Below are 57671 nucleotides of genomic sequence, written 5' to 3' on the forward strand. Positions count from 1 at the left end.
CTCAGCCATTGCAATACCTGTATCATCGTTCATACGCATAACGGTAACGTCTAACTCCCCTTTAGAAAGCGTCTCTAACTCTGCTGAACCGCCGCCCCAACCATTGATCATGACATCATCACGACCTAACTCTTTAAGAGCGTCAACAGCACCTAATGCTACATCGGTAGAACACGCGTAAATGAAGTCAACGTCCGGATACTTCTCCAAACTGGCTTTTGCAGCTTCATACCCAGATTGCTTTGTTGCTTTGGTGTAGTAAGCAGATTGTAGTTCAAATTGATTATCGCGGTTCACTTGGTTGATAAAAGTGTTGCCTCTGATGTCACTAATGTAGCCCTCTGAGAAGTAGAGAACACTATAGTGGCTATGTTTAGGGAAACGCTTGCCAAACTCAACGGCCAATTCACGACTTCCTTCTGCGTGGTCGAAACCAACATAAAGAAACGGCTGATGATGTTCCCAATCCCTAACAGGTGTGGTGATATTTTGTAAAATTAACTTGGTTTTCTTTGAATCTAAGACATGCTCAACAAACTTACGATGTCTTGTGGTATCTAGAGTAAAGATCAAGTAATCGGAGTTGCTTTTCAGCGCCTCCATTAAAGACAAACTTTGCTGCTTTATATCTGCATTAGGACGAGTAAACACTTGATTTAGTTGATAGTCGATATCAAGCTTATCTAGGCGTTTTTCAAACGCATCGATGTTTCGAATCCAATAATCAGAGATCTGCTGCCCTGGATAAACAACAGAAATTTTCAGTGGACGCTTTTTGTCTTTTGCTACGGGTACAGGGGTTTCTCTTACCACTTCAGCCAACGCACTAGTTAACTGCTTCTGTTGTGGAAACTGGTCTAAAAACTCTTGATATGCCCAATACCCATTAAGAACTTGGGTGGCCTGCACATTCGGCGCAAAAGCGGCCATTGAAATCAGGGAGAATACTAACGCTTTTTTCATCTACTGCTCTTTTAGCTTTTTTATGAGCCTAATTCAGCTCTATTCATTACCTAGCCGAGTCATCCTATACTCTTGTAATCTACCTTCCTCTTAGTGCCTGTTTCAATAGTAAATTAGTTCTTGGTCTGAGTGGATGCAAATGAAAGTACATTGAGTCGCTTCCTTTGTCTCGATAACGTAGAGACATTTCGCGCTTTTCATATTCAGGCCCTTTAAACAGAACACCAGCCCATTATGCGTCAGTTTATTCCTACATGGTACTCCAAAAACAAAAAGAAACCGCCAATGTGACATAGGCGGTTTCCGTGTATCTTTGCGTAGCAAGGGCTTATCAGAGTGCCACTATCTCTAACATCATTTGTTGATGTTCGTCGACGACAATATTTGCTTTTGACATAACGAGCAGCTCTTTTTTCGCTTTAGTTAGTTGCTTAATATAGTACTCTGCTCGCATGGCAAGCGTCTTTGACTCAAAATCCGATGACCATTCCAATATCAAAGGGCCTTTTCCCTTCAAAGCTTTAGCTCCTTTTCCGGTTTGGTGCTGATTGAATCTTCGTTCAACATCATTGGTAACACCACAATACAACGCGTTGCGGTTATTTCGTATCAGGTAGACACTCCAACGCTGCGTTGTATTTTCCATCATGAAAGCAGTGACTCAACCTTAGCTTTTAATTCATCCAGCTCTTCTTTCAGCTGAGCGACTTCGAGCTCTAGCTGACTTACTCGATCGGAGCTCGATCTTGCAGCAGACACAGGCGCTGCAAGTTCGGACGCATCAACATCACCACAGAACAAATGCATATAACGCGACTCCCGCTTACCAGCCTCACGTGGTAATTTGACCACTAATGGTCCTTTCTCTTCGCTTGCTAAATGCTCAAGGACCGTTTCCACTTCTTTTACATCATGAAATGTCGCGAGACGATTAGTACGAGTACGAATTTCCCCAGGTGTTTGAGCACCGCGCAAAAGCATACAGCATACAATGCCTTTCTCCTGCTCTGTCAGCTTTAAATCACCAAATTCCGTATTACAGAAACGGTGTTGATACTTGCTGACGCGGCTGTTGAACGCACTTTCGTCACTGACGAGCCTGCGCTCAATAAGAGCATCAACGGCATCGAGAACGTCTGACTCAGAGAGTGACATCACGGGATCACGGTTGCTTTTTTGATTACACGCGTTGGTTAATGCGTTTAGGCTGAGGGGGTAAAGATCTGGGGTAGTGACTTCTTTTTCGATCAAGCAACCAATAACTCGTGCTTCAATTGCCGTTAGCTCAACTTTCATAATGCATTTCCTTATTATTTTTGCATTTGACTTTGTACCTAAATCGCTTCGAAATCATACTCCATAAATTCACACAGCAGTGCAAGAAGCGTTAGCGGTTCAGGTGTTGGTGTCAGGCTAAAGCATAGCGTAAGACCTGACACCCCTTACGAATAGGGTCAGGTATCAATGCTCCGAGAGAATCGGCACTCTCGTCAAATTGCCATCTTGGTCGACCATCATTATTTTTGAACGATTAAGCTCAACTTCGATGATTTCGAGTTGCTCACGGGCGTTGATATACGCCGTTTTTAACTTTTCAGCCACAGAGCGAGTGACTTGCTCATTATCTTGACTATTTACTTGCTCCGCAGTGTTACCAGAGTCCATATCAAGTTCATCATTTTGCATTCAATGGTGTTGATAATATAGTGAAGGCCACGTTATGACAATTAATCGATGGATTCTACGATGTTGGCCAAAACTCGAAGAAAGCAGCACGATTATATGGACACAGCGCAATTGGTTGAGAAATGTTCAACTCTGCATTGCTATTGATCTAAAGACTGTTATGCCACTGGATGTTGTGCTTTAATCGAGGAAGATATTCATAAAATTAGGAAAGAGAACTATGAGTAGCGTATTTGAAATCGTTAACCAAGCTCGTCGTAAAAACAAACTAAAACGTGAGCTTCTTGATAACGAGAAGAAAGTTCGTGATAACCGTAAACGTGTTGATCTTCTAGAAAACCTTCTAGACTACATCAAACCAGAAATGACTCACGATGAAATCGTCGCAATCATCAAAAATATGAAAGCAGACTATGAAGATCGTGTTGATGACCACATCATTAAAAGCGCTGAGATCTCTAAAGCACGTCGTGACATCAGCCGTCGCATTCGTGAGCTGACTGAAGAAGACAAGCAAACTAGCGGCAAAAAATAAACGCGTAAGCTAGATTTTCGAACCCCGAGCAAGAATATCTTCCTCGGGGTTTATTTTTGTCTCTAAACTAACCGCCGTGTACAATCAATCTAACTCTTATTCCTAACGCATTCAGCTTTCTATGTCTTCAACTACGACAAGTACACAACCAACGCTTGCAAAACAATTATTTACGATGACCTGGCCAATGCTTTTTGGCGTTCTGTCTTTAATGAGCTTTCAGCTTGTGGATAGCGCGTTTATCGGTCAGCTCGGCGTTTTACCGTTAGCCGCTCAAGGTTTCACTCTGCCTTTGCAAATGGTCATTATCGGCATTCAAGTCGGTCTAGGGATCGCAACGACAGCGGTCATTTCTAAAGCTCTTGGGGCGAATGAAAGTCGGTATGCCAAACAACTTGGCGGATTAGTATTGATGATCGGCTCAATTGGTGTCGCTATTTTTGGCGGGCTAATTTGGCTTTTGCGCTACCCCATTTTAGCTCTATTAAGCGCTCCAGAATCTGTTATGCCGATAATCGACAGTTACTGGCCTTGGTGGTTATTAAGCTCATGGACTGGTGCGGTTTTGTATTTTTATTACAGTATCTGCCGAGCTAATGGCAATACAATGTTACCTGGCACAATGATGATGATAACCAGCGGCGTGAACCTTGTGCTCGACCCGCTATTTATTTTCACGTTTGACTTGGGTATTAACGGAGCGGCAATAGCAACCATCGTCGCTTTTGGGTTTGGTATTTTAGTCGTCGCTCCTCGCGTGAAAAAGAATCACTGGGCAACGACACAATGGCAAGATCTTAACGTAGCCAAAAGTGTTGCATCTATCGGTAACATTATGGGCCCTGCGATGATTAGCCAACTGCTGCCACCGTTGTCTTCCATGCTAGCAACAAAATTATTGGCAAGCTTTGGAACCGCAGCAGTCGCCGCTTGGGCGCTTGGTTCACGCTATGAGTTCTTTGCTATCGTTTCGGTCTTGGCGCTGACAATGTCTATGCCTCCAATGGTTGGACGCTTACTTGGAGCAAAGAACTATGAAGATATCCAAAGGCTCGTCAGTATTGCCGTAAAATTCATTCTAGGTTTCCAACTTTTGATTGCTGCCATTACATTTGCCGTCGCAAATCCACTCGCATTATTGATGACAAGTGATGTGCAAGTGGAGCAAGTCTTGGAAATGCATTTACTGATAGTGCCGATCAGTTTGGGTTCATTAGGGGTTTGTATGCTAATGGTTTCTCTTTGTAATGCATTAGGCAAATCTTACACCGCGCTCACTATTTCAGCGCTGCGCTTGTTTGTCTTTTTCCTACCGTGCTTGTGGGTTGGCGCTCAAATGGATGGAATCCGAGGTTTACTCTTAGGCGCTTGTATCGGCAACCTGTTAGCTGGTGTTTCCGCATACCTAACCTATCGCCAAACCATACGCAAACTCGCAGGCGCTCAAGCCAACGCACAACAATGAATAATCAGAACTAAGCCCCTGAAGTGGGGCTTTATCGTTTTGAGGCCTTGTCTAAGTTGAAATGTTAGCTAGGCGAGTTTTAATTCACTAAAGAGCTCAAATAACTGGTTCGATTTATACGGCTTAGGTAAATAAGCATCCATGCCTGCCGCAAAACAGTTGTGGATGTCTTCTTCCAAAACACTCGCAGTGAGTGCGATAATCATCGTTTTTTCACGTCCTGCTTTCTTTTCCCAACGACGAATTTCTTTCGTCGCGGTCAGTCCATCCATCACGGGCATCATGCAGTCCATTAAAATTGCATCGAATTCTTCTCCCTTTGTGATGGCTTCTAACGCTTCTTGACCGTTGCTTGTTATCAAATAGTCATAACCTGCTTTATCCAGAAAAAAACTCGCTATTTTCTGGTTCATCAAATTATCCTCCGCAATTAAGATCCTCCGATGAGAGCGCGACGCTCGATATTCAGAGCTGACAACATTATTGGTGACATTGTCACTTGATATAGTCTTTTCAACCTTAGCTAAATCATCAATGACATGCTTAAATCGATTGCCAAGGAAAGGTAATGTGAGTACGGCATGTACTTTTTCTGCATTTTCGTAGGGAGTGGATAAATGATGCTGGCAAATAATCACACGGCGAAGATCGTAATTAAATGATAGATTATCCAAGATTTCATCGGTATTAGCGTCGTCACTGTGGCACAGAAATATGACATCAAAGTCATCATTTATCGCTTGCACTTCATTCACATTATCAACACCAAAGAGATTGATTTTCGCTAAGCGACACTCTTTTAATACTTGGTCGGCGTAGTCGTAATTTGAGCAGATCAAAAGCCCTTTATTAATCACCTCCGAACGCCAGCCAAACACCGGAATTGCTTCAACCTCAATCGAGAATTCAAAGCATGTGCCCACTCCTTTTGTAGATGTTGCTACGAGCTTGCCCCCCATCATCGACACAAGCTGACAACAAATTGCCAAACCCAACCCTGTACCGCCAAATTGCCTCGACACTCCTTCATCTTCCTGAGTAAAGGGTTCAAAAATCGTGGTTAACTTATCTTGATCAATGCCTATTCCGGTATCTTCTACTTTAAACGTCAGCACTCCACGTTCTTTCTCAAGTAATTCCTCATAACTAACATCAACGCATACATGCCCACTTTCGGTAAACTTAACCGCATTCGATACCAGATTCGTAACTACCTGTTTGACACGATGATCATCGACCATCACGCGAATGGGGATATTTTCAGCTAAATTAATACCTAACTTTAGCTGTTTAGATGTTGCTTTGGATTGGAATAAAATCACCGACTGATACACGACTTCTCGGATATCCGCTTCTACTAGTGACAGCTCCAATCGTCCAGACTCGATTTTAGAGAGATCCAATATATCGTTAAGTAAAGTAAGCAGTGTTTGAGATGAGGAGTCAATGTCATCAACAACTTCTTGTTGATGCGAAGACAACTCACTTTGAGAGAGTATTTCTGTCATGCCCATGATCCCGTTAAGGGGCGTGCGTATTTCATGTGACATGTTGGCAAGAAACACAGATTTTGCACGATTAGCCGATACTGCTGACTCTTTTGCATGCAGTATTTCTTCAGTTTGTCTCTGCATTTCTTCAACCACTCGATTCACTTGCTGAGCAAAAATGGTCAGTTCATCACTTCCATCAACTTTGACTTTTGTTTGCTTCTCTTCGGAGTTGATCAACGCGTTTAAAGTATGAATGATCGCATCGAGTTTGCTGTTAACTCGGAACCAAGTACTAAATCCGAGCCAACAAAGCAGGATAACCACTAAGGCGACGCCAAAACTGATCATCGCTATATTGGCCTTTTGTTCATGAACCTGCGTGAGAAGCGACTGCTCAGTTTGTTTGGTGAACCCATCAATGAGCACTTGTAAGCGCTGCACACGAAAATCGAGTTCTTTTAAATACGCGGCGTAGTCACTTTGTGACATGTCTCCTGACATTAATTGTCCGCGAGACGCTAAGTTTCTCTGATATCTCGGCGAAGTAAACAAGCCAAGCAATTTATCCACTTGCTCGTATGACCCACCTAAGTTTAAAAACGCATCCAAATTTTGCTGCTGTCGGTCAATCGCCTGATAAAACATACTTTGACTTAGCCGACTCTCAGGGTCTTGGACTAAACGGTTCGTCAGCCAAGCTTCTTTCTGTGTCCAAAAAGAGAGCTGAGCAAGGTAGGCAATAAAATTTTGCATGCGAATGCCATCGTCACTGCCATACCATTGATGATTTTGCAACAAAGAGCGCGACATATTTTGGAGCTGTTGAAATGCCCAATCACCCAGGTCGTCCATCTCACTCAATCTACCTGACAATACCCCCAGCATGGCTTCTTTCAGTTCATCAGCATACTCAGCAGTATTAGGGTTACTCACAAACTTTTGATGCAAAGAAGAAATAACTTCACCTTGTTCTTCAATATTAATGGCTGCAGAGACTTGAAGATCAGGCTGTCGGCGTACTTTCTCTATGGAGTAAATAAAGTGGGAGGCCTTGGATATCAATTGGAAACCTTGAATATTGCTAACCGTTTGATTGAGACGGCTCACGCGCAACGCATTATCAGAAAACTGCTGAACTGCAAACACCACTATTACCACAGCGGGTAATAGTGCGAGGAGTGCTAAGCGTGTTTTTATTGATAATCTCAACATCCATCAGCCTAATGGTTGATTTCATCCGTTTATTTAATATTAGACTAGTTTCTTGCATTGAAAGGCATATACGACATTGTTACTTTCAAACAACATTCACCTACTTAGATTATGGTTATTGTGAGTGTTTTATCATCGGCTAATGAAGTGGCAATTGTGATTCAAGTCATATTTTTTGATCTTAAAGTTGGATGCAAACAATAAAGTTTCACTCACAACTAAGAGTCGCATCACTTTTCAGGAAATCATCTATTGTATGTTTACCTATTGAGTTGCCTTATCGAGTCAAATCACACAAAAATGCAAAATATCCATTTTTGTCAACAAAACTAATTTGAAAGCAAACGTTATCATCGCAAAAAAAGTAAGTTACTTTCTAAATGTCAATACGTGAAAACCACTGCTTTAGTCACATTAATCCACCACTAACGTCCCCTTAAGTAGTGTTTTACACTGGATTTAATTTTCCTAGCAGAATAAGGACTCCGACCTTAGAATCCGCACACATAACTATTACAACCCGATTACATAACCCACCACACTCTTGCACGCTGCCGAAGAGGCAACAGCAGAGAGTATGGTTAGCCCCCAAAACGTGAAAGGTCTAATACAACAATGAGTCCAGAGAAATATCTCCAAGACTGGCAAACTAGCCAAACGATTGCTGAATCTATTTCCCCTCTAATTGGTAAGCTATATCGTCAAAAAGGAATCGAAGTGGTTCTGTTTGGTAAAACGCTTATTAATGCTACTACTATAGACATTCTCAAAACTCATCGCGTTGCAAGACGTTATACCGGTAACCCACTTTCGCTTGAGCACACGATGCCTATTATTCAAGCGCTTTGTGAAATGAGCATTTCTTCATGCCGTGTCGATGTTGGCCAATTGGCAACTATGTACTGGAATGAACATGACGATACAAGCTCTCTAAACGATTTCCTTATCACTGCACTTGATGGTGCTCGCGACGCAGATTCTTCATTGAAAGCGCGTGATGTGGTTCTTTACGGGTTCGGTCGCATTGGTCGACTACTTACTCGCCTTCTCATTGAGAAAAGTGGTCCAGGTTACCCACTAAGACTACGTGCGATTGTGGTTCGTGGCGGTAAAAAAGGCGATTTGGAGAAGCGTGCTAGCTTGCTGCGTCGTGACTCAGTTCACGGTCAGTTCAACGGTAGTATTGTTATCGATGAAGAGCGTAAAGCACTGATCGTTAACGGCAACTACATCCAAATCATCTACGCAAATAACCCAAGCGAAGTGGATTACTCAGCTTTCGGTATCAATAACGCGCTAGTTGTTGATAACACAGGTGTTTGGCGTGATTCTGAAGGCCTGAGCCAACACTTAGCGTGTCAAGGCGCAGAGAAAGTACTGCTAACAGCACCAGGTAAAGGTGACATCAAAAACGTTGTATTCGGTGTAAATGAGTCGGTAATTAAAGAAGATGACACCATCATCTCTGCGGCAAGCTGTACAACAAATGCAATCACGCCAGTCCTTAAGGCTCTGAACGATAAATATGGTGTTCTTTCTGGCCATATTGAAACCGTGCACTCATACACAAACGACCAAAATTTGATTGACAACTTCCACTCTGGTGACCGTCGCGGACGTAGTGCTTCGCTAAACATGGTTCTGACTTCAACAGGTGCGGCAAAAGCAGTTGCTAAAGCATTGCCAGAGCTTGCAGGCAAGCTAACAGGCAACGCGATTCGCGTACCGACACCAAACGTTTCTATGGCAGTCGCTAATCTAAACTTAGGTGAAGACGTAGACCGTGATTCACTGAACGATTACTTGCGTGAAATGGCGTTGAACTCTGAGCTTTCGGCACAGATTGACTACACCGATTCAACAGAAATTGTATCAACTGACTTAGTTGGTTCTCGTCATGCAGGCGTCGTAGATGGTCAAGCGACTATCGCACAAGACAAGCGTTGTGTACTTTACATCTGGTACGACAACGAATTCGGTTACAGCTGCCAAGTTGTGCACTGTATGGAACAAATGATGGGTGTTCGTTACCAAACATTCCCTCGATAGGTGAACATTGCTCCACAACGTTAACCACACAGCGTAGCGGACAATATCTCATATTTGTTCTAAATAATAAGCGCCATGCGCATTACTAATATTTTTCCCCGTTTATACGCCTGATCACCCTCAGGCGTTTTTTCGTTTCATTCATTTGACACTCTCCGGACAAACTGAACGTCAGCATTCATGTTTTGTTCATGTTCACAGCATTAATCTGAGCACATAAATTACAGAGAGGTCATGATTATGAATCGGATTATTGTAACTGCACTAGCACTGATTACCGGCTTTTTTACGTTAGTATTTAGCTTGATCATTGCGATTCCGTTGACCATCGCAGCATTAATTACCGGTAAACGTATTGAAAAGCGCGTCAAGAAAATGCAGAGAGAAATGCACGAAGAGTATGAGTTTAATACAGGTAAAGCAGATGCGATTGAAGGTGAATTTGAAGAGGTTCGCCGGTAAGTAAATAAGATTTAGATGAGTTTCTCTCCCCCGACCGCTCCTGAGAAACTTCTTGCTTTCACCCTGTCCTTAAAATGGCAGGGTGCTTTTTTGAAAAGCACAATATTGAATAAGCACCTAGCGGTTTATTGCTTTATCTTTTTGTTGTAGGAGGCTGTGTAACCAGCCTCCCATAAATCACCATCGACACCAGAGTATGGGTTGGATTCTTTCGGAGCGCCGCTTAGGCAAGCATCTTTGCCTTCCTTCTTAATTTCATCGATGTGATTTAAAACAAAGTCAAAGTGTTTAGGATCAGCCTTTTGTAGTAACCCGTACAAAAGGCCAAAGCCAAGCATCGTAAATACAAACAGTTCAAAAAACACCCAAATGCTCTTTGTTGAAAAGAATATCCAGGCAACGCTGCAAACACTGGTCAAAATTACTACTGGAGCTAAATCTACTATTCTTTGCATATTGCTCTCACCTTCTAAACGGTCATGAAGTCTCTACCCCTTTCATAGGGTAAGTAAGAGGAAAGTCCGTTTTTATCCAATAAAGCACTCTCGACTTAATATGCGACACTGTTAGTATTAACGTTAAGTGGCTATCGTTCTCATTATAACAATGCGTTGGAAAGTAGCTTTCACAGCAAATGAGAATATGAACCAAAGTAACACTATTGATAATATTAATTTTAGCAACATTTAGCGTCAGAATTACGTAAATTGTGTAAGGGTTACTGAGAGTAGACAAAAAAGCAGCCACACGGGCTGCTTTTAGTATTTCTGTCTTGCGAGCTTGTCTATACCGTTACGACCACTCTAAGAGCCAGCAGCATGAGTACTACTCCTGACAAACGATCAATCAACACTGCCTTAGAGCGAATTCTGTCAACGACTTTAGAGCTCGATAGCACTAGGGTAATAAAGGTGTACCAAAGCCCATCCACAACAAACGGCGTGGCAACAATGATCATCTGATTACTCAAATCATTACCGAGCGCGACAAACTGACTGAATAATGCGATAAAAAACAAAGCAATTTTGGGACTTAAAATCGAGATAAAAAAGCCTTCTCGCGCAGACTGGATTACCGTTGTTTCCTCACCTGACTCCAACTTCGCAGCCACACCACCTTTTGAACGCAAAGCATTAAACCCTAAATACGCAAGATATGCCGCACCCACAAGGCTAATCGTCTTGAACAGCATCGGGCTTTGCTGCAAAACAACAGCGAGCCCAATCAAGGTAATAAACGCATATATACCAATGCCAAACGCATGAGCCCAAGCCGTAGCTAATCCATTGATACGTCCACCAGCCAACGAGTGCTTAGCGACAATAGCTAAACTGGGACCTGGTGACATAGCCCCTAATAAACACACGGTAAAAAGTGATAACCAAACTGTTAGTGTCATAAGAATCTCCCCTCTTTGACGCTCACTCTATCAACGGAAGAGGTATAATTAGAAATCAAAGTTATTCATACTAATCATGACTTCAAGTCATGGCTAAACGGTGTACGTATTAGCGAATGGAATATTCAGAGATTTGCATTACTGAGCGAATCTCTTCTCGCACCCATTTATGCGCAGGATCCGTGTCGTATTTGGGGTGCCACATTAACCAATATTGATGAATAGGTGTTTCGAGTGGTAATGCTTTATGGGTTAAGTCCCAATGCTTAGCGAGGTTAACGGCAATATGTTCAGGAGCCACCATCAGGTGCTCACTTGCAACTAAGCGATTGATCGCAGCAGAGAAGAATGGAACCTTAAAGGTAACGTGGCGGGTGTGCCCTAGCTCTTTCAATGCTAAATCAGTGTAGGAATCTTTGTCTCCGCCGCCAGTCACTTTGATGTGTGAATATGAAATCAAGTCTTCAATACTGATCTGGTCCTGCTTTGCTAACGGATGAGAAGATTTCATCAAACAAACTGATGAATCCTCACCAATTTTAACGCTCGACACACTCTGTGGTTTTTCTGGATACATAGAAGACGCGATATGGATGCCCGTCTCATGAAGTTTATCAAGAAAGTTGGGTTGCCACAGTCGGTACGCCATATCTAACTGTGGCGCTTGTTCACCCAAGTGAGAGGCAATATCGGGCAATACGTATTGCGCCACGTAGTCACTAGAAGCAATAACAAGCTCACCTTGCCACTGCCGCGGCTCAAAAGGTTGGTCATCGAGTAAATGGTCAAACTCAGCCAGTAATGCATCAAGCTTTGATTTTAACGCTATTGCTCGTGGCGTTGGTATCAGTTGATTACCTTGACGAATAAGCAGTGGGTCACCACACAGATCGCGCAATTGTGCAAGCTGTCGACTGACGGCAGACTGCGTAATGTGCAAACGGTCTGCGGTCCGGCTGACATGACACTCCTCTAAAAGTACATGCAAGGATCTAAGTAGATTCAAATTAATGTTGTTTAACATATTCGCTCAGAAGGGTTTTCAACATGGCATCCATTCATGGTCACTTCACAAACAGGTTCCCAGTCGTGTTAAAGAATTCAGCTAAGACGGTATGAGTCATCAGGTTTCGAAGCTCTGGATATCGTTGAATTTGATCTCTGATTTCGTTCAAGCGAGCCATCGTAGGCACTTCGACAAAAACCATCATGTCCGTCTCACCGCTGATCGCATGACACCATTTTACGCCATCAATTTTGTATAACTCGTCCGCGTATGATTCGCAATAATACGTAGAGGTTGATTTATCGAACTTTAAGGCAAAATAGGCGCAAATCGAATCCCCACCCGAAGGTGCAATTTCAGCGTGATACCCTAGAATCACTTTGTCATGCTCTAGCTTACGAATACGGGCCGTTACCGCAGAACGAGAAAGGTTTACTTTATCCGCAATTTCAGTCACCGACAGCCGAGCGTTGTGCCTGAGCAGATCCACAATCTTATGATCAAACTTGTCCATACCGTTACCAAGCTTTCCTTATTTTTCTCATTCTATACCGATTCTAACTGCATAAGAAACCAACATTTTGTTGGAATTATTTAAAACAACCGTCATATTGACGGTTTAGTAAATCATTTTGTTATTAACATTTTGGATATGCTATTTGGCGGGCATGAGATGAGTGCTGTTATCCATTTCAACAGAAAATAGATAACACATTGAAATCAAATTCCCAACTTAAGTACTCAGCACATAAATAGCATCGCTTAAACACATAAAACGAAATAACCAGAAGCCACAAGCTTTTTCGTAATAAGCCTCATAACATTGGATGAATCAATTCGCATGGAAGAGCTCAAAAAAGACATTTCACTCACATCAGGTATCGCACAGTTATCCACCACATTAATGGGAACTGGGCTGTTTATGATCCCGGCTATCGCAGCAGGTATAGCTGGCCATTTTTCACTATGGGCTTGGATTTTATTGTTCATCGCGATTTGTCCTATTGCGCTGACTTTTGCTCAACTGGGTAAACGATACCCCAACGCGGGCGGAACAGCCTTTTTTGTACGCAAAGCCTTTAACGCCAAGCTGGAAAGTAGTGTCGCTTGGCTATTTGTTAGTGTCATTCCGGTAGGGGTTCCGGCCGCGATTGCACTCGCCGCAGGCTTTCTACAACAAATATTGCCAGAGCCTATTAGCAACAATCTGTTTGCACAAGTTCTCACGGTAGTACTTCTTGTGTTCGTCAACTTGATGGGCACAAAATCATCAGGTCATTTACAAACTCTTATTGCTTTGAGTGTCTTCGCACTTGTTGGCGCATTTTTATGGAAAGGCGACGTTAATAGCGCCGATCTTGTGATGCCCGCCATCACACAAGAGTCAATTTGGCCTATTACCGCAGCGTTAGGCGTGATGTTCTGGTGTTTTGTTGGCATAGAGGCTTTTGCCCATATGGGGGAAGAGTTCAAAAACCCTCAAAGAGATTTCCCTATTGCCATTGTGGTCGGTTGTTTTGTAGCAGGGGCTACCTATTGGGCATGCTCTGTCGTTATTTTAAAATTTGGCGCGTATGGTAACGCTCAATTTGATAACGCATCCATCCCCTGGCTTAGTGCCCAACTACTAGGCGATGGAGCCAAATGGATAATCAGCTTGATAGGTTTCTCCGCTTGTTTCGCGAGCGTTAACTTATACACACAGAGCCTAGCGCGAATGGTCTGGGCTCAAGCTCGGGAACATCGTCCTTCTAGTCCACTAGCCAAGATTTCGCGTCGTGGTGTCCCTTTCTCAGCCACCATATTAGTTGGCGGTATATTATTGATATCTTGTGTGATAGGAACCCTATCACAGCTCGATCTGGAGTTTTTCCTAAAACTCGCAAACAGTGTATTCGTTCTGGTTTACATGTTGGCGATGTTAGCCGCTTTTAAATTGCTTCGAGGATTTGGTAAAACACTTGCGGGACTGTCCCTACTGCTTTGTACCGGTGTTTTTATATGTTTAGGCTGGTCAATGTTTTATGCACTTGGCATTTTTACTCTACTTTTACTGCCTTGGAAACAGTGGCGACATAAGCGACAAACACGTGTAGTTGAATAGTCATCGCTTCCCATTTCGAAATATGTGAGCTAAACGTTGGATACCAGCGTCTATGTTCTCTAACGCGATATTGCCGTAACCAAGCACGGCACCATGCCAGTGACGTGCTTGAAAATCTGGGTGTTCATAATAGCTCAAAGGTCGCAAGATGATCCCTTCATGCTCTGCTAGTTTTATAAAACGCTGCTCATCCATACCGTCTTGCCATTTCAACGTAACATGAAGCCCCGCCGCTTGGCTAACGACGCAAACACGGTCGCCAAAATGCTGTTGAATGGATACATGCATCTGTTCATGCTTAGTTTTGTACAGTCGACGCATTTTTCGAATATGACGTAATAACCCACCTTCAGTAATAAAGTCTGCCAATGCTTCTTGTGTATGCGTCGGCGAATCACCACTTAACGCATCCTTAACCACTAAGCATTGCTCTACTGAACGTTCAGGAACTACAAGGTAGCCAAGCCGCAATCCGTTAAACATCACTTTACTGAAGGAACCCACATACAACACACGATCATCTCGACCCATTTGAGCTGCTAGCCCCTGTAAGCTGGTATAGGGACGATGAGCAAACTGAAATTCGCTGTCATAATCATCCTCGATGATCCAACTTGATTGTTCGACCGCCCAGTTGATGATCTTTCCTCTTTGCTCGGTATTGAGTGTGGTACCCATCGGATATTGATTACTTGGTGTAATATACAGCGCATCGGCATCGCTTGAGGTCACCGCTTCCACATCAAAACCTAATTTCTCTGTTACGAACAAAGGCTCAAATTGATAGTTTTGGAACTGAATCAACTTCCGCATTTGCGCGTAACCTGGTTGCTCCATCAGAACCTTATCACCTTGTTTGAGCACTACCATCGTCGCAATCGACAACGCTTGCTGCGCCCCAGAGGTAATAATAATGCGCTCTGGAGAACAATTCACTGAACGGCTTGATGCGAGGTAGCCAGCTAAAGCACAGCGCAATGCCCAACTACCCTGAATATCTTGATTCCCCAACAAGCAAGTACGAGACATATGGCGAGTGAGTAACTTTTGCCATTGCGCCATCGGAAATGCGTCCAAATCCGGCACACCCGGTGCAAATGCGCGGTTGATATCAAAGTGAGCTTTCGGTGATGAGTCTCTCTGAACTGAACTAGGTTCAGGCAAGTACTGCTCTGGCAGTTCTACGGCAACATAAAAGCCAGAACCTTTTTGGCTGTTCAAGTACCCTTCCGCCACTAACTGTTCGTAGGCAGAAATCACGGTATTCCTACTTAGATTAAGCTCTTGTGAAAGCTTCCGCGTAGAAGGCAGCTTCCCATTCTTCACCCACAGTCCTTGAACAATTTTCTTGCGAATAGCCAAAAACAACGCTTGCTGACGCGTTCCTTCACTGTCTTTTAAATGTAGGTCACCGATATCAATCAAAGACAAACTGGATCCATCCATTAGTTAAAACTGGCTCTCTTTAAGCTACCAGTTAAACGCTACATTGCAATCAAAGAATGAGGATAAATCGCTCGTAATCGTGAGCAAGCAAGGAGAGAAAATGCTATCCAACACCAATAGAACGGAAATTAAGAAAGGCGCACATAAAGCCGTCTCTGATGTTAGCAAACTGCACGCCATCATAGATGAAAGCCTAATCGCTCATATTGCGATAACCAACGAGTCAGGCCCTGTGGTCATCCCTATGCTGGCATGGCGTGTCGATGATTACGTGTATATCCATGGTGCCAACAACAGTCGACTATTACGCTCACTCAAACAAGGAGTGCAAACGTGCTTAACCTTTACTTTGTTTGATGGTTGGGTATTGGCTCGAAGTGCGTTTCACCACAGTGCGCATTATCGCAGTGTTGTGGTCTTTGGCCAGTTTGAGATGGTGGAAGATAACCAAGAGAAAGACAGGTTGCTGAATCACTTTATTGAACAGATCGCTCCGGGGAGAACAGAACAAGTCCGTTTGAGTAATGAAAAAGAACTCAAAGCCACCATGCTGCTGCGTATTCCACTCCTAGAAGCATCAGTGAAAATCAGCAATTTTGGCGTCAACGACGATGCGGAAGACATGGACATCCCTGTTTGGGCAGGTGTCCTACCCTACCGAACCGTCGTAGGTCCGCTGCAAGCTTGTGACGATTTGTATGAAGGTATCGCAGAGCCAGACTACCGCAGTGCCTACTCTAACCGTTGGCAGGAATAAGCACCGTAAAACGTGCGCCGCCTAAGTGACTCTCGCCGACAGAAAGCTCCCACCCCAGTTGCCGCGCTGCACTGGTAGCGATGGCAAGCCCTAAACCAAAGCCTTTCATGTCGGCGTTGCGGCTTTTGTCTAAGCGCGAAAATGGTATAAATACTTCTTCTCGCATCGCCTCAGGGATGCCCGGACCATCGTCCTCAATATCGATGCTCCAGCAATCCGCTACCGTTCGAATCGTCACCTCAACGCAGGATTCACCGTAACGCTTGGCGTTTTGCAGTAAATTATCGAGGACGAGGTTACCCAAAGTAGGCTGAAAGTGAATCAATTGGTTCGCGAGTTCATTTTCTGCTCTCAACATGGCGGACTCTAAGCCTAGGTAATTCATGCGGCTTTTACACCAAAGTGGCAGTTCCATGGTTTCAACAGAATCGATCCATGAGTGGTTTTTCACACTCAAGCGAGACAGCATGACGATGTCGGATGTTAAATCCGTCACTACATCAACGTATCGTTCAATATCGTCATGTAACTCTGCCTGCATTTCACCACTCGTGCGTCGAGCTAAATCCGTCGCTAGCTGAATACGACTCAGCGGAGTGCGCACTTCATGAGGAATAGCTTGAGTAAAGATGTGTGTTTGGCGCACTCGTCTCTCAATCTCTTCAGACATGCAGTTGAAGCCTTGGGCGAGCTCTTTCACGGGTTGCGAAAATTGCTTTAGCTCGACTCGCGTATTCAACTCACCAGAACCAAATTGTTGTTGCGCAGCCGTTAGTTGCCGAATTTGGCGGTCAAGACGTCGTACAGGTATGTAAACCATAATGCCTAAACTGCATACAACAACCAAAAGTAGAGTAAGTATAAATACAATCTCAGAATCTTCATTCCAATCAACGTGTGGGCTAAAGAAATCCGTTTTTTCTTTGAAAACTAAACTCTTCGAAGTGTTAGGCAAAGGGAATACCGCAGCATAGGTACTGCCATCAATAAGATAAACAGGTATCCCTTGCATACGGTACAGCAGATTACAATCTCGACAAGGCGGTGATCCATCCCAGTTTTCAACCAATGTTAAATCAAAGATAAAGAAATCTTGCTTGCCGTTTTCGGTTAACTTCTTGTAGAGAGAATCCGGAGTGCCTCGTTGCTCAATGTATTGATCGACAAAATAAGCACCATCGTTCAAAAAAACACCGACTTCTGTTTTGCGCATGTACTCTTCCCCTATAAAGAGAAACAAAGCAACTGTCAGCGCAAGGCCGGTTACTAACCCCACATATAGACGAGTAAACAGGGAAAACACGCGTCATTTACCTGTCAGCATGTAGCCGTGGTGACGTATGGTTTTAATGGTAGCCGTATGGATATGAGCCTTGGAGAATTTCTTCCTTAGCGAGGATATACGCATATCAATCGAACGATCAGTAATGCAGTATTCAATGCCTCGGGCAAGACGACAACATGATTCACGAGATACTGGCTTATCGACATTCAGCATCAGGAGCTCTAAAATTTCAAACTCAGAACTCGTTAAACCAATATCTTTTTGCAAATAAAATGCTTGGGAGCGACGAAGACAAAGACTAATGCCATATCGACTCAGCTTTTCTTCTTCAACGATATCAACTTGACGACAATAGCGACGCAACGCTGCTTCAATACGGGCGAGAAGGATATTGCCTTTTATCGGTTTGGTAAGGTAATCATCAGCACCGAACTTAAATAAGCTCACCTCGCTCATTTCATCATCGGTCGCAGTCAAAACAATGATAACACCATGATAAAACTTACGCGCCTCTTGGCATATTTCTGCGCCATTCTTTCCTGGTAACATCAAATCTAACAGCACTAGGTCAGGCTTGAGTCCCCTAATCGTTTCTAATGCATTTTGACCGTTATCGATGACAGTTACCGTATACCCCTCGGCTTCGAGGTACATTTTGGTTAATCGAGCAATCTCAGAGTCGTCTTCTATCAGTAAGATTGTATTACCCACCATGAATCATTTACTCCACCAATATGATGGAGGGAGTATATCGCTCGTCCTATACTGCGCAACCTACTTAAATGATAATTTTAATAAAACGCAGGCTTACATACGCTTACAAACCATACATATACGATAATCCTAATCATTCTATACCCCTAAAGCCATGCAATAACCTGAGGTTTTATTCATTATCAGAATATAGCTTCACATAGAAAATAAAATTCGGAATAAAAATCCACTATGTTTTTAAATATATCGAATAATAGGTCTTACCAAAAAACAATATCAACATATATGACTTAGTTTGCTTATATAGACAGGACTTTATGTTGCTTCTAAGTTTCTTGCTCTAATAAAGTCTACGAGTAACATGAAATGAGATATTCCAAATCAACGCCTTTAGCCATATTTTGCGCGATAAGTCTAACTGCTTGTGGCGGCAGTGAATCTAATTCGAAACCATCGACAACGACACCTCCAACACCACCAATGCCAACATTGAGCACTGTCACAATCCCAACTGTCGTTTCTACAGAGTTTCCAGCCAAGTTAAAAGTGGCTGCTGATGCTGGCTTCACCCACTATGTGAAAATCTCCCTTTCCGAAGCAAACAACAACGATACATTTCACATTGTGGCTGTTGATGACGGTGCGAATAATGAAAAAATCTTTCGTGCAGCCAAAATCATCCAACACCTTCTCACAAACCAACCAGACTCTAAGTACGGTGCTGACAAGTCTCGTATCGCTAAGACATTAGCCGAGCGTGATGCCACACTAATGCTGACCGAAAACGACGAACAGAATGATGAGATGTTAACCAAAATCTTTATCAACGAACTGATTCGCCAAGACAAATTGAACGATGCAGTTGCAAACTCGGGCTTAGCACACTCTTTTGATACGAGTTCTCTAGAAAAGTTTGTTGTAAGCATGATGGTACTTAGCGAAGATGATATGGATACACTTGTCACATCTATCGCGTCAACATTAGTAACTAGTAAAGAAACACCAAACTGGCTAAGGAATAGCCAATCTTTAATGTATCGAGAACTGACAGTTGAAGGCGATTGCCATTACATGAGTAATTTTGCCGATTACTGCGCCAATCTTGGCAAAAAAGCCGAACGAGACGCCGCTTTTGAAGAAATTTTACACTTGGTCCAAGCGCAAGGTATTGCACCTAACACGGAGACTGCGGCACTGCAAAATGACATTCAAGCTCATGCGTTAACAATCTATAACGATATTAAATCGGGCAAACCGACGGTGTGGCGCCCTACTCAGTATGACTGGGACGATTGGAAATCGGACGACTTCGATCCTGAAAGTGTTAAACAAACGGGCCCTTCATATTCTCACGAATATTTTGCTGCCGCTTTTGAAGCTTACATGGGTGTAGCAAAAGCAAACGGACATGGTTTAGATGGCTACCAAGCGTTAACGCGTGAAGAAATGCAAACCCAAGATCCACAAGCCGTTGATTGGATCAGTGGCTTATTCCACGGATACTTGCAATATACCGCGAATATCGACTCTGCGGGCGTCAAGCTCTACACAGAAAAGACAAATCCAGGCACAGTACCTACCTTCCGTATGGCTCCCAACAAAGACGGTTTGATAGAAGCGTACACCTACAAATCTCAGTGGTTAACAAAAGTGAAGATCATTGGCGACGACGCGATGAATGTGATCGGTAATGATCAAAACAATACTTTTGAAGGCAACAGCAAAGACAACAGCATTTATGGTGAAGGCGGTATCAACACCTATATCGTGCCACACAAACTGGCGGAATGTACTGTTATCAAAGCAAAGAGCGTTTCTGTTGAGTGCCCAAATACAGGCACTGACGAGTTGTACGACATTCAGAACATCCAATTCACCGACCAAACCCTAGATGTAACCAAGCTATAAACAATGAAAAACATGAAGAAACTTATTTTATTCGCTCCCTTGCTCCTTGTTGGTTGTGGTGGCCTAGCCGTCATGGATCGTACTGATGCCGTAAAAGCACAACCAGAAATGCTGATCAAAACCGACGGTGATTTTTGGGGATTCGGTGCGGATGGCCATTTTGATTTTGCTGGTAAGTACAAAGGCAAGTATTCACGCAGTGCTTCTAACTCAAGTTGGTTTAACCGTATCTCTTTCAAAGAAGGTTCAATGGGCGCAGAAGTGACTCGTATCGACAGCGGGGAAACTTGGCTTTTGAACTGCACTGGAGGCGGTATGTCGGTTAACTACATGGGCGTCGATTTTGGTGGGAATGATCCTTACACCTGTGACATTACTCAAGATGGTAAAAAAGTCGGTGAGTTTGCGATGGAGCCAAAATCCGCTCTCATCGACATCAGCTTTGAGAAAAAAGAGACAGGCGTAGTGCGTATTGGTAGCACCCAATTTAATGTAAAAACTGTACATACTAGTCCTGACGCCATGATGGCGGTAGACATTCCATTGGGTTATAGCTTTAAGGAAGGCACACAAGAAATTGCCGCTGTGCAGACGAACGGTACCATTGCGGTACAGATGCTCCCTGAACTTAGCGAACAAAAAAAGGATGTAATTGCCATCGGCGCTGTTGCAAGTGCACTAAGTTGGCGTCCTAAGAAATAGCCACCACATAAAACGACACAAAAAAATAACAAAGCCCTCAACTTTGAGGGCTTTTATTGCTTGTACTCATAGAGATAAGTGGAGCACTACTTCTCTAATCTTCCCGTATACTGCTTGGGCGTTAATCCACGATGTTTCTTAAACATACGATTGAAGCTCGCCACATTGGTGTAACCAAGGCGCGTGGCAATGTCATCAATACTCACGCGCTTACTCAACAAACCAGCTGCAATATTACTCAATACATAGCCAGAAACCGTCGAAAAATTGAGCCCTAATTTATGCAAACGACGTTGAAACTGCTGTTCAGATAAATCAAGCAGAGAAGACACGCGCTCTAACGTTGGCAATCCATAATGGCTGCTGTAGTTCACTACTTCATAAATCACTTTCAACTCGTCTTCTGGATCGGGCATATTAAGCAAATCATCCAAGTCGGAAAAACTCATCGCTAGACGGCTGTCTTCTCGATGGCTCACTTGGCGGGAGGCTAATCGGTCATCTCCCGGGATCCATATCTCTGTTTTTGGCTGACTCCATTCCACCTCGCAGCCGAAATATTCCCGGTATCGCTCAGTATTTTTTCTCGAGCCTGAAACCTTGACACGTAAAGGCTGGTAATCTTTGCCAAGAAATTCGCGTAACACCTTAATCATAAATACCGCACAGCGGATACTATCGTGCACCTTTACTGACGTTTCTATAAACGGGTTGTGGTAAGTCCATTTGATGATTTTACCCGACTGTTCGCCAGCAAAAAACGCCCCTGATTGTAGATTGCTCACACCATAATTCACTCGCCGAATGGTACTGGCTAAATCATTGCCGGAGAATAACCAGCGTCCCACTGGCCCTAGCTTTTGCAGTTCAATACCCCGGCTGAGACTCAACACCACATCCGGGTCAGCACTGGCTTGTTCAACACAACGATACCATTCCGCAACGGCTTTTAGCGGGATCAGTGTCATTGGGTTACGAAACACCGATACTGGGATTCCTAACTCATCCGAGTCCAAATTGTATTTAGATAACGCGAGGTTATGCATGTTTAGAATGCCCATCGCGCGAATAAACCGAACCGTTTTCATAACCAATTACATCAAATTTAATCCTATAGTGATTGAATCTGTCACAAAGAAAGCCGCAAATCAAATTCAGATCACAATACGCCAACAGTTTGATAGAGGAGTGTTTAATGAGTTTACTGAGTGTCCCATTTGTCGGTACAGGCGCAGATACGGCGTTACATGTTGTCGCTGCTGTCGTTTTAATTGCGAGTGTCGCGGGCGCGTGTTACGGCTTTTGGAAAATCCATGAATTGCCTATCAATAAAGCACACAGCAAAGACCATCATCAGATAGGGCTCATCACTGCGCTGACCTGGATAGGGTTTGTCTGGCACTGGGTTTGGGTGCTAGCCGTGATCTTTGCATTTGTTGATATGGAAAAAGCCATCATCAATCTGCGTGATACATGGAAAAGTAAACCGCAAACAGAAACACAGCCAAAAGAGGAAGCATAATGTTAGAAGGTTTAGCGGTATGGGCTCTCTTCATCTATCTGCTGCGTTTGGTTGGCATGCCTTGGAACAAAGCAACCAAATCGTTCGCTTATCTTGGCGGTTTGAGTTGGCTGATGTTCGTCTGGGTAGGTTTGATTAACTTCACCCCGATGGATTTATCCGGCGGTTCTGTCGTGCAGTCACCACACATCCAATTGCGTCCAGATTCAACCAATGTAAAAGGTAAAGTTGACCACATTTACATTGAGCCGAATCAGCAAGTTAAAGAAGGTCAGCTCATTTATGAACTTGACCCAACGCAATACAAAATCGCATTAAATCAAGCGAACGTATCCGCTGATTCTGCTCGCGTTGCATTAGCTACAGCAAAAGGCGACATCGAGATTGAAGAAGCTAACCACGAAGCGCTAGTGCAAGATCTAGAAACATCAAAGAGCCAGTTGGAAGCGGCGAAAGTTGACTACAAATTGCAGAAAAAAATGCTAGATCGTTATGTTGAGCAAAACCGAGTGGTGCACAACACCATCACGGAAAGCGATATCGACAAACAATCGAGTGCGGTTGATATGGCACGTCACAACGTGTTGACCCTTGAGTCTCAAATCAAGAAGAAACAAGTCGATATTTCCCGTGCAAAACTGGCGATTCATAAAGCGGAACTTGCAGTTGAAACCAAACAAGCCGAACTGCGCCAAGCGAAAGAGCAAATTGCAAAAGCGCAATGGGATTTGAATAGCACAAAAGTTCATGCCCCAACAGATGGCTTTGTCACCAACTTTATCCTGCGTGAAGGTCAGCGTGTATCAATGATGCCGCGTATCAACATGTACACCAACGAAAAGTACGTACTAATGCGAGTGAACCACCAGGCGATTCGTAACATCAAACCGGGTCAGCCAGCGGAATTCTCTTCGTCCGTTTACCCAGGTAAGATCTTCTCAGCGACCGTCGAAGGCATTGTTGAAGCAACAGGTGAGTCACAAGGTAATCTACTGGGTTTCGATGATTCCGTACGTGTCACCACTGGAAAGAACTTACAGAACAAACACCACTTTGTTCGTCTTAAGATTGATGAGCCAGAAGGCTACGACATCCCTGTTGGCTCTGTTGGCCTCGCATGGATCAGCGGTGAAAAACCGATAGGCTTCATGGCCTTCTTAGATGTGATTCGCGGGATCATCATCCGAATGAAGTCTCAACTGTACTTCTTCTACTCTATCTAAACTCGCAAACCGCCAGTTACGCTGGCGGTTTTCTTTTCATTTGTATCCAAACATATCCTTTTCCCGTATAACAATTAGTTAGTAAATAGCGGAGAAGATTCATGTCGGCAAAGGAAAGAAGCCTACCTACCCATCGCATCTCAAGATTCAGCAAGTTCGCTTCACTTGCTACCCGTGTCGCAGGCAATGTGATTGCAGAAGGCACGAAGCAGATAGCCAAAGGCAACAAACCAAAAGCGAAAGACCTCTTGCTGACGCCACAGAACATCGCGCGCTTAACTGACCAACTTGCTCACCTGCGTGGCGCTGCAATGAAGCTTGGTCAAATGCTATCAATGGATGCTGGTGATGTTTTAGAACCTGAACTTGCCGATATTCTTTCCCGTCTTCGTTCCAACGCAGACCCAATGCCTGCAAAACAACTCAACGCAGTAATGGAAAGTTCGCTGGGAACGAATTGGAAAGCTGAGTTTCTGTCATTTAACTTCAAACCAATCGCCAGTGCATCAATAGGACAAGTGCACCAAGCCTACAGCGATGCGGGCGATAACCTAGCCGTCAAAGTGCAATATCCGGGCATACGGAAAAGTATCGATAGCGACGTCGATAATGTCGGTACACTGCTCAAGGTCGTTGGGTTGATTCCCGAGTCTGTCGACTACAAAGGATTACTCGAAGAAGCGAAAAAGCAGCTACATGACGAGGCCGATTACGCACGAGAGGCACAATTTGCCATTCGTTATCATGACGCTTTGAAGGAGCACCCTCATTTTGTGGTGCCCAAGGTTCATACTGAAAGTTGCTCAGACTCCGTTCTCGCGATGGAATTCATTGATGGTAGCCCGATTGAGCAAATCGAACATTATGATCAGAGTACGCGAGATTTTGTCATGCACAGCCTACTCGAATTACTGTTTCGAGAGCTGTTCGAATTTAAGATGGTACAAACCGACCCAAATTTCGCCAACTACTTATATATCGAAAACACTCGTCAAATCGGCTTGCTAGATTTCGGGGCCACTCGAGAGTACAGCGAGCGGTTCAGCACTGGTTATCGCCAAGCTTTCGCATCTGTCGTTAACAATGACGAACAAGGCTTGAATAATGCGCTTGAACAAATAGGCTTCTTCAGCCAAACCATCCTTCCAGACCAACGCCAAGCGATTCTCGATCTAGTGAAAATGGCATGTGAACCGATGTTAGTTGATGAGCCTTATGACTTTAAAGCCAGCGGCTTAGCACAAAAGCTTCGCGAGGCTGGCACCATTCTAAGCATGGAGCAAGAATACTGGCATACTCCACCAGCAGATGCCCTATTTTTACACAGAAAAATCGGCGGAATGTACTTGCTGGCAGCCCGTATTGGCGCAAAAGTGAACATTCGCCAATTGGTACAGCCATATCTCACCATCAACAGCGAATAGCCTATTGTTTTTCTGTTACTTTCAAGTACCTTGAGCAAGGTTAAGGTGCATAGTTGTGCATCTCAATAACATGCCATACTTCCATAAAACGAATTAACTATCGGGGTACTCGGTGAGCAAGTTTCAAGATCTCTCCACTCTAATCCAGCAAATTGGCCAAGCCGAAGAAGCGGATCAAGTCGCAACGCTCAATGAATCTATTGAAGCGGGCCTCGAGCCCGGCGCGGTTGCCCTGATTCTAGAAGCCTTTCCAATCGACGATCGTGTTCGCTTATGGCGAGCTTTACCACTAGAGCTACATATCGACGTGTTAACGGAAATGCGTGCGGACGTACGTTTCTCTATCATCAATGCGTTATCTGAAGTCGAGCTAAAGCTAACTCTCGCTAAACTCGACAACTTGTCGCTCATCGAATGGGCCGATTCGTTGCCAGAGTCGATCATCAGCGAAGCGCTCTCGTTGATAGAAAAAGATGAGTTGGAACTTTACGATCAAGCAAACGAGTATGCTGATGAAGAACTCGGCCACTGGGCTGAACGTAAGATCATCACCCTGCCCTTCAACATTACGATTGGGACAGCTAAGCAGTTAATGGAGCGCTATAGCTACGACACGCCTCAACAGGTGTATCTGATTAATCGTAATAAACAGTATCGTGGAACGGTCAACTACTTCGATATCTTACGTGGTGACCCCGATACTCGCTTAAAAACACTCATTATTGAGGCTGTGACGGTGCTAGACAGTAAAATGATGCTTCCTGAAGCGGTAGAGGCATTAGAACACAGCACACTGCCCGCTCTCCCTGTAACTGATGCAGACCAAACACTGATCGGTGAAGTCGATTGGCAGTTTGCATTGAGTACACAGCGTGAAATCTACGAAGCACGTTTGATGGCGGGTACAGGTATGGATGAAGGCGATGACTTGTTTGCGCCAGTATTAAAAAGCTCGCAAAAGCGCGGTGTTTGGTTAGGCATCAATTTGCTTACTGCGATTTTGGCTTCTGTCACTATCGGACTATTTGAAGATGTAATTGCGCAGGTGGTGGCTTTGGCGGTGCTCATGCCAATTGTTGCATCCATGGGGGGCATTGCTGGCAGCCAAACGCTCACTCTAATGATTCGTGCGATGGCGCTTAATCAGATCACCCCAGGTAACCGCTTCAAGCTTTTGAAAAATGAGTTGGGTATTGGCTCTCTGAACGGCATTGCTTGGGCGTTAATCATCGGCGGGCTCGCCGGATTGTGGTTTCAATCTCCGGTTCTTGGGGGAACCATCGCGCTGGCCATTATCGTCAATATTATTACCGCAGCTTTATTTGGTGTGCTGATTCCCATTATTCTGGATAAGTTTAAATTGGACCCCGCTTTGGCTGGCTCGGTGATTCTAACAACAGTGACAGATGTAGTTGGTTTTTTCGCCTTTTTAGGAACGGCGAGTTTAGTCATGCTTTAAAAGGTTCATTGTTTATTAATCAATCATTAGCATAATAGAGTCAAATTGCATAACGCAGTTGCAAATTGCAAACATACTCAAACTTTAAGCAACGCATGTCACAGAAACTACGTATTTTAGGGCATATTAAAGTTGGCACAGTAACTGCATTATATAAATCGACCCTTCTTAAGCCGAGGGTCACCTAGCCAACTGACGTTGTTAGTGAACTTGATTTTGTTCACATGTATATAAGCCAATCGCACTCTTTGCGGTTGGCTATTTTTTTATGTGGCTATTGCCCTCTTATCCTCTGACCGAGCTCGGTTGTACTTTTCTTGCCCACAACAGATTGTTTACTGTTTATAAAATTCAAATATTCGCCCAACAAACCATTAGAAATGTCAGCTTCAACAAAAATAAATCACCTACATAAAATAAAACCAAGAAAACATACCCAAGAAAAGAACAAATACCGTCCAAACCAAAAACCTCATCATGAAAACGTTTTCTTTTCATAGAAATCGACTGAACAATTCAGAGTTATAGATAAATTTAATCCATAAAAACAAATAGCAATTCAAAACATTAACTTCACATAGAAAATCTGTCTATAAATCATAGAAAACACGTAAAACCAAACTTTTCACTTTTAGAATTTAAAAATCAAACTATTGTTATTAAAAGAAAAAATACACAACAAAAATCAAGCAAACGTTTAAATTGCAATTTTATCATTGACTATTAAATTTACATCTCGATAATACGCGCCGTTTGCCTGAAATCAGGTGCTATAATTTAATGTTTCAATGTGCGGAGGTAATAATGGCTGGAGACAATAATTACAGTCTTGGACCAGTTCCCAACACGGCCAGAAAAGGCGTGGCATCACTTACAATGGTGATGTTAGGACTCACTTTTTTCTCCGCAAGTATGTGGACTGGGGGTTCTCTCGGTACTGGGCTCTCCTTCAATGATTTTTTCCTCGCTGTTCTCATCGGTAACCTAATCCTCGGTATTTACACTTCTTTCCTCGGTTACATCGGCGCTTCTACTGGTCTCTCTACTCACCTTCTTGCTCGTTTCTCTTTTGGTTCTAAAGGCTCTTGGCTTCCTTCTGCTCTTCTTGGCGGTACTCAAGTTGGGTGGTTTGGAGTTGGTGTCGCGATGTTTGCGATTCCGGTGCACAAAGCAACGGGCATCGATACCAATACTTTGATCCTCGTCTCCGGTTTGCTCATGACCGCGACCGTTTACTTTGGCATCTCCGCACTGATGGTGTTGTCAGCAATCGCCGTTCCTGCCATTGCACTACTTGGCGGCTACTCTGTCATCGAGGCAGTAAATAGCGTTGGTGGTATTGGCGAACTACAACAAGTTCAACCAACCGAGCCACTCGATTTTTCAATAGCTCTCGCGATGGTTGTCGGCTCTTTTGTCAGTGCTGGTACATTAACGGCGGATTTCGTACGCTTTGGTAAAAAGCCGCGCAGCGCCGTGATGATCACCATGGTGGCATTTTTCATCGGTAACTCGTTAATGTTTATCTTTGGCGCGGCAGGTGCGTCGGTGACGGGTCAATCAGACATTTCTGAAGTGATGATCGCGCAAGGTCTTCTTATTCCAGCTATCATCGTTCTTGGCTTGAACATCTGGACGACCAACGACAACGCGCTCTACGCATCGGGTCTTGGATTTTCCAACATCACAGGCTTACCAAGTAAATACATCTCAATGGCGAACGGTCTTGTTGGCACACTTTGCGCTCTCTGGCTCTACAATAACTTTGTTGGCTGGCTGACCTTCTTATCTTTGGCAATTCCACCGATTGGCGGTGTGATCATCGCTGACTTCTTCACGAACCGTAAACGCTACGCAAACTTTGAAGCCGCCCAATTCCAAAACGTTAACTGGGCTGGCATTATCGCTGTCGTGATTGGCGTTGGTGCGGGACACTTCCTGCCTGGCGTAGTGCCGATTAACGCTGTACTTGGCGGCGCAATTAGCTTCCTGATTCTTAATCCTATTCTTAACAAAAAAGCACTGGCTACACAGCCAGCGTAAGGAACCATCATGACAACACTACTGATCAAAAACGTAACGCTAAAAGGACAAGAAGGTCTGCAGCAAATTTTGATTGAAGATGGTCAATTCAAGCGCATTGAAAGCAACGATGTGGAGCTTAGTCATAACGGTGACATCATCGATGCTGAAGGCGGTATGGCGGTTGCGCCTTTCTGCGAGCCACACATTCACTTAGATACAACTCAAACCGCAGGCGAGCCTAGCTGGAACATCTCTGGCACATTGTTTGAGGGTATTGAACGTTGGGCTGAGCGCAAAGAAATGCTGTCGATTGAAGACGTGAAAGCGCGCGCAAAACAAACCTTAAAATGGCAGATAGCAAACGGCGTACAACACGTTCGTACCCACGTCGATGTTTCAGACCCTACCCTAATTGCCCTAAAAGCGATGGTAGAAGTGCGTGAAGAGATGAAAGAATGGGTAGATATCCAAATCGTCGCCTTCCCGCAGGAAGGAATTCTCTCTTACCCAAATGGCAAAGAGCTGCTAGAAGAAGCCGTCAAATTAGGTGCGGACGTGATTGGCGCGATTCCACACTTTGAATTCACACGCGAATATGGCATTGAATCGCTGCACTACGTATTCGAGTTAGCGCAAAAATACGACCGCCTGATCGACGTGCATTGTGATGAAATCGATGACGAACAATCTCGCTTCGTTGAAACACTGGCAGCATTAGCGCACAAGTTTGATATGGGGAATAAAGTCACGGCCAGTCACACCACAGCGATGGGTTCCTACAACGGTGCATACGCATCTCGCCTGTTCCGTTTATTACGCATGTCCGGTATCAACTTCGTGGCAAATCCATTGGTGAACATTCACCTACAAGGCCGTTTTGATGATTACCCAAAACGTCGCGGCGTAACACGAGTGAAAGAGATGCTGAATGCCAACATCAACGTCTGCTTTGGACACGATGATGTATTTGACCCTTGGTACCCACTAGGCACTGCAAACATGCTGCAAGTGCTACATATGGGTCTGCACGTGTGTCAGGTGATGGGTTACGACCAAATCAACAACTCACTGGATCTGATCAGCACCAATTCAGCACGTACACTGAACATTCAAGACAAGCACGGTATTGAAGAAGGCAAACCAGGTAGTTTACTGATTCTTCCCGCAGAAAATGGTTTTGACGCAGTACGTCGCCAAGTGCCGGTTCGCTACTCTGTTCGTCACGGTAAAGTGATTGCAGAAACACAGCCTGCGACGACTCATATTCATCTTGAACAAGCAGAGCAAGTAACGTTCAAACGCTAAAAAGATCGGCGTGACGAAAAAGGCCTGACGACATCGTCAGGCCTTTTTTCTACTGGTAAACATCACTGCTCGCTCTGTCTATTCTTGTCTCATAAACCACTGAACACATTGAAAGGCCATATAAAACGGCTCAGTACCAAACGTTGCACAAGGTTCTGGTGGCTGAATCTCAATTACACCATCGCACTTGGAAATTATTCTAAGCGTTGGGCATACTTCTGACTTCATTTTAGTTGTAGATATGAACCATGACGTCATTAAGCCAGATAGAACCGCAATTTTTGGAATTTATGCAGCAAGAGATGCAAGTAGATGCAGCTCATGATCTTAAACACGTAAAACGCGTGGTCAAAACAGCGAAACAGCTCTGCAAAGAAGAAAATGCAGACATCGCGATTGTATTACCGGCTGCCTATTTGCATGATTGCTTTACTTACCCGAAAGATCACCCAAATCGCAAAGAGAGCTCAATCATCGCAGCCAAAAAAGCGGTCGCATTTTTAGAGAGTATCGATTATCCGCAGCAATATCATGATGCCATTGCTCATGCGATAGAGGCACACAGCTTTAGCGCAAACATCAGGCCAAATACGTTGGAAGCCAAAATCGTCCAAGATGCCGACCGTCTGGACGCTTTAGGCGCAATTGGCGTGACGCGATGCATTCAAGTCAGCACTCAGTTTAACGCGCAACTTTACAACGACAGCGATATATTTGCCGAAGAACGTGAACTTAACGATAAACAATTCACTCTGGATCACTTTCAAACCAAGTTATTCAAAATCGCTGAAACCATGAACACAGAGTCAGCAAGACGCGAAGCGCAAAAACGCAAAACCTTTATGCAAACGTACCTAGAGCAGTTACACGACGAGGTAACAGCGTAAATGTCAGAGAGTTATACGTTAATTAAAGAGCTTAAACGCCAACTAAAGTTAGCTGGGCTGCATTATGCCGATGTTGCACAACACCTTGATTTAAGTGAAGGAAGCGTCAAACGTTTACTCGCTGAAGGTCAGCACATTAGTCTTGAACGCTTAGAACGCATTTGCCAATTGATTGGTTTAGAAATGGCGGAACTGTTTAAGATCGCGGCTGCGCACAATAAAGGTCTAGAGTCGCTAACGTTAGAGCAAGAAAAGCAGTTGGTTGATGATAAAGCCCTGCTACTCGTGGCAATCTGTGTTGTAAATGGCTATCAGTTTGAGCAAATCGTTCAGCAATACACCTTCAATGAGTTTGAACTGGTGCAAAAGCTTGCTCATTTGGATCGTCTGAACATCATCGACTTGCAGCCAAATAACAAAATTCGTTTGCGTATATCTCCGACATTTAAGTGGCAGATGGGCGGCCCTATTCAACGGTTCTTCCAACAGCAAGTTCAAGACGCCTTTTTCCAAAGCTACTTTTCTGGTGAAGATGAAAAGTTCTCCATGGCAACAGGACTGATGAGTGTACCAAGCAACAAGAAGCTACAACAGAAACTGCAAAAGGTCATCGATGAGTTTTATCAGGCTTGCCAAAATGATAGCTCTCTCGATATGGACGAAAAGCACGGCACCTCTCTGATTATTGCGATGCGTCGTTGGACGTTCCCTTTGTTTGAACCATGGGAAAGAAAACCTGCTCAGAAGTCTCGGAATTAGTAACTCAATAAACGAATGGAAATGAAAGTAACGAATTTCGTTACTTTTGGTGGCATACAACGTCACTTGAAAGAGAAAGCTGGTTTAATCGTTCATTGAGCATAAAGTGCTCCCATCTCATTCGACTTTGTTTAATCGGGGCCCGTATGTTTTTCTCAAAACGCTTTTTTCCTTACTTTGTGACGCAATGCCTTGGCGCACTCAATGACAACATCTACAAAAACGTTCTGTTATTGATGGTGACATACAGCCAAATTGATAACCTACCAATATCCGTCAATCTATTCGTTAATTTGGCGGCAGGCTTATTCATCCTACCTTTCTTTCTATTCTCAGCGCATGCTGGTGCCGTCGCTGACAGCATGGACAAAGCCAAATTAATCCGACGTCTAAAGCTCATCGAGCTGGCTATCATGTCTTGCGCAGCAACCGCTATTGCCACCCAAAGTGCCATGCTGATGCTGGTTCTGCTGTTTATGACAGGCACTCAATCGGCCTATTTTGGTCCCGTGAAATACGCCTTGTTACCACAAGCGCTCAAACCAAATGAGCTTGTTAGAGGAAATGCTTGGGTTGAAATGGGCACGTTTCTTTCGATTCTTATAGGTACGCTTAGCGCAGGCCTGCTGCTAGCCATTCCTAATGGTACCTTGATTGCTTCTTGTACCGTGATTGCCTTGTCTTTGCTTGGGTTCATGAGCAGCGTGAATATTCCAACGATGCCTAGCCAATCGAATGACAAAGCGAAATTTGAACCGATTTCTGGTTTAAAGAACACGTTAAAAGTGGCAAAAAAACAGAGAGGCATCTGGATGTCTATTCTTGCCATCAGTTGGTTCTGGTTCATGGGTGCGACTTACCTAACTCAATTCCCTAACTTCGCACGCGAACATTTGTTCGCAGATAGCACTGTCGTTTCTTTACTGTTGGCATTGTTTTCGATTGGTATCGCGACAGGCTCTTGGTTGTGTGAAAAACTTTCTTTCAACCACGTTGAGCTTGGTATTTTGCCATTCGGTATCCTTGGTCTGACAGTCTTTGGCGTCGACTTGCTATGGGCAGTCCCAAGTTATCCATCACTTCCGGTGCACTTTTATGATGTGCAAAGCTTCGTTGCTGAATCAAAACATCTGCGCGTCATGATTGACCTGTTCCTTGTTGGTGTAAGCGGCGGTGTCTTTATTGTTCCTCTTTATGCGTTCATCCAATCGCGTTCAAACAAAGGGGAGTGTGCACGTGCCATTGCTGCTAACAACATCATGAATGCGTTGTTTATGGTGGTGTCTGCTTTGGTTTCGATCGTTGTACTCAGCGTACTAGAGCTTTCTATTGTGGAACTGTTTGCCATGATGGCAATAGGTAACTTTTTCGTGGCGATCTATGTATATCGCCAAGTACCGGAATTTACACAACGCTTTATCAGTTATTTACTCAGCCATTGTATGTATCGTGTGTCCGTAAAGGGGCGCCAACATATTCCTGAACAAGGTGCTGCGTTAATCGTGGCTAACCATGTTAGCTATGTCGATGCATTGATTTTGATGGGAACCTCTACTCGCCCGGTTCGTTTTGTGATGGACAAATCCATCAGCGAGCTACCTGTTCTTAAATATGTATTCCGTCATGCCGGTGTTATCCCGATCTGTTCTCCACGTAAGTGTGCCGACACTTACCGACGAGCATTTGAACAGATTGAACAAGCACTTAACGACGGTGAGGTTGTCTGTATCTTCCCTGAGGGTCGTTTAACGTCTAACGGTCAATTGGGTGAGTTTCGCCCTGGTGTAGAGAAAATCCTTGAACGTAACCCTGTTCCTGTCATCCCTATGGCGTTAAAAGGGCTTTGGGGTTCTTTTTTCAGCCACAAAGGCGGACATGCTCTCACAAAACGACCGACTCGTTTTTGGTCAAAAGTGGATGTTGTTATCGGTGAAGTGTTAAGTCCTGCGTCTTTAAATCGTCATCAATTGCAACAACAAATACAGGATTTACTGGGCTGAGTCGCTTGCTACAGCAGTCAAACTTTGCAGCAAAACGTAAATATGCACCACAAAGCACAAGTAGTTTCTTGTCAATTAGAGTAGGATATCTACGACGTCATAAATCTAGGAGGTATTATGAAAATCATCATCTTACATGGTCTTTATATGCATGGGCTGGTCATGCAGCCTCTTAGCCAAAAGCTGAGAAAACTCGGATACGAAACGCAAGTACTCAGCTATAACACCGTTGCTATCGATGAGTCTTCACTGTTTGATTCTATTGATCATTCGCTTAATCCACTGACCACAAACGTGCTCGTGGGACACAGCTTGGGAGGCTTGATGATTAAGCGCTATCTCGCCAACAGAAAACCGAGCACTAACTTAATCTCTCATGTTGTCGCTATCGGTTCGCCTCTGAAAGGCGCGTCCATTGTAGGTCGAATTCAAGATCTCGGATTGGGTGCAATTTTAGGCAATTCGCCACACCACGGATTAAACAAACATGATGACGCTTGGGATTTCCCTCAAAAACTCGGCAGTATCGCAGGAACGATGCCGATTGGCGCTCGCCCATTGTTGATCCGTAATGACAACACCATGTCGGACGGTACCGTTACCGTAGAAGAGACAAGACTGGACGGTATGCAAGATCATATCGAAGTGAAGCAAACGCATACGAGCCTGATTTACAACACCTTCGTGCCGCAGCAGATTGATCACTTTATTCGCACAGATTATTTCCGTCGATAGCACACTTTTCCATCATACAGATGGAATCGACTTTCCAAGCTATTCAGTTCGCAGTACTATCCTAGCTCCACTTCTTCACAACTTGGATGAAGTGGTACATTTTTAATTGTTCTCAGGGCGGGGCGAAATTCCCCACCGGCGGTATACTTTTTCAAGTGAGCCCGCGAGCGCTCGATTCGTCGAGGTCAGCAGATCTGGTGAGATGCCAGAGCCGACGGTTATAGTCCGGATGAAAGAGAATAAGAATACACCAGCATAGCGAGTCAGATCGCTAAGAATGCTGGTGCACTTCTTTTTGATCGTATTTTACGGCGATCTCTCATACCGCCCTGATTCTGGTGAAATTTAGGAGTTAACCATGAATCAGTCATCACTACTTGCCGAATTCGGCGACCCAATTACTCGCGTTGAAAACGCACTTATCGCTTTAAAAGAAGGCCGTGGCGTACTGCTTCTTGATGATGAAGATCGCGAAAACGAAGGCGATATCATTTATTCAGTCGAGCACCTCACTAACGAGCAAATGGCATTGATGATCCGCGAATGTAGCGGCATCGTTTGTTTGTGCTTAACAGATGTTCAAGCAGACAAACTGGAACTGCCTCCAATGGTGGTAAACAACAACAGCGCAAACCAAACCGCATTTACGGTTTCTATTGAAGCGAAAGTTGGTGTAACAACGGGTGTTTCAGCAGCAGACCGCGTAACGACCATTAAAACGGCGGCAAACCCGCACGCAAAACCGGAGGATCTTGCTCGCCCGGGTCACGTATTCCCTCTGCGTGCACGTCCAGGTGGTGTAATGACTCGCCGTGGTCACACAGAAGGTACGATTGATCTGATGCAAATGGCAGGGCTTCAACCCGCTGGCGTACTGTGTGAAGTGACCAATCCAGATGGCACGATGGCAAAGGCACCGGAGATCGTAGCATTCGGTCGCCTGCACAACATGCCGGTACTGACGATTGAAGACATGGTAATGTACCTGAACCAGTTCGAGTTGAAACTGGCATAGTCAGATCTCAGCTCTTGAAAAAAGCCGCGCATTTGTGCGGCTTTTTTGATCGATCCTCTTTGCACTTGAGTAGTTATACTTATTGAAAACAAGGGGAACAACACCATGAAAGGATTACTGAAACTCGCCGCTCTCGTTAGCTTTCTCTCCATGAATTCGCTTGCTCTTGCATCTGAGTGCCCTGATATTCTTCAAGGTAAGCAAAGGTTGTTAAACTCAACGGAAGAAGTCGATCTATGCGAAAGCTTTAAGGGAAAGACACTACTAATCGTCAATACAGCAAGCCAGTGCGGCTTCACTCCTCAGTTCGAACAGTTAGAAACCCTCTATCAAACTTACAAAGACCAAAACTTCACCGTTATCGGTTTCCCGAGCAATGACTTTCGACAAGATAGAGGAAGCGAAACAAACACAGCGAAAGTCTGTTATCTCGATTACGGGGTAACCTTTCCAATGATGGCTCGCTCTTCAGTATTAGGTGTAGATGCGAACCCAGTCTTCAACCAGATTACTAACCAAGCAGGCATAAAACCAAAATGGAACTTCTACAAGTTTCTAATTAGCTCTGAAGGTAAAGTTATTGCTACTTTTCCAAGCTCCACATCACCGACAAGTACTACGCTTACCAATATGATAGAGCAACAATTATAAGGTGACGACCATGACAACACGCTCAACCATGCTACAACTCGGTTACTTAGGCCTGGTTCCATTTGTGTTTAGTTTAGGGCTGATTTTCACTGACATCTCACTCTTCAATTTAAGTGGTCAGCAATTTTTCATCGCATATAGCGCCGTTATATTAAGTTTTTTATCCGGCATCCTTTGGGGTAATGGCATTGAGCATTACTACCACCGCCTTAGCCGAAATATATTAATTCTCAGCAACCTTTTTGTCTTACTGGCTTGGGGCGCATTACTGCAGGGCCACAAACATTACGCAGTCGCAACCCTACTCTTAGCAATTGGGTACCTTGCTGTTTGGTATGCAGAAAAGCTCGTGAGGAAAGTCGAACAAGACGCCGAGCCCAAGGGATATCAAGGAATGAGGAGCAAACTGACCTTCGGCGTAATCGTAATGCACGGATTGGCTTTAGTTTCATAACCTGGTCTGTCCAGTACTAAGATCACAAAAAAACGTCTTTTTATAAAACAATGTTCATTTCGTGAATGCACACATATTTTGAACACTGTTTTGTTTCATTTATGAATCAATCCACATATAAGTAATTCAAAGCATTCACAAAGGATATGAATATGTTTTTTCGCAAACTTTTGTTTAGCACTGCGATGATCAATGCAACGACAGGTTGCGTGTCTTACCAGGCACAACAAGCCGCCGCTCAAACAGTAAATAATACAGGTGCCGTGCTTACCAATGTGATTAAAACCACGATTGCTCAGCCATGTAATGTTGCAATCACTGCTGCTAGCTTGTTTTATCCGCATGCCATATTTATGACTAGTGTTCCGACTCAAGCATGTACAAGCGTTCTTAGATAATACGAGTGTGATAAGCATAAAAAATGGCGACTCTACCGTCGCCATTTTTAAGCATCAATGCTATTTACAGTTACAGCGTCAATAAGTAATTAACTAATTGATTGTACTCGTCGTAAGTACGAATTTCGTTGGCCAAAACAATGTATTTATTGTTCACAACCACACCCGGAACCCCTCTTAACGTGCTAGCAGAGAATTGCTTATCAAAACCTTTCTGCATTGAGTTTACGGCGAAACTGTTGTACGCCGCATCAAACTTCTTACCTTCTACGCCATTATCAACGAAGAGTTGTTTCAGCTCAGCTTCGTCTTTTGGCGCTTGTCGCTTTTGATGAATTTGGGCAAACATGGCAGGAATCATTGTATCTTCAACCCCAAGCGACACCATCGTCGCGTAGGACTTGGCCATCGGAATCGCCATATCTCCGCCCATGAACCCCACATGCACCTTTTCAAACTTTGCCTCTTTTGGCAGAGCAGGTTTTAAACGCTCAATAAGCGACTCAAACTTGTAGCAATGTGGGCAATAAAAAGAAAAGAATTCCGTCACAACAGGTTTCGATGCTTTCTTTACATCCAGAACTTTGTAGTGCTTCCCTTCTTCAAATTGCGCTGCATGAGCGGTAAAAGTCAGTAAAAGTGCACTACATAAGGCAAGTAGTTTTTTCATTGTTTATTTCCTTGTGGCATTCAAATGCCAAATCATTTCATTTGGTAAAAAGGGGTAGACCCCAAGTAATTTGAGATGAGGAATTAAACAATCGGAGGACGATAAAGCTTGGTGATCACTGTCACTACTTTTTCGACTAGAGGCCTATCAATCAAGGCAAGGCTATAAGGAAGAAGCAGTAAGTCGTTTTGAGATAAGTTGGAGGGAATTTTGACCATGCAGGAAGAGCTACAACTCGTGTGAGATTGTTGTGCCTTATTGATGGCTGACTCATCGTGATGTGATTCTACGCAGTCGTCATTGACGCCAAGTTGTTTGTGCAGAGCAGCCTGTTGAACAATAAGATCGCGTACTTCAATTGTTTTCATCGGAGCGGAAGCCTGCGCCACAGGAGCGACACTACTCAAAAGCATAGCAACTAAGCAAACTATCGCAGTCAACAATGTACGGTTAAACTTCAACATAGCTACATCAAGGAAAATGGTGATTTAAGATAATACATGATAACGGTTTGACTTCAAGATACGGACTCTCGGCTCGCTAACAAACTCTGTTCTTTGACTATTTTAGGCTAGTGAATTTTCTCTCTAACGCTCCCTCAGTACACGAAACCAGCACAACGAGCTATTCACCGTTCGGATACTCCCCTCATCAGATACCAGCAACAATTCGATAAAACTTGAAATCATTATGAAACACGAGTAATAGTTAGAACAGTTTTTGTACGAACAAGGAAAGATCAATGCTTAAAAAAAGATTCTTTAAGACAAAAGATGAAGTCGAAGTCACGTTCGAGCTAGATAAAGATCAGTGGGACTCTGTCCAAATTGCTGGAGACTTCAACAACTGGCAGCCAGAACCGATGAAATTAGTGAAGAAAAGTCGTCAGTTTAAATTTAAAACCCGCTTACCTAAAGCGCAGAATGTTCAGTTCCGTTACTTGCTCGATGATGCGAAGTGGGAAAATGACCCACAAGCTGATGCTTACGTTCCAAATGTTTTTGGCAGCGACAACAGCGTCGTGTGTACCACCGAATAAGCGGTAATTTCGCTTTAAGATTCCATACCTAGGCGCAAACGTTGCGCCTTTTTACATCTCCCGAAATGTGATTGGTGATTAGATTTAAATCATTAATTGGCAATTTTATCCAATTAACTCATCCGATAACCTTATTCTGAGAAAGCTTTATTTGAAATAATTCGTAAATTTGTTTAAGTTCCATTGATATTAAATATTGTATACATCACTTAAATGAACGCACAACAAATCAAACCATCTCTAATCATTGTGGAAGACGATCCCAAATTACAAACTATGTTGGGTGAGTATTTTGTTGAACAAGGTTTTCAGGTCAAATGTATCGACAATGGGACGGACGCACCCAATGCGATTATTGACACACAACCAGACGTGGTGCTGTTAGATTTGATGCTACCCGGGCAAGATGGTCTGAGTGTATGTCGTCAAATCCGAGAATGCTACAAAGGCAAAGTGTTGATGCTGACAGCAAGTGATGATGACTTCGATCATGTCGCCGCATTAGAAATAGGCGCAGATGACTTTGTTACTAAACCCATCAAACCTCGCGTATTGCTGGCTCGTATTCGCATGCTATTAAGAAGAAAAGAGGCGGCGCCTACCGAGTCCGAAAACGGCCTACAAATTGGTGTTCTGTGTTTAAACCGGTTGCGTAAATCGTGCGTAATGAACCAAGAAGAAATTGCGCTGACAGACGGCGAGTTCGATTTGTTGTGGGTTCTTGCTACGCATGCTGAAAAAACACTATCACGTGAGTGGCTGACCAAAACACTGCGTGGTATTGAATACGATGGCACAGACCGAACCATTGATAATCGCATAGTGACACTGAGAAAGAAGCTAGGCGATGCTTCTTGCTCACCACAAAAAATCATTACCGTTCGCGGCAAAGGCTACCTATTTATGCCTGATGCATGGAATGAATAATGAGACGGATTTATCTGGAAAGCTTTGTTGGCCTTATCATTCTGTTTATGGCTAGCTTGTGGGGATACGAGTTCTTAGTTTATGAGATCAACACAGATTATGACTACCTATTACAAGAGCATGAGGGTCAAGCTTTTCACGATCTGATCTATCCTATCTATAAAGAACACGGATTAGAATATACTCAACAACAGTTGGAACAATTTGCCACATCAAGCCATCGTTTGTTGGTGCCTCATACGCTTGAAGAGCTTCCAACAGACATCAAAAAGGCGTTTGAAAGTGATACCTCCGTTAACGTCGCTTACGATGAAGAAAGGGATATCTGGTTCCGCCTAGATGCGAGCACGCCTATCTTTAAAATGAGCGATAATCCGAATAGCCCTGTGGTTAAAGCAGCCAACTTTGATGACAATATCGTTTGGTTGTTCTTTTTAGCTGGATTTGCTCTGTATTGCATATTGTTGATCTGGTTCTTAAGCCGTCGGATTCGAGAGCTAGAGAGAGTGACCGTTGAGTTTGCCTCAGGTAACTTCAAGGCTCGAGCTAGTACCTCAAGCGCTAAGTCTGTTGGGACGTTAAACAAAAGCTTTAACACGATGGCCGATAAAGTATCTCGCTTGATCACTAGCAATAAAATGCTAACTAACGCCGTTGCACATGAATTGCGTACCCCAATCTTCCGCTTACAATGGCAAGCAGATTTGTTATCGGATTCAACCTTAACTGAACAACAGAAAAAGTATGTTTACAGTATCGTCGAAGACATTGACGAGATGGAAGAAATGGTTGAAGAATTGCTTTACTACGCAAAGATGGAGCGTCCTGACACAGCATTACAAACTCAAGAAGAAGTCGTCCTATTCAACTTAGTCAAAGAATTACGACAGAGATGGCAAAAAGAGACTACGCTCGGTATTTCGCTTCAAGAAGTAAACTCAGAAAACGTTCTCGCGTTTGCTGACCCAAAATTGTTAAAGCGAGCCTTAGATAACTTGCTGCGCAATGCAATGCGGTACGCGGATAAGCAGATTTTAGTAGAGATAAAACACGATCAGCACCGCTGCTTCATCAATGTTCATGATGATGGCATAGGTATTGAAGAAAAGCATTGGCCTCATCTATTCGAACCATTTTACAGTGCGGATGAATCTCGCAACAAAAAGACGAGCGGGTTTGGGCTCGGCTTGGCGATTGTCAGACAGATAATGGAGCTTCAACGTGGAGAAGTTTCGATTTGCCATAGCCCACTTGGAGGAGCTTGCTTCACACTTAGCCTCAAAAAATCAGACAGTTAACTTAACCTTCCTACCCCGTTTACAGAAGACGACACTTCAATACACTCAAGCGACAGAGCCCAACAATAAAACAGTGTACATTTAATCCATAAGATTCACACACTAAATGGATAGTACTCATGTATAAATCTTTTATCCTGATTATGGCGCTTACTTCTACGCTTACAGCTTGCGCCTACAACCAAAAACCTGTCGTCGACATGACCAATGTCGACCCTAGTACATATGAACAAGACTTTCTTTACTGCCAAGGCTATGCAGAAAATGTCGACAAATCAGAGGCAGCGAAATCTGAAGCCACTAATGGGGCAGTTACAGGCGCATTGATCGGCGCAGCTGCTGGTGCGCTAGAAGACGGATTAGGTGGAGCGGCTGTCGGTGCTGCGGCCGGCGGTGCTGTAGGAGCTGGAGCTGGTGCTTTGAGTGCAACAAATGATTCAACCAAAACTCAATCTCTCGTATTGCGTAAATGCCTCCAGCACAAAGGCTATACCGTCTACGATCTTGATTAAATAAGCACTTTTCTTAAATTATCGCGCGATGGATTCTATTCACAAATGTTTCACGCTGTAACGATTAATCTCGTTACCTCTCTGGGATATGTGTTCCATCCCAATGCTTAAATAGTAAGGTCATATTTTGAAGCCAGGTAAAACAGGTATACGCCGTGTCATGGATGCGACCGGCTATTCATTTCAAGGATTGAAAGCCGCATGGACACACGAAGCCGCTTTTAGACAAGAATTGATTCTCGCCTTGGTGCTTTCCGTCTGTGCTTTTTTCCTTCCTGTCACCACATACGAAAGAGTGCTGATGATCAGTAGCCTGTTCTTGGTATTGATCGTAGAACTCATTAATTCCGCCGTAGAAGCGGTTGTCGACCGTGTTAGCGATGACTGGCACGAGCTCAGTGGTAGAGCCAAAGATATTGGCTCAGCAGCAGTATTTGTTGCGTTAACTCTTGCCCTTTTTATTTGGGCTTCGTTCTTGCTCTAATTTTTATTCAAGACACTCATTATGAAGACACATGATTTACAACAGAGAGGTATCTCTTACGTTACCTTTACTTTCCTGTTGGCGCTGTATTTCGCTCTCGTCGTAAATATCCCTATTTATAAAGAACTGATCGGCATCTTTACACACTTAGATAATGTCAAGATTGGATTTATTATCACAATACCAATTTTCTTTCTTGCCGCGCTCAATTTCCTTTTTAATTTATTTAGTTGGCCTTGGATCGGCAAGCCGTTCTTTATAATTTTAATCATTGTTTCAAGTATGGTGAGCTACGCAAGCTATAACTATGGCACACTTTTCGATTCTGGAATGATTGCCAATATTGTTGAAACCGATTCGAGCGAGGCGAGTTCTTACCTGAGTGCTCACTCTGTAATTTGGACGCTGATTATGGGAGTTATCCCAGCGATAATTGTCTTTAAGGTCAAGCTGCAATCTCAACGTCACCAATTACTGTACTTCTCTGTTACCAAATTAGTATCGATGCTGTCGTCGCTAGCTGTCATCGCCGTCATTGCCAGCGTGTACTATCAAGACTACGCATCTGTAGGGCGCAACAATAGCCACCTAAAAAAAATCATCATACCCACCCAGTTCGTTTACAGCGCGACCGGGTATGTGAAGGAGAAATATTTCACCACGCCAGAGCCATATCGAGAAATCGGCACAGATGCAAAGCAGTCAGATAGCGCCGTACAGCAAGCACAGCGCAAACCAACACTACTGGTTTTTGTCGTAGGAGAAACCGCTCGAACGCAGAACTACCAACTCAATGGCTATACACGAGAGACAAACCCTTATACTAGTAAATTGGATGTTATCTCATTTCAAGACGTCGCATCTTGTGGCACCGCGACTGCTGTATCTGTGCCTTGTATGTTTTCACAGCTCACGCGAAACGAGTTTGAACGCACCAAAGCGGATAACCAGGACAATGCTCTCGATATAATGCTGCGCGCTGGGGTTGACCTCATTTGGAAAGAAAATGACGGTGGGGATAAAGAAGTAGCCCACAAGATCAAGAAAATTGAAGTGGATCGAAAGCAAGTAAGCCCTATGTGTAATGGCCAAACTTGTTACGACATGGCGCTATTAGATCATTTTGATCAGGAAGTCGCGGATATGCACGGTAACCGAGTGGTCGCCATGCACCTTATAGGAAGCCACGGTCCGACCTATTTTCAGCGTTACCCAAGAGACAACGCCTTCTTTAAACCAGACTGTCCACGTGCAGATATCGAAAACTGTAGCATCGAACAAATAGTGAACACATATGACAATACCATACGCTACACCGATCTTGTATTGGCAGAAACCATCAAAAAACTTAAAGCGTTAGAGTCTGAGTATAATACCGCGCTAATTTATATATCGGATCACGGTGAGTCACTAGGCGAAAATGGATTGTTCTTACATGGTATGCCTTATGGCCTTGCACCAGATTTCCAAAAACGCGTTCCTTTGATCATGTGGCTGTCTTCGGGCTTTAAACAAGCGAAGCAGATCAATACCGACTGTTTGTATAAACAAGCACAGAATGCAGGCCAATACTCACATGATAACGTATTCCACTCTTTATTAGGCATTATGGATGTACAAACTCAAGCCTACGATAGCAAGTTAGATATATTCAAAGCCTGCCGAGCCGTTTCCTAAATCATTCAATAAAGCCTGGCTCAAAGTGTGAATCAGGCTTTTTCTAACAAGGTATTTAAACTCATCGCCGCGCCAAGCGTTATACTGACAGTCCGCGATCCATACATCGAGATAAGGACTAGGATGAAAATTGGTATTATTGGTCTAGGGGATATCGCTCAGAAAGCATACCTTCCTGTTATCACTCAGCTTCCAAATATCGAACTTGTATTTTGTACCCGCAACCCAAACACACTTGAGAGCCTGGCTAAGCAGTATCGAATCTCAGAGATCTGCCAAGACTACCAGCAACTTCTACACTTTGGCGTCGATGCCGTCATGATTCATGCGGCAACAAGCGTACACCCTCAAATAGCGGCATTTTTTCTGCAGCATGGAATTCCAACCTTTGTCGACAAACCATTAGCGAACAGTGCTGATGACGTGGAAAAGCTGTACGACATTGCCGAAAAAGAGAGACAGCCACTCTATGTGGGCTTTAACCGTCGTCACATTCCACTTTACAACCAACATATGCCACAAGTGCAGCAAGGCAACATATCTGACTTAAAGTCGCTACGCTGGGAAAAGAACCGTCACCAACTACCGGGGGATGTTCGTACCTTTATATTTGATGATTTTATTCACCCATTAGACAGCGTTAACGTCACAGCCAAAGCCGATCTAAGAGATGCTTATGTAACTCATCAACTTGAAGGTAGTCAGTTGGCGCGTTTAGATATTCAGTGGCAACATGGAGATACTTTGCTCCACGCCTCGATGAATCGCCACTTCGGTATCACTACAGAGCGCGTTCAAGCTTGTTATGCAAACAAGGCAGTTGAGTTCGACTCCTTCGTTGAAGGCAAACTATGGCAAGCTAACCAAGAGCAAAAAATCAATTTGAAAGACTGGACGCCAATGCTAACGAGTAAAGGTTTCCATTCGATGTTGCTCGACTGGTTTGGCGTCGTTGAGTCTGGAAATATTGCTAATGAAGTAGTAAAACGCAACATTGCCAGCCATCGATTGGCAGAGCAAATTTGTCAATATATCGAGAAAGTTGTCTCTAGATAATGCGATTCTTGGCTATATGCTTGATTGAGTATTACGCTCTATACTAAAAAGACTTGCCTTAGGGAAGGCATTCATTCTCTGTTAAGACTACAGCGATTATTCTATCAATCAGGTGAATGAGGGCACAAAAGCACACATCGACAAAACAGACGGTTTAGATTTGTTTTACGCTGCTCTCAGGTATCTGAATCATCACATTCAAGAATAAAGGAAATAGAATGAGAACACTTGGTAACATCATTTGGTTTGTATTTGGTGGCGTATTTATGGGGTTGCTATGGTGGTTTTTTGGTATTTTGGCCTTTATTAGCATCATCGGAATACCTTGGGGGCGTGCGTGTATCGTTATGGGTAATTTTTCCTTTTTCCCATTCGGTAAAGAGGCCATCTCACGCGATGAATTGACCAATGAAATGGACATTGGCACGAGTCCGCTCGGCGTTATTGGTAACGTCCTTTGGTTTGTATTTGCAGGCCTTTGGTTAGCTATCGGTCACGTACTTTCTGCAGCAGCATGCTTTGTCACCATAATCGGCATTCCGTTTGCGCTCCAACACCTCAAGCTAGCGGTTATTTCACTCGCACCAATTGGTAAAACGGTTGTATCGTCAGAAGAAGCTGCAATGGCTCGATACAACATCAATCGTTAGCAAAAAGCTAATGCGCTTTCTATCCTCTGGGCAGTCATGCTCAGAGGGTAACGCCCGTCAAAAGTAAGCCTATAATCGCTATCGCATATTCAATAATGGCTGATTGTATATTCATACCGTCACCTTTACGTTGAAGTTTATCCTAGCTCAGCACTGCTTTACTTTTATAATTAATCAATACACCCAAGTGAATTCAAGATGCTAGACTCATAGCGTCGTCACTGATTCAAACTCCAAGAACGACGTAACGAAAAAGCGAGCTATCCTATGCTCGAAATATGGGTTCTTTCCCCCTCGAAGTAGAGTTCAACAACAAAAAAGACGAACTATAAGCATAGCCAAAATTAATGCTTTTCGACCTAAAATATCTCACATCAATCAAAGAAAGCTTCTAAGATTTTCTCTTTTTGAGTAAATATAGACAGTTACAGTAGCGAAATTCTTCTCGGTAAAAATCCCCACTCAATCTCATGATCAGTTTTTAAAAAAAACAACAAAAATTCGTTGTTATCTAGAGTAATTATTTTATTTGTCGCAGAGCAATTCCATCAATATCATTTGCGACATCGGAGTGCTAGAGCATTGAAATTTTTAGCATTTATCACAGGTATAGAACGTAAAAAACCTTTTATTACTTATTTTTCTTTTTTACATATGTTCTAACTCAACGTCTATTCAGACAGGAATATACCGTGGATAAATATCAAGCAGCTTATGCTAAACGTCTAGAGAAACTAAATGGGGATCCATCTCCTAAAACGATAGCCCGCCTTTCGGCTTGGGATGCGTTTTTTAACAAGGAGTACGAGCTCCAAGACTTGGAATACCAGCTATCGGACGCTGCGCACCAGCACTATGAACAGTCGCATGCGAAGAGCGACATTAGCTTCAAAGAATTCAAACGAGCGTTCTATAATGAATCCATCAAAATTTACAATTTAACTGATGGCGCTTCTATCCAGAAAGTATTCACCCCATTACTTTTGCTTACAACGCTCTGGATAGTGTTTGTATGCCTATTTAACAAGTGATCATCAAACTATTCCAACAACGATCAGTATGGGACTACAGGTATGGCTCTATGTAAGGGGGCTAATTGGCTCGGTCTCCTTCACTAAATTAGCGACTCAATTACCCGCAATTCCATAGGCTAAAAGTGACAAGGGCATCCGTTGATGCCCTTTTTATTCAAAGGAACGCAACCTAGACCTTTGGCCCACTTGGGTATAAAACCATTATGCGTTAAGCTGCACGCTATTATCCGATTGATAAAGAGTGGAGCGAAGTGATGGAAAAAGTAGGCTCTCGAGCATTGATTGTCGAAGGTGGAGCCATGCGAGGCGTATTTTCATGCGGCATACTCGATCATTTTCTTGCTAGCGAGTTCTCTCCATTTGATAGCTTTTGGGGAGTGTCTGCGGGTGCTAGCAACTTGGCTGCCTACTTAGCTAAAATGCCCGGACGTAACTTAAAAATCTACCTCGATTACAGCTTAAGAAAAGAATTTATCTCTCCATCTCAACTTCTACGTGGTGGTGATATGATGAACTTAGACTGGATGTGGAATGTCACCCTCGAAGAACTTGGCATCGATAAATCTGCGCTCAAAGCTGATTCACGACCTTTCTTTTTAGGCGTGACGCGTCAAGACAATGGGCAAGCGGAGTACCACCTTCCTGATGTCGACGACTTGGCAGAAACAATGAAAGCCAGCAGCGCACTGCCTGTACTTTACCGAAATGGCGTATCACTGAACGGAATTCAATACGTTGATGGTGGCGTCTCAGACGCACTTCCTGTTGCAGAAGCAATAAAGCGAGGAGCCAAAAAAATTATGGTTTTACGCAGCCAACCCGCAAGCTATCAAAAGCCAAGAGGAAGATTCAGCGCCCTAACTAGGAGGATGTTGAAAGAAACGCCCGGATTAATTGAACCGATGTTGACACGTGAAGTTCGCTACAATCAGACCTTAGCGCTGATCAACAACCCACCACCTGGTATCGAAATCATTCAAGTGTGTCCTCCTGAAACATTCAAGTTGAAACGGCTGAGTCGATCGCCAGCACCACTGCGTCATGCTTATGAGTTAGGAATTGAAGCAGGAAAGGAAGCCATCATACGATGGAGTCAGAAGTAGAAAAAAGCCACGTGGATTAAACGTGGCTAACGCAAATTCGATGGCAGTGGATTATCGTATTTGCTTCTGGTCGAGCCCAATATTCAGGCTCAAAACTGTTTTAATTTGCTCGCTAACTGAAAAAGCGAGTAGGCAGTCCAAACTAGTAAGTTTCAAACAACCCAGAGTTGTAATCTTGGATGGCTTGTTCTATCTCTTCCATGCTATTCATGACAAAAGGGCCATAATGCACCACGGGTTCATTAATTGGCTCACCAATAAAGATCAGTGCACCACTCTCTTTTTCGGCCTGCAATTCAACCCATTCACCTTTCGATAAAATGGCCATTTCGCCTTGATTGATCTCACGACCTTTTAATTGAATACGACCTTTATAGACATAGAGCATCATGTTGTTGTCTTGATCCGTGTTCAAATTCAAAGCTTGCCCCCCCATCGCTCTCCAATCGGCTACCGTGGCAGCAACACCTGTCTCTGTTAGCGGCCCCTGAATTCGTTCGTTGTTTATAGTCATATGACCCGCAATCAAACGTACAACCCCCGTATTCGGAGTATCAAACTCAGTGATCGTTTCAGGTTGAAAGTCATGATATTGAGCTGGCTGCATCTTATTTTTCGCAGGCTGGTTAATCCAAATTTGGAAACCATGCAATTCGCCTTCCTTCATAATAGGCATTTCGCTATGGATGACGCCTCTTCCTGCCGCCATCCACTGTGCACCACCGGAACGAAGCTCACCAACATTATCCATATGATCACGATGCTGGAAATGACCTTTCAACATATAAGTAAGCGTCTCAATACCTCGGTGCGGATGCGGAGGGAAACCGCCGATATAGTCAGCGCGGTCTTCTGATTTGAGTTCATCCATCATCAAAAATGGAGAAAAACTAGCATGATTGAAACCCGCTACTCGGCGAATTTTCACTCCATCACCATCAGCAGTAGGTTGCGCAGGAATAAGCTGACGAATTTCTCTGAATGTACTCATACTAGTTCTCCTAGTTTATCTTTGTGACCGCTTGCAAATCGCATGTTTAATCTATGGCTATCTATAAGGTTCTATTTTAGGTTGATGAGCTAAAATTATGAGCCATACTATTCGTTCTACTTATTCAACTTTTTCGAACAATACAATTTATCGAGTTAATAATGAGCACATTTAATTTATCTAAAATAAATGTAGCTATTTTCTAAACAAGGTGTATAGTGTGCCTTGGCTCTTAGAAGAGAGCTGTTAATGCAACATTTAGTTTAAGTTTCCTCTCAGTAAAATCTTGAATCCCCAATTCAGACACCTGCGTACAACTTCCTCTTGATTGAACATTCAATAGCTTAGAAAAGATCCACAAAACAAATCATAATTTTAATGTTTAATTCAAAGGTATTTTTATGTCGAAAGTAACTGGTTCAGTAAAATGGTTTAACGAAACTAAAGGCTTCGGTTTTCTATCTCAAGACAACGGCGGCCAAGATGTATTCGTACACTTTAACGCTATCGTTTCTGACGGTTTCAAAACACTGACTGAAGGTCAGAAAGTAAGCTTCAATGTAGAGCAAGGTAAAAAAGGTCCTCAAGCGACTGAAGTAACTCCTCTATAAGACTGCTTTTCTTGGTGTAGCATGCCCATGCTGCACCAAACCTCTCTCCTTCAAAAATATTCTTTCATCAATCACTCAGCCTAATTTTAGGCATTGCTTTGTGCTATCTAAAATAAACTGAATAGTACTGCTTAATTTATTATTTATAGGAAAAATCATGTCCTCAAAAAGAACTGGCCGTCAAAGGCATTGGTATCAATTACTTAACAAAGAGAAAATCACTAAAAAACAGGAGAATAAATGTTAGAAATTGAATTTAATTTAGAACAACCTCAAACCTCTTGGAACGCTAAAATACATCAATTAAATGGTGATATTTTACGAAGGCACGTATTACCGAAACTTCTTTCTCATAGCTTCATGATCGATTTTGAATATTGTGAGAAAACGCAATCTGGAACTATTCTCTGTGATTCAGGTTCAAAGTTAGGAAGTTTTACTGTTAACTGATTCAGTTTTCATGCATTAATGGATAATGCAACTAATTTGGAAGGTATCCAATGGCTAGAAAAAGTAAGAAGCAGTCAGAAAAAGACAAAAAAGAGTCTGAACAAAACGCGGCGGCGGTAAAGCAGAAAACTCGACGCCGCATAGAAGACATTATGGAACAAAGAGAATTTGATAAGTTATTCGATCTATAAATGCTCTCTAGTGCTTTCTCTGCCTTTATCGTTGTGCAAGGTACCGCCACCTACCTTTGCTCAAACGAATCTCCACTCTTTTAGACTACTCTTCTAATTACACGTGCCTCTCACACACGCAAAAACAACTGGCTCCTCTATACTCAAGTGACTTGCAAATAGTCGTTTCGCTCACAGGAAAACCCGTGACTAATGACAGTTAGGTTATTTGCGTATAGCCAAAGCGATATTTTTGCGTATAATCCCTCTCGTTTGCTTCGTATAACCCCAATGATATGGTTTGGGGGTCTCTACCAGTTCCCGCAAAGTGCTGATTACGAAGAGTTGAGATCATCGTGGGTCTTACTCTTTGTGATAGCGTTCGATTTATTTCTATCTATACCTATTCTTAGAGTAACTGCATCCACAATACACATAAGGTGGAATATGAACGCATTTATTCAAGGTCTTCCAAAAGTAGAGCTGCACTTACATATCGAAGGTTCACTTGAGCCGGAACTCTTATTCAAATTAGCAAAACGAAACGGCATCGAGATCCCTTACTCTTCTCCGAGTGAACTACGCAGCGCATATCAGTTTACAGACTTACAATCATTTCTCGACCTCTATTACCAAGGAGCGGGAGTTCTGCGTACGGAGCAAGATTTTTACGATCTCACTTGGGAATACTTACTGCACTGTAAAGAAGACAACGTTATTCATACCGAAATCTTTTTTGACCCTCAAACACACACAGAACGCGGCATAGACTTTGACACTGTTATCAATGGAATCGCTCGTGCGCTAAAAGATGGTCACGAAAAACTTGGCATTACCTCGCAAATTATTGCGTGTTTTCTCCGTCACCTTTCAGAAGAGAGCGCCATAGAGACCCTACAGGCTATTCTGAAACACCGTGATAAGATCATTGGTGTTGGACTAGATTCTTCAGAACAAGGTCATCCGCCAGCTAAATTCAAGCGCGTATTTAAACAAGCAGTAGAAGAAGGCTTACTTACCGTTGCTCACGCAGGTGAAGAAGGCCCCGCACAAAATATTAGCGATGCAATTGAAATGCTTTACGTGAGCCGCGTGGATCACGGTGTTCGCTGTGTTGATGATGAAGCATTAGTTGAATCCTTAATCGAAAGCCAAATGCCACTGACAGTGTGTCCGTTATCGAATCTTAAGCTATGTGTATTCGACGATATGAAAGATCACAATATTGTGGATTTGCTACGAAAAGGTGTCGCTGTAACGATTAACTCAGACGATCCTGTGTACTTTGGTGGCTACATGACGGATAACTTTCTGGCCGTCAACAACGCACATCCAATGAGTAAGAGTGAACTTGCCCAATTTACAATGAACGCGATTGATGCCAGCTTTATCGATAACGAGTTAAAGGCGAAATATCGTCACCTTGTTAGCCAATACGTAAACCAGCACGAAGCTTTGCAATAAAGGCATCAGTGCCACGCCTTAGGCCAAACGCGTAGGTATTAAAACCCTACAAAAACTCTGTGGTTAACCGCATTTATAAACGCTAGACTGAGAAAGCTAAACTAGCACACAAAAAGGAATAGAATCATGATTCAACAAGGCCAAGCTCTACCAGTTGCAACTCTAAGTGAGTTGACTGCCGATGGTATGGTGAACCACGACGTTACAGAACTGTTTGCGAACAAGAAAGTCGTACTCTTTGCTGTACCTGGCGCATTCACCCCTACCTGTTCAGAAGCCCATCTACCAGGCTATGTGGTATTAGCTGATGAGCTAAAGGCAAAAGGTGTTGATTTAATTGCGTGCGTTTCTGTAAACGATGCATTTGTGATGCAAGCGTGGGGCGAAGCTCAAAACGCTTCTGAGATTTTGATGTTGGGTGATGGCGACGCTAGCTTTACTAAAGCATTAGGTCTTGAAATGGATACAGGCGGCTTTGGTGGTATTCGCTCACAACGTTACGCAATGATCATTGAAAACGGCACAGTGACTAAGCTAAACGTTGAAGAGCCAAAAGAGTTTGAAGCAAGCAAAGCAGAAACGATTTTAGCGGCGCTTTAAGCTTACTCCTAAATACAAAAACGGAAGCCATCGCTTCCGTTTTTTGTTGGTTAACGCATTCTCACAACACTCGTTTGTTGCTTACGCTGCATTTCCGCAAAAGTCAGCACAAACGGGGATGACTGCTTTACACGGCTTGGTAATGAAGAAAGCGCATTGTAGGCATCCTGCTTCGTTTTAAAATCACCAACAGTTACCGTATACCAACGCGTGCCTCGGCTGTTTTTCCAGTTAACCCAAACCGGATGCTTAGGATCGATATAGCGAATATAATCTTTCACATCTTTTTCTTGCTTTAGCGCGAGTACCTGCATCGTGTAATGGTTTGGGTTTAAATAACCATATGCATCCTGAGAGGTCATGACTCCAACACATTGGCCGCTATCGACCTCCTGCTGGTAAGGCATAGCGCAGCCCATGAGCGATAAAATCAATGTCAAAGATAAAATCTTGTGCACGTGTCACTCCATTCTTGTTCTAGTTTCTTTTCTCTCGCACCCAAAAACACAAAACGCTCTTGGTCAGGTAAAAACACACCCTTACAAGAGGGCCTGTGTTTTAACGCAACGAGTATTCCAAAAACGTAAGGCGACCACGTTGGTCGCCTTAGTAAATTGATTTAATAGAACATTAACAAGATAGAGTGATATAGACAGAAGTTCGCTACTGTTTAGAACCAGCTAGCGACCAATTGCTTAAACCAGTCTAAAATTCGCTTGAATAAACTGCCTTCCTCCACGGACTCCAATGCAACGAGCTCGGCTTCATTTACGACCTTACCGTCGACTTTGTAAAGCACTTTACCAACCACTTGTTGCTCAGAAATTGGCGCAACTAAATCACCGTTGTATTCAACTTCCGCTTGCAGATTTTTTACATCTCCTTTTGGCAAAGTGAGATAAACATCGTTAGCTACGCCGACAGTAAGCTCGTCTTTTTCGCCCATCCAAACTCGAGCTTTCGCAAGTTCCGCACCCGCCTCAGTCGGCATTACCGTATCGTAAAAGCGGAAGCCATAACTCAACAGCTGCTTGCTTTCTGATTCACGAACATTCTCACTCTTCGCTCCCATCACTACGGCAATCAAACGCATATCACCTTGTGTTGCAGAAGTCGCTAGACTATAACCCGCGCCGCTTGTATAACCAGTTTTCATGCCATCGACATTCATACTACGATCACGAAGCAAGCCATTACGGTTGTATTGAGTGATGCCATTGTAAGTAAACGAGGTTTCGCTATACAGCGGATAGATATCAGGTAAGTCACGAATAATCGCTTGGCCCAACTTGGCAATATCATAAGGTGTCGAATATAAACCGTCACTGTCTAGGCCGTGAGGGTTGGTGAATGCCGTGTTAGACAATTCAAGCTTGGCGGCCCAACTATTCATCAAACTCACAAACCCTGATTCACTTCCCGCAACATGCTCAGCAATAGCGACACTGGCATCGTTACCAGATTGAACAATCAGACCACGGTATAAGTCAGACAAAGAAACGGAAGTATTGACTTCAATAAACATTTTTGAAGAATCTGGGAAATTTTTTGCCCAAGCATTTCGGCTGATGACAACCTCATCATTCAACGTAATATTGCCTGTATTAATTTCTTGACCAGCTACATAAGCAGTCATCAACTTCGTTAAACTCGCGGGGTTTAAACGTTTGTGGGCATCACGTTCAACCAGTACTTTCCCCGTATGGAAGTCCATCAAAACATAACCACGAGAACTGAGTTCCGGCGCATTTGGCACAACTGAAGGCGCAGCATAAGCCAACGAGGATACAGCAGCGAACCCTGTAATTAACACTGTGTGTAATATAGTACTTTTTCTCATCATGACATCTTATCTTAGTAGCATTTAAGGCTTACAAACGGTACCCGAATGAATTCAAAGCGCGGGATTACCTAGTTAAAAAACGAGTATATTGAAACGGCGCTCAGTTACAGCCACCTTGTTACGATTGGTTACTTTTACTCAATGTTTGTCGAAAATAATGAGAGGTAGGTAGAGCTTTCGTCTTGAAGAATGAAACAGGAGCGAAAATAATTCCGTAACGCTATGTTTTTTTGAGAGGAGAGAAAAAGCGCGCAAGTCAATTCAGGGAGTAAGTTGGTATAGGAAAAGTAGTTGAGCTTTTATCCATATCTAAATAGGAAACAACAAAAACAATCAACAATAAGCCCAGCTAATTATTTACCAAGAAAACATATTGAAAACGCATCATAAAATCGTAATTAATTATCGATAAATTTAAAAACCTAATATTATAATTTATGCAAATTTCATTTATTATTAAACTGGAGAAAAATACAGCTTTCCTTTTTTAAAACTAAGAGACGATTTTTTCGATGTTTTTAGGTTTATCTCATCAGAGAACTTGGTATAACAGTGAGGAATAAGGCATCCGGACTTAGCGCGAAAGGATAACCCACTGTTATTTAAGTTCACACGCTGCTTTTTAATGACTAGAGACTTTAAACTGCGGTTACCTTCGGTTTGTTCGGCTATTCTTTGACGTATCCCAACCCAGTACGACTCAAACGACGACATCATACATATCCTCTTTCATGATATAAGCATTAATAATTAAACATCGCTAAAAGCTAAGCTTGTCTTAAATAAAAGTACTAGAAATTAATTTTATTTCTTCAAAACAAATCAACTCGCATATTCCACATAAATTTAGAGGTTATGTCAAATATTAATTATCATTAATTTTATTTATAATGGATATAAAATCAGTTTATAATTTTTAAATAATTTAATTATTAGAAAGCAGTATGACCAGTCCATATTTAACATGGAAATATGAGCTTTGTTTTGCATCATAATATATAAATACATTAAAGATTCATCTACGAACTAAATGCTCTTCAAGAGGTGATATAAATTAGCATTTCGAGACTAAATGAGAATAAAAATAGCGCACCGTATATGGTGCGCTATAGATTTGATTAAGGTCACTGTATAAGCATAGATAAAACTAAACTCATTTGACGTAGCTAGGCCAAGATTGCTTATGGTTTAAGTTTCAATACTTTATCAATATCTTCTGCGCTGTGGCGCTCAGGTAACTGCTCCCATTCTTCACCCCATGAACGGTTCACAATTCGACCACGTTTTACCGCTTCACGCTCATCAATTACTTTTGCCCAACGCACAACGTTTTTGTAGCTTTCTACGTCTAAGAATTCGGCCGCATCGTAAGCACGACCCAACACAAGGTTGCCGTACCATGGCCATGTTGCGATATCAGCGATGCTGTACTCATCGCCACCTAGGAATTCATTGTTCGCAAGACGCTTGTCTAATACATCTAACTGACGTTTTGCTTCCATTGTAAAGCGGTTGATTGGGTACTCGAACTTCTCTGGTGCGTACGCGTAGAAGTGACCAAAACCACCGCCTAGATATGGCGCAGAACCTTGCAGCCAGAATAACCAGCTCATTACCTCAGCACGCTTAGCGCCTTCTTTTGGTAAGAAATGATCAAACTTCTCTGCTAGATAAAACAAGATGTTGCCAGATTCAAACACGTTCACTGGCTCAGAACCCGAACGGTCAACCAATGCCGGAATTTTAGAGTTTGGGTTAACAGCCACAAAGCCAGAGCCAAACTGGTCGCCATCGCCAATCTTAATCAGGTATGCATCGTATTCTGCTGCCGTTACGCCAGCCGCCAAAAGCTCTTCAAACATGATCGTCACTTTCTGACCATTTGGGGTACCCATTGAGTAAAGTTGGAATGGGTGCTCACCAACTGGAAGCTCTTGCTCATGACGTGCGCCAGAATCCGGACGGTTGATGCTCGCCCACTGACCGCCGTTTTCATTATCGTTTGTCCAAACTTTTGGTGGAATGTATTCGTTAGCCATTGTTTTCCCTTATTGTGTTTGAATGCATCTTCAAACTGACGGGTCTTACGCGCCAGCAAGCATTATTAACATCACCTCTTCGCCAACTGCGATTAGGCATACTCAAGATATTAGGTCGAATTCGCTAAATAAAAGTCCTGCAATCTCTTTTAGTTAGAACCTTTGGTTATGGGATTTTCTTTCACGCTATAAGTAAAAACGTCGCGATAATGTGAACTAGGTTCGAGATGCCAATAACGAAGAACAGATCAGATTCAACGGCCCATCCATCATCTCCGTCTGAATCAAACTCGTATCGTGGCAACAACTGATCGAGAAAGCGAACCCGTGTAGGTAATCTGCCAATAGATCCAAACTGTCTTTCTCCACTTGCGGAGACAGTGCCAAAGGCTGAACAATGATTTGATAGCGCTCGGTAAACACTTGAGCAGGGCCATACGATGTCATGCTCAGCATGGTTTGCAATAACCCGTTGTACTCACGCAGCAGTTCAATGTAGCTAATACACAAATTTTTGAGTTCGCCTTGCCAATCTTCATTCACTTTCGGTTGATAAATTTCCTCCACCAGCGATGTGGTCAACGCTTCAAGCAACGCATTCTTGTTTTTGAAGTAGTAATAGATCGCCATAGGATCCACATTTAATTGCGTCGCTAACGAGCGAATACTTGGTACCTTGCTATCCTTTTTCATCAATGACTTAGCTGTATCTAGGATGCTTTCTGCGCTTAACTGCGACTGCTTAGCGGCTGGTCTCCCGCGTTTCTTTTCGTTGACAGACATTTGATCTTCTCGATAAACTCATACTTATTCTACATTGTAGAATTAATTTTAAACCATACTTTAGCTTGGCTCAAGCATCACCATTTTGATGAGGTACTCATGGCAAATATCGTATTTATTGCAACCAGTCTGGACGGTTACATCGCAGATAAGCAGGGCAAACTCGACTGGCTACATTCAGTACCAAATCCAGACAACATTGATACTGGTTTCTTCTCACTGATGGAGCGTATTGATGGCTTGGTAATGGGGCGCAACACCCTAGATGTCGTACTGAGCTTTGATTGCGATTGGCCATACAGCAAACCTGTGTTTGTACTCAGCAATACCATGACAGAAGTGCCACAAGGCTACGAAGACAAAGTCTTTCTAGTAAAAGGCGAGCAAAAAGATGTGCTTGCGGAGCTAAACGCAAAAGGCTTTAACGATCTTTACATCGACGGCGGAGTGACGATTCAGAACTTCCTGAAAGAAGATCTTATCGATGAAATGGTGATCACGCGCTTCCCTATCCTACTTGGCGGCGGCGCACCTCTATTTGGGGATTTAGAACAACCGCTAAACTTCAAAGTCACCAAGAATGAAGTTGTTCTGGATACCTTAGTTCAAACAACTTACGTGCGTGATAGGCAGTTAAGTTAGATAGTTAGAAAGAAAAACGCCCTTCACTAAATCAATGAAGGGCGTTTTAATGTATTCGAAACCGTTACTTAGCTGATTCAAACAAACCAGTTATACCTTTCAAAGGGAAAAGCCTTGCTTGTTCCAAACCTATCAACGTTACTTTACTAAGGTCATCAATAAAGAAACGACTGGTCATCGTGTGTTTGCCACCATTAATGAAAATCTCGATGACAGAATTGTCGATATATATATCAATCGTCTGCTTAGCGTCCAATCTTGGTGCTTTTCGAATGCTACCAAATTCTTCTGCGTACAAATGAGACATGTGACGACGGTCCAGCATAAACTCGTGCTTTGTCGCACTAAAGACGATGTTGTCACCTTTGAGGTTACTCAGCTCAAGTTCAAAGCCATCGCCCTCAAGGTCTAATTGGATCAAACAACTTGTGCTTTCCAGTGTATGGGACTGTGCAAAGACTACCTCTTCTTTTCTTAAACTCTCCAATTCAGGGAGTGGAGTTTGAACAAGAAAACCATCTTTCAACGTTAGTTCTCTAGGAAGAGACAACATTCCTGCCCACTGGTGTGTGACCGATGGCGTGT

General features: G+C 43.4%; 59 protein-coding genes and 2 riboswitches (2 of these 61 cut by a window edge). Of the genes, 38 read left to right on the plus strand and 21 right to left on the minus strand.

What is annotated here, in order from left to right; translation table 11 throughout:
* The 4 genes from R7190_RS08300 to R7190_RS08315 form a co-directional block, all read right to left on the minus strand.
* Positions 1-963 carry the 5' portion of an autoinducer 2-binding periplasmic protein LuxP gene (locus R7190_RS08300; protein WP_318137537.1) on the minus strand. The gene continues 135 nt to the left of window position 1, outside the view, so only the first 963 of its 1098 coding nucleotides appear in the window; the start codon lies at positions 961-963; its stop codon lies off the left edge, out of view.
* A 331-nt stretch (positions 964-1294) separates the two neighbouring features.
* Entirely contained in the window at positions 1295-1612 is a 318-nt protein-coding gene (locus R7190_RS08305; RefSeq protein ID WP_053349265.1) for a GIY-YIG nuclease family protein, read from the minus strand.
* Entirely contained in the window at positions 1609-2259 is a 651-nt protein-coding gene (locus tag R7190_RS08310; RefSeq protein WP_053349266.1) for a YceH family protein, read from the minus strand. Before R7190_RS08310 ends, R7190_RS08305 begins: the two co-directional genes overlap by 4 nt.
* A gap of 165 nt (positions 2260-2424) precedes the next feature.
* The gene (locus R7190_RS08315; RefSeq protein WP_005385630.1) at positions 2425-2649 is read right to left on the minus strand and encodes a hypothetical protein; all 225 of its coding nucleotides are present in this window, start codon (positions 2647-2649) and stop codon (positions 2425-2427) included.
* Positions 2650-2869: 220 nt separating this feature from the next.
* On the opposite strand from R7190_RS08315, the gene R7190_RS08320 reads away from it, so the two are divergent.
* Both R7190_RS08320 and R7190_RS08325 read left to right on the plus strand, forming a co-directional pair.
* On the plus strand, positions 2870-3184 hold the full coding sequence (locus R7190_RS08320; protein ID WP_005373603.1) for a DUF496 family protein: 315 nt from the start codon (positions 2870-2872) through the stop codon (positions 3182-3184).
* Positions 3185-3305: 121 nt separating this feature from the next.
* Positions 3306-4649, plus strand: coding sequence for an MATE family efflux transporter (locus tag R7190_RS08325; protein WP_025767935.1), 1344 nt, complete (start codon positions 3306-3308; stop codon positions 4647-4649).
* Between the two features lie 68 nt (positions 4650-4717).
* On the opposite strand, the gene R7190_RS08330 is transcribed toward R7190_RS08325, so the two are convergent.
* A complete protein-coding gene (locus R7190_RS08330) occupies positions 4718-7354 on the minus strand; it encodes an ATP-binding protein (RefSeq protein ID WP_171342614.1) in 2637 nt (878 codons plus the stop codon).
* Positions 7355-7969: 615 nt separating this feature from the next.
* Between R7190_RS08330 and R7190_RS08335 the strand changes: the two genes are divergently transcribed.
* Together R7190_RS08335 and R7190_RS08340 are read left to right on the plus strand one after the other, a co-directional pair.
* A complete protein-coding gene (locus R7190_RS08335; protein WP_005373606.1) occupies positions 7970-9403 on the plus strand; it encodes a glyceraldehyde-3-phosphate dehydrogenase in 1434 nt (477 codons plus the stop codon).
* Positions 9404-9643: 240 nt separating this feature from the next.
* Positions 9644-9865: a hypothetical protein gene (locus tag R7190_RS08340; RefSeq protein WP_005373607.1), complete on the plus strand. Its 222-nt coding sequence runs from the start codon at positions 9644-9646 to the stop codon at positions 9863-9865.
* 125 nt (positions 9866-9990) lie between these two features.
* Here the strand turns inward: R7190_RS08340 and R7190_RS08345 are convergent, their stop codons facing one another.
* From R7190_RS08345 to R7190_RS08360, 4 genes are all read right to left on the minus strand, one after another.
* Positions 9991-10320, minus strand: coding sequence for a hypothetical protein (locus R7190_RS08345; RefSeq protein WP_005373609.1), 330 nt, complete (start codon positions 10318-10320; stop codon positions 9991-9993).
* A gap of 329 nt (positions 10321-10649) precedes the next feature.
* Positions 10650-11264, minus strand: coding sequence for a LysE family translocator (locus tag R7190_RS08350; RefSeq protein WP_005373611.1), 615 nt, complete (start codon positions 11262-11264; stop codon positions 10650-10652).
* A 109-nt stretch (positions 11265-11373) separates the two neighbouring features.
* Complete coding sequence (locus tag R7190_RS08355) at positions 11374-12288, minus strand: LysR family transcriptional regulator (protein ID WP_017819875.1); 915 nt, start codon at positions 12286-12288, stop codon at positions 11374-11376.
* Between the two features lie 40 nt (positions 12289-12328).
* Positions 12329-12784 (minus strand): Lrp/AsnC family transcriptional regulator, encoded by a 456-nt coding sequence (locus tag R7190_RS08360; RefSeq protein ID WP_005373615.1) that lies wholly within the window; start codon positions 12782-12784, stop codon positions 12329-12331.
* Positions 12785-13111: 327 nt separating this feature from the next.
* Between R7190_RS08360 and yjeH the strand changes: the two genes are divergently transcribed.
* On the plus strand, positions 13112-14374 hold the full coding sequence (gene yjeH, locus R7190_RS08365; RefSeq protein WP_017635168.1) for an L-methionine/branched-chain amino acid transporter: 1263 nt from the start codon (positions 13112-13114) through the stop codon (positions 14372-14374).
* On the opposite strand, the gene R7190_RS08370 is transcribed toward yjeH, so the two are convergent.
* The gene (locus tag R7190_RS08370) at positions 14375-15820 is read right to left on the minus strand and encodes a PLP-dependent aminotransferase family protein (protein ID WP_054574585.1); all 1446 of its coding nucleotides are present in this window, start codon (positions 15818-15820) and stop codon (positions 14375-14377) included. It abuts the gene before it with no gap.
* A 100-nt stretch (positions 15821-15920) separates the two neighbouring features.
* Between R7190_RS08370 and R7190_RS08375 the strand changes: the two genes are divergently transcribed.
* Positions 15921-16577, plus strand: a complete 657-nt coding sequence (locus R7190_RS08375; protein WP_005373620.1) for a pyridoxamine 5'-phosphate oxidase family protein — start codon at positions 15921-15923, stop codon at positions 16575-16577.
* On the opposite strand, the gene R7190_RS08380 is transcribed toward R7190_RS08375, so the two are convergent.
* Complete coding sequence (locus tag R7190_RS08380) at positions 16558-17880, minus strand: ATP-binding protein (RefSeq protein ID WP_171342615.1); 1323 nt, start codon at positions 17878-17880, stop codon at positions 16558-16560. The two genes, R7190_RS08375 and R7190_RS08380, sit on opposite strands and share 20 nt — an antisense overlap.
* A 3-nt stretch (positions 17881-17883) precedes the next feature.
* Complete coding sequence (locus R7190_RS08385; RefSeq protein WP_171342616.1) at positions 17884-18576, minus strand: response regulator transcription factor; 693 nt, start codon at positions 18574-18576, stop codon at positions 17884-17886.
* Positions 18577-18942: 366 nt separating this feature from the next.
* Here R7190_RS08385 and R7190_RS08390 point away from each other — a divergent pair, with 366 nt between their 5' ends.
* Together R7190_RS08390 and R7190_RS08395 are read left to right on the plus strand one after the other, a co-directional pair.
* The gene (locus tag R7190_RS08390) at positions 18943-20484 is read left to right on the plus strand and encodes a hypothetical protein (protein ID WP_186585457.1); all 1542 of its coding nucleotides are present in this window, start codon (positions 18943-18945) and stop codon (positions 20482-20484) included.
* Positions 20485-20496: 12 nt separating this feature from the next.
* Positions 20497-21186, plus strand: a complete 690-nt coding sequence (locus tag R7190_RS08395; protein ID WP_186585458.1) for a hypothetical protein — start codon at positions 20497-20499, stop codon at positions 21184-21186.
* Positions 21187-21272: 86 nt separating this feature from the next.
* On the opposite strand, the gene R7190_RS08400 is transcribed toward R7190_RS08395, so the two are convergent.
* On the minus strand, positions 21273-22274 hold the full coding sequence (locus R7190_RS08400) for an AraC family transcriptional regulator (RefSeq protein WP_005373633.1): 1002 nt from the start codon (positions 22272-22274) through the stop codon (positions 21273-21275).
* A gap of 107 nt (positions 22275-22381) precedes the next feature.
* On the opposite strand from R7190_RS08400, the gene R7190_RS08405 reads away from it, so the two are divergent.
* From R7190_RS08405 to R7190_RS08470, 14 genes are all read left to right on the plus strand, one after another.
* Positions 22382-22708, plus strand: a complete 327-nt coding sequence (locus tag R7190_RS08405) for an MFS transporter (protein WP_017635162.1) — start codon at positions 22382-22384, stop codon at positions 22706-22708.
* A complete protein-coding gene (locus tag R7190_RS08410; RefSeq protein WP_186585459.1) occupies positions 22708-23931 on the plus strand; it encodes an HlyD family secretion protein in 1224 nt (407 codons plus the stop codon). Before R7190_RS08405 ends, R7190_RS08410 begins: the two co-directional genes overlap by 1 nt.
* Positions 23932-24032: 101 nt before the next feature.
* Positions 24033-25355, plus strand: coding sequence for an ABC1 kinase family protein (locus R7190_RS08415; RefSeq protein WP_186585460.1), 1323 nt, complete (start codon positions 24033-24035; stop codon positions 25353-25355).
* Between the two features lie 112 nt (positions 25356-25467).
* Positions 25468-26814 (plus strand): magnesium transporter, encoded by a 1347-nt coding sequence (locus R7190_RS08420; protein ID WP_186585461.1) that lies wholly within the window; start codon positions 25468-25470, stop codon positions 26812-26814.
* 804 nt (positions 26815-27618) lie between these two features.
* Complete coding sequence (gene codB / locus R7190_RS08425) at positions 27619-28857, plus strand: cytosine permease (protein ID WP_047101164.1); 1239 nt, start codon at positions 27619-27621, stop codon at positions 28855-28857.
* Positions 28858-28866: 9 nt separating this feature from the next.
* On the plus strand, positions 28867-30144 hold the full coding sequence (locus R7190_RS08430; protein WP_025767946.1) for a cytosine deaminase: 1278 nt from the start codon (positions 28867-28869) through the stop codon (positions 30142-30144).
* 248 nt (positions 30145-30392) lie between these two features.
* A complete protein-coding gene (locus R7190_RS08435; protein ID WP_017819864.1) occupies positions 30393-31031 on the plus strand; it encodes an HD domain-containing protein in 639 nt (212 codons plus the stop codon).
* Positions 31032-31790, plus strand: coding sequence for a helix-turn-helix domain-containing protein (locus R7190_RS08440; protein WP_005385584.1), 759 nt, complete (start codon positions 31032-31034; stop codon positions 31788-31790).
* Between the two features lie 146 nt (positions 31791-31936).
* The gene (locus R7190_RS08445; RefSeq protein WP_186585462.1) at positions 31937-33790 is read left to right on the plus strand and encodes an MFS transporter; all 1854 of its coding nucleotides are present in this window, start codon (positions 31937-31939) and stop codon (positions 33788-33790) included.
* A 117-nt stretch (positions 33791-33907) separates the two neighbouring features.
* Entirely contained in the window at positions 33908-34525 is a 618-nt protein-coding gene (locus R7190_RS08450) for a hypothetical protein (protein ID WP_005373653.1), read from the plus strand.
* 104 nt (positions 34526-34629) lie between these two features.
* Positions 34630-34770, plus strand: a riboswitch (FMN riboswitch).
* 113 nt (positions 34771-34883) lie between these two features.
* Entirely contained in the window at positions 34884-35540 is a 657-nt protein-coding gene (ribB, locus tag R7190_RS08455) for a 3,4-dihydroxy-2-butanone-4-phosphate synthase (protein WP_005385579.1), read from the plus strand.
* A 105-nt stretch (positions 35541-35645) separates the two neighbouring features.
* Positions 35646-36191: a glutathione peroxidase gene (locus tag R7190_RS08460; RefSeq protein ID WP_054577749.1), complete on the plus strand. Its 546-nt coding sequence runs from the start codon at positions 35646-35648 to the stop codon at positions 36189-36191.
* Positions 36192-36201: 10 nt separating this feature from the next.
* Positions 36202-36645: a DUF3429 domain-containing protein gene (locus R7190_RS08465; protein ID WP_005396352.1), complete on the plus strand. Its 444-nt coding sequence runs from the start codon at positions 36202-36204 to the stop codon at positions 36643-36645.
* 152 nt (positions 36646-36797) lie between these two features.
* Entirely contained in the window at positions 36798-37043 is a 246-nt protein-coding gene (locus tag R7190_RS08470; RefSeq protein WP_005373664.1) for a hypothetical protein, read from the plus strand.
* A 70-nt stretch (positions 37044-37113) separates the two neighbouring features.
* Here the strand turns inward: R7190_RS08470 and R7190_RS08475 are convergent, their stop codons facing one another.
* Both R7190_RS08475 and R7190_RS08480 read right to left on the minus strand, forming a co-directional pair.
* Complete coding sequence (locus R7190_RS08475; protein WP_005373667.1) at positions 37114-37713, minus strand: thiol:disulfide interchange protein DsbA/DsbL; 600 nt, start codon at positions 37711-37713, stop codon at positions 37114-37116.
* A gap of 83 nt (positions 37714-37796) precedes the next feature.
* Positions 37797-38177: a hypothetical protein gene (locus R7190_RS08480; RefSeq protein ID WP_186585463.1), complete on the minus strand. Its 381-nt coding sequence runs from the start codon at positions 38175-38177 to the stop codon at positions 37797-37799.
* Between the two features lie 278 nt (positions 38178-38455).
* Between R7190_RS08480 and R7190_RS08485 the strand changes: the two genes are divergently transcribed.
* The 10 genes from R7190_RS08485 (at position 38456) to R7190_RS08530 (ending at position 47493) form a co-directional block, all read left to right on the plus strand.
* Positions 38456-38752: an isoamylase early set domain-containing protein gene (locus R7190_RS08485; protein WP_017635151.1), complete on the plus strand. Its 297-nt coding sequence runs from the start codon at positions 38456-38458 to the stop codon at positions 38750-38752.
* Positions 38753-38965: 213 nt separating this feature from the next.
* Positions 38966-39679 (plus strand): response regulator, encoded by a 714-nt coding sequence (locus tag R7190_RS08490; protein ID WP_005373673.1) that lies wholly within the window; start codon positions 38966-38968, stop codon positions 39677-39679.
* The gene (locus R7190_RS08495) at positions 39679-40977 is read left to right on the plus strand and encodes an ATP-binding protein (protein ID WP_017819858.1); all 1299 of its coding nucleotides are present in this window, start codon (positions 39679-39681) and stop codon (positions 40975-40977) included. The genes R7190_RS08490 and R7190_RS08495 overlap by 1 nt, the downstream gene beginning before the upstream one ends.
* Before the next feature lie 119 nt (positions 40978-41096).
* Positions 41097-41489, plus strand: coding sequence for a hypothetical protein (locus R7190_RS08500; protein ID WP_033906355.1), 393 nt, complete (start codon positions 41097-41099; stop codon positions 41487-41489).
* 160 nt (positions 41490-41649) lie between these two features.
* On the plus strand, positions 41650-41973 hold the full coding sequence (locus tag R7190_RS08505; RefSeq protein WP_005385571.1) for a diacylglycerol kinase: 324 nt from the start codon (positions 41650-41652) through the stop codon (positions 41971-41973).
* A 21-nt stretch (positions 41974-41994) separates the two neighbouring features.
* Positions 41995-43650, plus strand: a complete 1656-nt coding sequence (locus R7190_RS08510; RefSeq protein ID WP_025767952.1) for a phosphoethanolamine transferase — start codon at positions 41995-41997, stop codon at positions 43648-43650.
* A 123-nt stretch (positions 43651-43773) separates the two neighbouring features.
* A complete protein-coding gene (locus R7190_RS08515) occupies positions 43774-44706 on the plus strand; it encodes a Gfo/Idh/MocA family protein (protein ID WP_186585464.1) in 933 nt (310 codons plus the stop codon).
* Between the two features lie 218 nt (positions 44707-44924).
* Positions 44925-45356 (plus strand): YccF domain-containing protein, encoded by a 432-nt coding sequence (locus R7190_RS08520; RefSeq protein ID WP_005373685.1) that lies wholly within the window; start codon positions 44925-44927, stop codon positions 45354-45356.
* A 692-nt stretch (positions 45357-46048) separates the two neighbouring features.
* On the plus strand, positions 46049-46387 hold the full coding sequence (locus R7190_RS08525; RefSeq protein WP_017635147.1) for a hypothetical protein: 339 nt from the start codon (positions 46049-46051) through the stop codon (positions 46385-46387).
* Positions 46388-46644: 257 nt separating this feature from the next.
* Positions 46645-47493: a patatin family protein gene (locus R7190_RS08530; protein ID WP_005373688.1), complete on the plus strand. Its 849-nt coding sequence runs from the start codon at positions 46645-46647 to the stop codon at positions 47491-47493.
* Between the two features lie 142 nt (positions 47494-47635).
* On the opposite strand, the gene R7190_RS08535 is transcribed toward R7190_RS08530, so the two are convergent.
* Complete coding sequence (locus R7190_RS08535) at positions 47636-48484, minus strand: pirin family protein (RefSeq protein ID WP_017635146.1); 849 nt, start codon at positions 48482-48484, stop codon at positions 47636-47638.
* A gap of 401 nt (positions 48485-48885) precedes the next feature.
* Between R7190_RS08535 and R7190_RS08540 the strand changes: the two genes are divergently transcribed.
* The 5 genes from R7190_RS08540 to R7190_RS08560 all read left to right on the plus strand — a co-directional run bounded on the left by R7190_RS08540 (position 48886) and on the right by R7190_RS08560 (position 51779).
* A complete protein-coding gene (locus R7190_RS08540; RefSeq protein WP_005373691.1) occupies positions 48886-49095 on the plus strand; it encodes a cold-shock protein in 210 nt (69 codons plus the stop codon).
* A 240-nt stretch (positions 49096-49335) separates the two neighbouring features.
* Positions 49336-49545, plus strand: coding sequence for a hypothetical protein (locus R7190_RS08545; RefSeq protein ID WP_005373692.1), 210 nt, complete (start codon positions 49336-49338; stop codon positions 49543-49545).
* 50 nt (positions 49546-49595) lie between these two features.
* On the plus strand, positions 49596-49736 hold the full coding sequence (locus R7190_RS08550) for a PA3496 family putative envelope integrity protein (RefSeq protein WP_017633782.1): 141 nt from the start codon (positions 49596-49598) through the stop codon (positions 49734-49736).
* Between the two features lie 237 nt (positions 49737-49973).
* Positions 49974-50073, plus strand: a riboswitch (purine riboswitch).
* An 89-nt stretch (positions 50074-50162) separates the two neighbouring features.
* Positions 50163-51179 carry an adenosine deaminase gene (locus R7190_RS08555; protein ID WP_017819853.1) on the plus strand — a complete coding sequence of 339 codons (1017 nt, stop codon included), beginning with the start codon at positions 50163-50165 and terminating at the stop codon, positions 51177-51179.
* Positions 51180-51305: 126 nt separating this feature from the next.
* Positions 51306-51779 carry a peroxiredoxin gene (locus R7190_RS08560; RefSeq protein ID WP_005373699.1) on the plus strand — a complete coding sequence of 158 codons (474 nt, stop codon included), beginning with the start codon at positions 51306-51308 and terminating at the stop codon, positions 51777-51779.
* Positions 51780-51829: 50 nt separating this feature from the next.
* Here the strand turns inward: R7190_RS08560 and R7190_RS08565 are convergent, their stop codons facing one another.
* From R7190_RS08565 to R7190_RS08580, 4 genes are all read right to left on the minus strand, one after another.
* Complete coding sequence (locus tag R7190_RS08565) at positions 51830-52237, minus strand: SPOR domain-containing protein (protein WP_005373701.1); 408 nt, start codon at positions 52235-52237, stop codon at positions 51830-51832.
* Positions 52238-52449: 212 nt separating this feature from the next.
* The gene (locus tag R7190_RS08570; protein WP_017819852.1) at positions 52450-53619 is read right to left on the minus strand and encodes a D-alanyl-D-alanine carboxypeptidase family protein; all 1170 of its coding nucleotides are present in this window, start codon (positions 53617-53619) and stop codon (positions 52450-52452) included.
* Positions 53620-54803: 1184 nt separating this feature from the next.
* Positions 54804-55661: a glutathione-dependent disulfide-bond oxidoreductase gene (gene yghU, locus R7190_RS08575; RefSeq protein WP_186585465.1), complete on the minus strand. Its 858-nt coding sequence runs from the start codon at positions 55659-55661 to the stop codon at positions 54804-54806.
* A 216-nt stretch (positions 55662-55877) separates the two neighbouring features.
* Entirely contained in the window at positions 55878-56444 is a 567-nt protein-coding gene (locus R7190_RS08580; RefSeq protein ID WP_054576133.1) for a TetR/AcrR family transcriptional regulator, read from the minus strand.
* A gap of 99 nt (positions 56445-56543) precedes the next feature.
* On the opposite strand from R7190_RS08580, the gene R7190_RS08585 reads away from it, so the two are divergent.
* Positions 56544-57086 (plus strand): dihydrofolate reductase family protein, encoded by a 543-nt coding sequence (locus R7190_RS08585; protein ID WP_054576134.1) that lies wholly within the window; start codon positions 56544-56546, stop codon positions 57084-57086.
* Between the two features lie 64 nt (positions 57087-57150).
* Here the strand turns inward: R7190_RS08585 and R7190_RS08590 are convergent, their stop codons facing one another.
* Positions 57151-57671: the end of a sucrose-6-phosphate hydrolase gene (locus R7190_RS08590; protein WP_186585467.1), read on the minus strand. Its footprint extends 934 nt past the window's final position; the window shows 521 of its 1455 coding nt (coding positions 935-1455); its start codon lies off the right edge, out of view; it ends in the stop codon at positions 57151-57153.

This window comes from Vibrio sp. 1078-1 (genome assembly GCF_033340475.1).

What these genes read in the sequence shown, in the direction of transcription:
- R7190_RS08540 (WP_005373691.1), top strand. Translation starts at nt 48,886, where the DNA reads ATGTCGAAAGTAACTGGTTCAGTAAAATGGTTTAACGAAACTAAAGGC.
- R7190_RS08510 (WP_025767952.1), top strand. Translation starts at nt 41,995, where the DNA reads ATGAAGACACATGATTTACAACAGAGAGGTATCTCTTACGTTACCTTT.
- R7190_RS08450 (WP_005373653.1), top strand. Translation starts at nt 33,908, where the DNA reads ATGAAAATCATCATCTTACATGGTCTTTATATGCATGGGCTGGTCATG.
- R7190_RS08490 (WP_005373673.1), top strand. Translation starts at nt 38,966, where the DNA reads ATGAACGCACAACAAATCAAACCATCTCTAATCATTGTGGAAGACGAT.
- R7190_RS08545 (WP_005373692.1), top strand. Translation starts at nt 49,336, where the DNA reads ATGTTAGAAATTGAATTTAATTTAGAACAACCTCAAACCTCTTGGAAC.
- R7190_RS08330 (WP_171342614.1), bottom strand. Translation starts at nt 7,354, where the DNA reads ATGTTGAGATTATCAATAAAAACACGCTTAGCACTCCTCGCACTATTA.
- R7190_RS08375 (WP_005373620.1), top strand. Translation starts at nt 15,921, where the DNA reads ATGCTATCCAACACCAATAGAACGGAAATTAAGAAAGGCGCACATAAA.
- R7190_RS08530 (WP_005373688.1), top strand. Translation starts at nt 46,645, where the DNA reads ATGGAAAAAGTAGGCTCTCGAGCATTGATTGTCGAAGGTGGAGCCATG.
- R7190_RS08485 (WP_017635151.1), top strand. Translation starts at nt 38,456, where the DNA reads ATGCTTAAAAAAAGATTCTTTAAGACAAAAGATGAAGTCGAAGTCACG.
- R7190_RS08345 (WP_005373609.1), bottom strand. Translation starts at nt 10,320, where the DNA reads ATGCAAAGAATAGTAGATTTAGCTCCAGTAGTAATTTTGACCAGTGTT.
- R7190_RS08550 (WP_017633782.1), top strand. Translation starts at nt 49,596, where the DNA reads ATGGCTAGAAAAAGTAAGAAGCAGTCAGAAAAAGACAAAAAAGAGTCT.
- R7190_RS08325 (WP_025767935.1), top strand. Translation starts at nt 3,306, where the DNA reads ATGTCTTCAACTACGACAAGTACACAACCAACGCTTGCAAAACAATTA.
- R7190_RS08480 (WP_186585463.1), bottom strand. Translation starts at nt 38,177, where the DNA reads ATGTTGAAGTTTAACCGTACATTGTTGACTGCGATAGTTTGCTTAGTT.
- R7190_RS08465 (WP_005396352.1), top strand. Translation starts at nt 36,202, where the DNA reads ATGACAACACGCTCAACCATGCTACAACTCGGTTACTTAGGCCTGGTT.
- codB (WP_047101164.1), top strand. Translation starts at nt 27,619, where the DNA reads ATGGCTGGAGACAATAATTACAGTCTTGGACCAGTTCCCAACACGGCC.
- R7190_RS08350 (WP_005373611.1), bottom strand. Translation starts at nt 11,264, where the DNA reads ATGACACTAACAGTTTGGTTATCACTTTTTACCGTGTGTTTATTAGGG.
- R7190_RS08320 (WP_005373603.1), top strand. Translation starts at nt 2,870, where the DNA reads ATGAGTAGCGTATTTGAAATCGTTAACCAAGCTCGTCGTAAAAACAAA.
- R7190_RS08430 (WP_025767946.1), top strand. Translation starts at nt 28,867, where the DNA reads ATGACAACACTACTGATCAAAAACGTAACGCTAAAAGGACAAGAAGGT.
- R7190_RS08475 (WP_005373667.1), bottom strand. Translation starts at nt 37,713, where the DNA reads ATGAAAAAACTACTTGCCTTATGTAGTGCACTTTTACTGACTTTTACC.
- R7190_RS08515 (WP_186585464.1), top strand. Translation starts at nt 43,774, where the DNA reads ATGAAAATTGGTATTATTGGTCTAGGGGATATCGCTCAGAAAGCATAC.
- R7190_RS08385 (WP_171342616.1), bottom strand. Translation starts at nt 18,576, where the DNA reads ATGGTGGGTAATACAATCTTACTGATAGAAGACGACTCTGAGATTGCT.
- R7190_RS08535 (WP_017635146.1), bottom strand. Translation starts at nt 48,484, where the DNA reads ATGAGTACATTCAGAGAAATTCGTCAGCTTATTCCTGCGCAACCTACT.
- R7190_RS08390 (WP_186585457.1), top strand. Translation starts at nt 18,943, where the DNA reads ATGAGATATTCCAAATCAACGCCTTTAGCCATATTTTGCGCGATAAGT.
- R7190_RS08315 (WP_005385630.1), bottom strand. Translation starts at nt 2,649, where the DNA reads ATGCAAAATGATGAACTTGATATGGACTCTGGTAACACTGCGGAGCAA.
- R7190_RS08470 (WP_005373664.1), top strand. Translation starts at nt 36,798, where the DNA reads ATGTTTTTTCGCAAACTTTTGTTTAGCACTGCGATGATCAATGCAACG.
- R7190_RS08505 (WP_005385571.1), top strand. Translation starts at nt 41,650, where the DNA reads ATGGATGCGACCGGCTATTCATTTCAAGGATTGAAAGCCGCATGGACA.
- R7190_RS08310 (WP_053349266.1), bottom strand. Translation starts at nt 2,259, where the DNA reads ATGAAAGTTGAGCTAACGGCAATTGAAGCACGAGTTATTGGTTGCTTG.
- R7190_RS08335 (WP_005373606.1), top strand. Translation starts at nt 7,970, where the DNA reads ATGAGTCCAGAGAAATATCTCCAAGACTGGCAAACTAGCCAAACGATT.
- R7190_RS08585 (WP_054576134.1), top strand. Translation starts at nt 56,544, where the DNA reads ATGGCAAATATCGTATTTATTGCAACCAGTCTGGACGGTTACATCGCA.
- R7190_RS08355 (WP_017819875.1), bottom strand. Translation starts at nt 12,288, where the DNA reads ATGTTAAACAACATTAATTTGAATCTACTTAGATCCTTGCATGTACTT.
- R7190_RS08360 (WP_005373615.1), bottom strand. Translation starts at nt 12,784, where the DNA reads ATGGACAAGTTTGATCATAAGATTGTGGATCTGCTCAGGCACAACGCT.
- R7190_RS08415 (WP_186585460.1), top strand. Translation starts at nt 24,033, where the DNA reads ATGTCGGCAAAGGAAAGAAGCCTACCTACCCATCGCATCTCAAGATTC.
- R7190_RS08435 (WP_017819864.1), top strand. Translation starts at nt 30,393, where the DNA reads ATGACGTCATTAAGCCAGATAGAACCGCAATTTTTGGAATTTATGCAG.
- R7190_RS08370 (WP_054574585.1), bottom strand. Translation starts at nt 15,820, where the DNA reads ATGGATGGATCCAGTTTGTCTTTGATTGATATCGGTGACCTACATTTA.
- R7190_RS08400 (WP_005373633.1), bottom strand. Translation starts at nt 22,274, where the DNA reads ATGAAAACGGTTCGGTTTATTCGCGCGATGGGCATTCTAAACATGCAT.
- R7190_RS08580 (WP_054576133.1), bottom strand. Translation starts at nt 56,444, where the DNA reads ATGTCTGTCAACGAAAAGAAACGCGGGAGACCAGCCGCTAAGCAGTCG.
- R7190_RS08460 (WP_054577749.1), top strand. Translation starts at nt 35,646, where the DNA reads ATGAAAGGATTACTGAAACTCGCCGCTCTCGTTAGCTTTCTCTCCATG.
- R7190_RS08405 (WP_017635162.1), top strand. Translation starts at nt 22,382, where the DNA reads ATGAGTTTACTGAGTGTCCCATTTGTCGGTACAGGCGCAGATACGGCG.
- R7190_RS08560 (WP_005373699.1), top strand. Translation starts at nt 51,306, where the DNA reads ATGATTCAACAAGGCCAAGCTCTACCAGTTGCAACTCTAAGTGAGTTG.
- yghU (WP_186585465.1), bottom strand. Translation starts at nt 55,661, where the DNA reads ATGGCTAACGAATACATTCCACCAAAAGTTTGGACAAACGATAATGAA.
- R7190_RS08500 (WP_033906355.1), top strand. Translation starts at nt 41,097, where the DNA reads ATGTATAAATCTTTTATCCTGATTATGGCGCTTACTTCTACGCTTACA.
- R7190_RS08520 (WP_005373685.1), top strand. Translation starts at nt 44,925, where the DNA reads ATGAGAACACTTGGTAACATCATTTGGTTTGTATTTGGTGGCGTATTT.
- R7190_RS08410 (WP_186585459.1), top strand. Translation starts at nt 22,708, where the DNA reads ATGTTAGAAGGTTTAGCGGTATGGGCTCTCTTCATCTATCTGCTGCGT.
- yjeH (WP_017635168.1), top strand. Translation starts at nt 13,112, where the DNA reads ATGGAAGAGCTCAAAAAAGACATTTCACTCACATCAGGTATCGCACAG.
- R7190_RS08440 (WP_005385584.1), top strand. Translation starts at nt 31,032, where the DNA reads ATGTCAGAGAGTTATACGTTAATTAAAGAGCTTAAACGCCAACTAAAG.
- ribB (WP_005385579.1), top strand. Translation starts at nt 34,884, where the DNA reads ATGAATCAGTCATCACTACTTGCCGAATTCGGCGACCCAATTACTCGC.
- R7190_RS08555 (WP_017819853.1), top strand. Translation starts at nt 50,163, where the DNA reads ATGAACGCATTTATTCAAGGTCTTCCAAAAGTAGAGCTGCACTTACAT.
- R7190_RS08445 (WP_186585462.1), top strand. Translation starts at nt 31,937, where the DNA reads ATGTTTTTCTCAAAACGCTTTTTTCCTTACTTTGTGACGCAATGCCTT.
- R7190_RS08495 (WP_017819858.1), top strand. Translation starts at nt 39,679, where the DNA reads ATGAGACGGATTTATCTGGAAAGCTTTGTTGGCCTTATCATTCTGTTT.
- R7190_RS08340 (WP_005373607.1), top strand. Translation starts at nt 9,644, where the DNA reads ATGAATCGGATTATTGTAACTGCACTAGCACTGATTACCGGCTTTTTT.
- R7190_RS08395 (WP_186585458.1), top strand. Translation starts at nt 20,497, where the DNA reads ATGAAGAAACTTATTTTATTCGCTCCCTTGCTCCTTGTTGGTTGTGGT.
- R7190_RS08305 (WP_053349265.1), bottom strand. Translation starts at nt 1,612, where the DNA reads ATGATGGAAAATACAACGCAGCGTTGGAGTGTCTACCTGATACGAAAT.
- R7190_RS08570 (WP_017819852.1), bottom strand. Translation starts at nt 53,619, where the DNA reads ATGAGAAAAAGTACTATATTACACACAGTGTTAATTACAGGGTTCGCT.